The sequence below is a fragment of the Tardiphaga sp. genome, from assembly GCF_044336785.1.
Lineage (GTDB): Bacteria > Pseudomonadota > Alphaproteobacteria > Rhizobiales > Xanthobacteraceae > Tardiphaga.
On sequence record NZ_JBIIOT010000029.1, the window covers coordinates 1 to 52565 of the forward strand.

Consider the following 52565-nt stretch of genomic DNA (forward strand, 5'->3'; position numbering starts at 1 on the left):
TATGGCGGCGAATTCCTCGACGCCAAGGGCAACATCCTCACTGACGGCCCTGAATCCATCGAGGCCACCAAAGTCTATCAGCGCCTGATGATGAAGAGCGCGCCGCCCGGCGCCGCCGGCTTCAACTGGATGGAGTCGATGGCCTCGCTCACGCAAGGGCGTGCGGCCATGTGGATCGACGGCGTCGGCTGGGCGCCCCCCATCGAGGACCCCAACGCGTCGCGCGTCGTCGGCAAGATCGGTTACACGCTGGTACCGGCCGGGCCGAAGGGACGGTACTCGTCCACTTACGGCGACGGCGTCGGTATCGCCAAAACCTCGACCAAGAAGGAAGCCGCCTATCTCTATTGCCAGTGGGCCGTGTCCAAGACCATGGGTGCCCGCCTGCTGCAGACCGGCGGCGGCGTGCCCTTCCGCAACTCGATCCTCAATGACGAGGAGGTCCGCAAGGGCGTGAAGAACCAGGAATGGCTGCAGTCGGTCATCGACTCCGCCAAGATCAGCAAGCTCGGCCTGCCCGTCATCATCCCGGTCGCCGAATTCCGCGATCTCGTCGGCGCCGGCATCACTGCGACGCTGGCGGGCGCCGATCCCGCCACCGAGCTCAAGAAGGCGCATGAGCAGTTCCGTCCCATCCTGGAGCGCAGCGAGAAGACGTGAGCGAACTGACAGCAGGCAAAGCCGTCGTAGCCGAGCCAACGGTTACGAAAAAGCACGAGTGGCGGCCGATCTCCTATTGGCCGTTTGTCCTCCCCGCGATGATCGTCGTGCTGGCGGTCATCGTCTTCCCATGGGCCTATACGATCTGGATGAGCCTGCACGAATGGAAGGTCGGCCAGGCGCCGACCTTTGTCGGCTTCGCCAATTACATGCGCCTGCCCGGCGATGCCCGCTTCGTGGAATCGGTGTGGCATACGCTGGTTTACACGGTGCTGTCGGTTGTGCTGCCGCTCGTCCTCGGCACGCTGGCGGCCGTGGTCTTCAACAACCGCTTCCCGATGCGCGGCTTCATCCGCGGTCTCTTCATCCTGCCGATGATGGCGACGCCCGTGGCGATCGCGCTGGTGTGGACCATGATGTTCCACCCGCAGCTCGGCATCCTCAACTATATCCTCTCGCTGATCGGCCTGCCGCCGTCGCTCTGGGTGTTCCACCCCGCCACCGTCATCCCGTCGCTGGTGCTGGTGGAGACATGGCAATGGACACCGCTGGTGATGCTGATCGTGCTGGGCGGCCTCAGCGCCCTGCCCAGCGAGCCCTATGAAAGCGCACAGATCGACGGCGCGACGCCGTGGCAGACCTTTCGCCACATCTCGCTGCCGATGATCATGCCGTTCCTGTTCATCGCCGCGATGATCCGCATGATCGACGCCGTGAAAAGCTTCGACATCATCTTCGCCATCACCCAGGGCGGGCCCGGCAGTGCCTCGGAGACCATCAATCTCTATCTCTACAGCGTCGCCTTCGTCTATTACGACGTCGGCTATGCCTCGGCCATTGTCGTCGTGTTCTTCGCGCTGATCATCGCGCTCGCCGGCGCGCTCTTGCACTTGCGGCAACGCACCCACTGGAACGAGAGCGGAGGCAGCGCCTGATGCGGACCCTGCTCGGCCGGATCGGCCTTACCTTCGCGGTGATCGTGATCGTGTCACCGGCGATCCTGTTCTTCCTCTGGATGCTGTCGCTCTCGCTCAAATTCGAGATCGACAACGCCTCCTATCCGCCGGTCTTCATCCCCGAGCGGATCAACTGGGGCAACTATGCCGCGGTCATCGAATCCAAGCGGTTCATGACCTATTTCTTCAACACGCTGATCGTGACCGGCGCCGCCACGTTGTTCGCGCTCGTGGTCGGCGTCCCCGCCGGCTACGGCATCGCCCGGATGCGCGCGCGAAAAGCGGCGATCCTCATCCTGATCGCGCGCATCACGCCCGGCCTGTCCTACCTGATCCCGCTCTTCCTGCTTTTCCAGTGGCTCGGCCTGCTCGGCACGCTGTGGCCGCAGATCATCATCCATCTCGTGGTCACCGTGCCCATCGTCATCTGGATCATGATCGGCTATTTCGAGACCACGCCGATGGAGCTGGAGGAATCCGCCGTGATCGACGGCGCCACGCGCTGGCAGGTGTTCCGGCATGTCGCATTGCCGATCGCCAGACCCGGCATCGCCGTGGCCTTCATCCTGGCGGTGATCTTCTCGTGGAACAATTTTGTGTTCGGCATCGTGCTGGCCGGCCGCGAGACGCGGACGCTGCCGGTGGCCGTGTACAACATGATCTCGTTCGATCAGCTGAGCTGGGGGCCCTTGGCCGCCGCAGCACTGATCGTGACGGCGCCGGTGCTGCTGCTCACGGTGTTCGCACAGAGGCAGATCGTGGCGGGGCTGACGGCGGGTGCGGTGAAGTGAGGTGACGCCCTGTCAGCCGTCTTTGCGAGCCCTGACGAATTGGCAAAGCCAATTCGTTTGGGCGAAGCAATCCAGAAGCCAGGAGCTGGATTGCTTCGTCGCTTTGCTCCTCGCAATGACGATCTAAGGTGCTGCTGGCACCCGCCGCAATACATCGTCGAACCGCGCCAGATCGAGAAACGCATTCACCTCGATCGCCTTGTCATCCTTCATGTGCATAATCCAGACATAACGATTAGTGTAGGCAAGACCATCGCGCGCACGGGCGACACCGTCCCAATTGACGATCACATGATCGCCATCCGCCCAGATGCGCGTGCTCACGGGCTTGATCGGCTCGGACAATCGCGCCGCGAGCGGCCGCACCGCACGCTCCATCAGCGCATCTCGCCCCCGATGCGTCGCGGCATTCGGTCCAGAGCCTTCCACCGTCCAGACCACACCGGGCGCCAGCAGATCGGTGAAAAATGTCGTCCCGCCCGCCGCCCAACGGTCGAAAGCCTCGGTGACGACGCGTTTGTTGCGCGCCGCGGTATCCGCACTGCCGGATGCCATGACCATATGCGGCCAGAGCGCCGTCATCGCCAGCACCGCCCATCCGGCAAGAGCGACACGAAAGCGAGAGGATATCGACACCATGATGTTCTCCTTCATTGGACTCGCTAGCCTCGACGCGCCACGGACGCGCCGCCAAAGATGAGTTGCTGAACCATCGGCCTCCCAACGAACCGTGCCGGGAAGATGGGCGATGGCGCGCTGGCGTCATCGAGCCGTACGAGTTGCTCGCGCGAGAGCACGACATCAAGTGCGCCGAGATTATCCTCGGCCTGCGCCAGCGTGCGCGCACCGAGGATCGGCGACACGACCACGGGATTGGCCAGGGTCCACGCCAGCGCCACCTGCGACGGCATCGCGCCGATCTCATCGGCGACCGCACACACCACCTCGGCGATCCCGATGGCGCGCTCGTTCAGATGACCGGATGACGCGATGATCCCCTTGCGGGTCGCAGCTACATTCGTTTCGCCCAATGGGTCGACATCCGCCTTCGTGTACTTCCCGGTCAGCACGCCGCCGCCAAGCGGCGACCATGGCAGCACACCGAGCCCTAGTTCTGCGGCCATCGGCAACAGCTCGTGCTCGACCGTGCGCTCGACCAGGCTGTATTCGATCTGCAGTGCCGCCAGCGGCGACCAGCCGCGCAAGTCCGCCAGCATCTGCATCTGCGCGACACGCCAGGCCGGCGTATTGCAGATGCCGAGATACTGGACCTTCCCGCTCCGCACGAGATCGTCCAGCGCGCGCATCACCTCGTCCGGTTGCGTGGTCATGTCCCAGGCATGCAGGTGGAGCAGATCGATGCGATCCGTCTCGAGCTGCCGCAGGCTCTGCTCGACAGAACGCACCATGTTGAGCCGATGATTGCCTCCGGAATTCGGATTGCCGGAATCGCGCGCCATCGTGAATTTCGTCGCCAGCACGATGCGCTCGCGCTTCTCCTTGATGAACTGCCCGACCAACCGCTCTGATCCGCCATTGGTGTAGTTCACCGCCGTATCGATGAAATTGCCGCCGCGGTCGACATAGAGATCAAAAATCCGGCGCGCCTCGCTTTCGCCGGCACCCCAGCCCCAGTCTTCGCCAAAGGTCATGGTCCCGAGCGAGATCGGGGATACCCGCAGTCCGGATCGTCCGAGCAGGCGATAAGTGTCGAGCGTGGTCATGGTCGCGGCTCCATTGCTGTTGCCGCAAAAGCTAGAACTGGCCGGATATCGGAACAATTTGCTGATTTCTCACCAGACTGGTAAGAAAATCTAACCAATGACCATCGACCTCAACCAGATTTCCGTCTTCCTTGCCGTCGCCGATGCGAAGAGTTTTCGCGTCGCGGCCGAACGGCTTGGCGTGACGCGATCCGCTGTCAGCCAGGCCATCCGCAAGATGGAAGACCGGATGGGCGTCGCGCTGCTGCAGCGGACCACGCGCAGTGTCAGCCTGACCGAGGCCGGTCTACGGCTGCATGAGCGCGTCGCGCCCGCCATCGCCGAAGTCGAGAATGCGCTGGAGACGGCGCGTGATCTCCCCACGCAGCCGACCGGACAATTGCGAGTGGCGGTCTCGTCCATCGCCGAGCGATTCATCTCAGGCCCGCTGCTGGCAAGTTTCACGCTCGCTTATCCCGGCATCCAGCTCGATGTCACCGTCACCGACGACGAGTTCGACATCGTGGCCGAAGGTTTTGACGCAGGCGTGAGACTTGGTGAGGTGATCGAGCAGGACATGATCGCCGTGCCGGTCTCGGGCCAACAGCGTCAGGTCGTCGTGGCTGCGCCGTCCTATCTGCAGCGTTTTGGCGCGCCTGCGCATCCCTCGGAGCTCACGCAGCATTGCTGCATCGGCTGGCGACCGGCGCCCGATGTCGCCCCCTATCGCTGGGAGTTCGAGGAGAACGGAAGGGAGTTCGATGTCGCGGTCAATCCGAGGATCACGACCAACGATATGTGGGTCATGGTGCGCACCGCCTGCGCCGGCGGCGGGCTCACTTTCGGCATGGAGGAATTGTTCAGGCCGTATCTCGCACGTGGCGAGCTGGTAACAATTCTCGATACGTATCTTCCACCGTTTCCCGGCTTCTTCCTGTATTTCCCGGACCGTCGCAACCTGGCACCGAAACTGCGCGCCCTGATCGACCATGCGCGCTATCGCACGAGCGCCTGAGCGTACTCAGCCCCTCATGGCGAGGAGGCGCAACGCGCCGTCTCAAACCATGAGCTGGTAGCACTCCGGAAGCTGCAGCCATCCTTCCAGACGCGGCCGAGAGGCCGCTCCTCAGGATGAGGGACGGCGCTTAACTCGCTGCCGCCTTCCTCTGCTCAAGCGGCTCGGTCTCGCTTGCCGCAATCAGCCGCTTCAATTCCGGAATGCAGGAGCCACAATTCGTGCCGGCCTTGAGCTTGGCGCCAATCTCGCCGGCCGTCGCGCATCCTGCCGCAATCGCATCGCCAATCGTGTTGCGGCCGACGCCGAAACACGCGCAGACGATCGGGCCCGCGCTTGCAGCGCCATCGGCAGACTTGCCGGACAGCAGCAGGCGGCGCTGATCGTCACTGAGCGCATCGGCCGCGAACGCATCCTTCACCGCATCCCACGACAAGGCGTCATCCGCCGGGCCGACGAATAGGCAAAGCTCAATCCGTTCACCCGCAAACGACACCGCGCGATAGACCCCGCGTCCGACATCCTCAAAACTTGCAACATCGTCCCCGAGCAGAGGCGCCAGCCAGTCACGCCACAGCGCGACCTCCGCATGATCGGCGAGCAGATAACCGACACCCCCCGTCACCGCGACACGCGCGTGAACCACGCCCGGTGGCAGCACCAGCGGCTTTCGCGCAAGCACGAAGCCGCGCTGGCTGATGGCCACGGGCAAGATCGACACCGGCGTCGCCTTGTTCTCGGGCTGGCCGGAATATGGATCGACATAAGGCGCCACCAGCGCGCCGACGCGGGCATAGCCCGCCGTCTCGTCATTCCAGTGGATCGGCGCGAACAGCATGCCGCACTGCTGGCGATCACTGACCAAGACCTTCAGCGTGCAGGCACCGTAATCCGTCGTGAGCAGTGCGTAGCCACCGTCGATAATGGCGAAGCACGCCGCGTCATCAGGATGGATCTCCACATAAGGCTCGGGGATGTGCTGGCCGAGCCGCGGGCTGAGGCCCGTGCGCGTCATCGTATGCCACTGGTCGCGCACGCGGCCGGTGTTCAGCCGCAGCGGCCGCTCCGGCGTCACATGCGTGCGCAGCTCCGGCGCTTCCGGCGCGATGAACTGGCCACGGTGATCCTTGGTGTAGAAGCGACCTTCGGCGAAAAACCGCGCCTGCTGTCTGGTCGTCCCCTTGCGCAGCGGCCATTGCACCGGCGCCATCGTATCGAAGGCATCGTCGGACACATGCATGAGCCCGCCGATGTCGAAATCCCGGCTGCCGTCATTCTCGAAATCCGACAATGCCGCATGCTCGCGAAAGATCTCCGCCGCCGAGCTGTAGCGAAAGCCCGCCTCGAAGCCGAGACGCTTGGCCACTTCGCTGAGCGCCCACCAGTCCGGCTTCGCCTCGCCCGGCGCCCGCAGGAAGGAGCGCTGCCGCGACACCCGGCGCTCCGAATTCGTCACCGTGCCCGACTTCTCGCCCCAGGCCAGCGCCGGCAGTAGCACATGCGCGCCGGCCCCCACGGTGTCATTCGAACGCACATTCTCCGACACCACAAACAGATCGAGCTTGCCCAGCGCCGCGCGCACCGCATCGGCATCGGGCAGCGACACCGCGGGATTGGTGCCCATCACCCACAGCGCCTTGATCTCGCCGCGGCCGATCGCCTCGAACATCTGCACGGCCTTGAGACCCTCATGGGTGGCGATGCCCGGTGCCTTCCAGAATCGCCGCACGCGGTCGATATCCGGCGGCGTGAACCCCATATGCGCCGCCAGCTGATTGGCGAGCCCGCCGACCTCGCGGCCGCCCATGGCATTGGGCTGGCCGGTGAGCGAGAATGGCGATGCACCCGGCTTGCCGATCCGCCCCGTCGCCAGATGGCAATTGATGATCGCATTGACCTTGTCGGTGCCCTGCGCTGACTGATTCACGCCCTGCGAATACAGCGTGACCACGCGCTGGGTCTGCCGGAACATCTGGAAGAAGGTGGCGACATCCACTTCGTTGAGGCCAGTCGCCTTGGCCGTCGCGGCGACGCTGCCGGCGATGGTCCGGGCACGCGCCAAAGCCTCGTCGAAGCCCGACGTGTGCTGTTCAATATAGGCGCGATCCAGGGCGCCATTGTCCGCGAGATAGGCGAGCAGCCCGGAAAACAGCGCCGTGTCGGTGCCAGGCTTGAGGCCGAGAAACAGGTCGTCGTCGCCGACGGTGTCGGTGCGGCGCGGATCGATCACCACGAAGCGGGCGCCGCGCGCCTGCTTGTTGGCGAGCATGCGCTGATACAGCACCGGATGGCACCAGGCGGCATTGGAGCCGACAAAGATCAGCAGATCGGCCTGGTCGAGATCCTCGTAGCAGCCGGGCACCGTATCGGCGCCGAAGGCCCGCCTGTGGCCGACCACCGACGACGCCATGCAGAGCCGCGAATTGGTGTCCACATTGGCGCTGCCGATGAATCCCTTCATCAGCTTGTTGGCGACGTAATAGTCCTCGGTGAGCAACTGGCCGGAGAGATAGAACGCCACAGCGCCCGGCCCATGTTCGGCGACAATCTTGCGAAACCCGTCGGCGACGTGATCGAGCGCATCGCTCCACCCCACGCGCGCCATTGCACCGGAGGAATCGCGCATCATCGGATGCAGCAACCGTTCGTCGAGACTCAGCGTCTCACCGAGCGCAGAGCCCTTGGAGCACAGGCGCCCGAGATTGGCGGGATGATCGGGATCGCCGGCAATCGCAGCACCGCCCTGCCCGTCCGGCGTCGCCAGCACGCCGCAGCCGACGCCGCAATAGGCGCAGGTGGTGCGAACGGTTTTCAGGCTGGTGTCGATCGCGTTCATCAGGCCGCCTTCGCGATGGGACGGCCGAACATCATGTCGGCGCGGACGTCGGCGATATCTGCGCCGCTGCGGATCAGCTCCATATACCAGAGCGCATCGGACGTATCCCCGACCAGCACGGCGCCGGTGAGCTTGCCGTCGGCAATGACCAGCTTCTTATAGGTGCCGCGCCTGGCGTCGCTCAGCAGCAATGTCTCGCTGCCGTCAGCAGCCATGAAATCGCCGGCAGAGAACACGCTGACGCCGGAGACCTTTAGATTGGTGGAGAGAATGCTGCCCGTATAGGCCGAAGCGCCACCCGCAAGATGTTTTGCAAGCACCTTTGCTTGTTCATAGGCCGGTTCGACGAGACCATAGCAGGTGCCGCGATGTTCGGCGCATTCACCGAGCGCAAACACGCCATCGGTCTGCGTGGCCATCATGTCATCGACGACGATGCCGCGATTGACGGAGATCCCTGCTTCTTTCGCCAGCGCCGTATTCGGCCTGATACCGGCAGCGAAGATCACTGCGTCGGCATCAAGCACGCGACCATCGGCGAGCTCGACGCGCTCCACAGCATCGGCGCCATGAATGCGAGCGGTGTTTGCATTGAGGAGAATCCTGACGCCCTTGCGTTCGACCAGCGTCTTGAGCAATTCCGCCGCGGGTCCGTCGAGCTGCCGCTCCATCAGCCTATCCATCAGATGGATCAACGTCACATCGGCGCCAGCCTTGGCGAGACCATAGGCGGCTTCCAGACCGAGCAATCCACCGCCGACCACGACAACGCGCTTCTTTTGCTCCGCCAGCTCGATCAGGCGATCGACGTCATGACTGTCGCGAAACACATGCACGCCTGTGAGATCGCCACCCGGCACGGGCAAGCGCAGCGCCGAGGAGCCCGTCGCAAAAACAAGCTTTGAGAATGCAACGCGCTTGCCGGTGGATGTCGTCACCTCGCGCGCAGCGAGATCGACCGACACAGCCCGCGCACCATATTTCAGCGTCACGCCGCGATCGCGCCACCACGCGGCGGGCTTCAGCTCAATCTCTTGCGATGTCGCCTCGCCAGCCAGCACCGACGACAGCAGCACACGGTTATAGGCAAGCCGCGGTTCGTCACCGATGACCGCGATGGCGTAGCGCCCGAGCGACGTCCTGGCGAGCTCATCGACAAGCCGCGCCGCCGCCATGCCGTTTCCGATAATGACCAGCGGCTCGCTCACCTCGGTCCTTACTCCGCAGCCTGTGCCTGGCCATAGGCCTCGGCGATCATGAAATTCGACAGCGTGCCATAGGCGGTGGCCCAGGCATCGGCGAGGTCAGGCGTCCAGGCGTCGCCAAGGCCCTTCTCGAGCGTCCACAGCAGCGCGGCACCGACCGGCGCATAATGTTCGGCCTTCACACCGTAATCGACATGCTTCCTGGCCAGCGCGCTTGCTGCCGGCAATACGGTCTCGAGCCGTGTCAGTCCGGTGACGACAACGCCGAGCGTCGCCATCAGCTTGCGGCCCTGCTCCTTGATGTCGCCCCGAAACATCGGCTTCACTTCGGGCGCGATCTCGAACAGGCGGCCGTAAAACAGGTCGGCAGCGACATCGGCGATCGGAACGACTTTCTTGAAGCTATCCTGCACGAGAGCAATCTGATCTGGCGTCATGTCATTCCCCCTTGGCTGGCATTGAAGCTGGCTTGCTTACCTTCTTCCCGCTTGCGGGGAGAAGGTGGCCCGGCGTAGCGACGCGAAGCCGGGACGGATGAGGGGGAATCTCCGCAAATCTGGAACTTGTGGAAGCTCCCCCTCACCCGCCGCGAAGACGCGGCGACCTCTCCCCGCAAGCGGGGAGAGGTTAAGAAAGTTAAGCTGCCTCCACGAACTTGTGGCGCTCGTACAGGAATTCCAGCACGCGCTTGCGGCACTTCAGATAGACGGGATCGCTTGCCAGCTCGATGCGCTTGCGCGGACGCGCCAGCGGCACGTCGAGCACTTCGCCAATCGTCGCACTCGGCCCGTTCGTCATCATCACGATGCGATCCGACAGCAGCACGGCTTCATCCACGTCATGGGTGATCATCACGATGGTGTTGCCGAGCTTCTGATGCAGCGCCATCACCGAGTCTTGGAGATGCGCGCGGGTCAGCGCGTCGAGCGCACCGAAGGGCTCGTCGAGCAGCAGCACCTTCGGCTCCATGGCCAGTGCGCGGGCGATGCCGACGCGCTGCTTCATGCCGCCGGAGATTTCCGAGGGGCGCTTGTCCTTGGCATGGGTCATCTGCACGAGATTGAGATTATGCAGGGTCCATTCGTCGCGCTCGGCGCGGCTCTTGGTCTTGGCGAACACCTTGTCCACGCCGAGACGGACATTCTGATAGACCGTCAGCCACGGCAGCAGGCTGTGGTTCTGGAACACCACGGCGCGATCGGGACCGGGTGAATTGACCTCGCGGCCTTCCAGCAGCACGCCGCCATTGGTGGCGCGCGTGAGGCCGGCGATGATGTTGAGCATCGTCGACTTGCCACAGCCGGAATGGCCGATGATCGAGACATACTCCCCCTTGCCGAGCGTGAGGTTGATGTCCTTCAGGACCTCGGACTGCACCTTCCCGCGGGAAAAGATCTTGTCGATATGGTCGAGCTTCACATAGGGCGTCATGACAGTTTCCTTAGCTGACCGAAGTGCCGTGGGTGACGAGCTTGCCGAGGCCGGCAATCAGGCGATCGAGCACGAAGCCGACGATGCCGACATAGAACAGCGCCAGGATGATCTCGCTGATATGCGATGAATTCCAGGCGTCCCAGATGAAGAAGCCGATGCCGACGCCGCCGATCAGCATTTCTGCGGCGATGATAGCGAGCCAGGACAGGCCGATGCCGATGCGCAAACCGGTGAAGATATAGGGCGCGGCCGATGGCAGCATCACCTTCCAGAAGAATTCCAGCGGATTGAGACGCACCACGGCAGCGACATTGCGATAGTCCTGCGGAATATTGCGGATGCCGACCGCGGTATTGATGATGATCGGCCAGATCGAGGTGATGAAAATCACGAAGATCGCCGAGGGCTGGCCGTCGCGGAAAGCGGCGAGTGCCAGCGGCAGCCAGGCCAGCGGCGGGATCGTGCGCAGCACCTGGAAGATCGGATCGAGCCCGCGCATGGCCCAGACGGATTGTCCGACCAGCGTACCGAGACCGATGCCAACCACCGCAGCGAGTGCGTAACCGTAAGCGACGCGCCACAGACTGGCGGAGAGATGCCAGAACAGGCCCTTGTCGAGGCCGCCATTGTCGAAGAACGGATCGAAGATCAGCTCCTTGGTGTCCTTGTAGACCTTGGACGGCGGCGGCAGCGTGGAGCCGGTGCGGCTGCACAGAAGCTCCCACATGATGCCGAGCAGAGCGACGACGATCAGCGGCGGAATAATCCGCGCCGCCGCCTCCTTCGCCATCTTGCCGTACTTCTCCGCCTTTGCGGGCGACTTCGGAGCCAGTGCGACGACGTCCGCCGGCGCTTTCGCGAGCGGCGTCGCGGGCTCTGTCCTGAGGGCTTGCACGTTCATCGCACTGATCTCCGTCATGTTGCTGTCTGTGCGCCGATCAGACTTCGACGCGCTTGATGGCGAGCGACTTCAGGTAAGCCGCCGGATCGGCCGGGTCGAACACCTTGCCGTCGAAGAAGGTCTCCTTGCCGCGCGAGGTCGAGGTCGGCGCAGCCGCACCGAGCTCCTTGGCAGCCTCTTTCCAGAGGTCCTCGCGGTTGACCTTGGCGATCAGCGCCTTGCTGTCGAAACCCGGCTCGTATTTGCCCCAGCGAATATCCTCGGTCATGAACCACAGGTCGTGGCTCTGATAGGGATAGGAGGCAAAGTCGTCCCAGAACTTCATGATATGCGGCGAGTTCTCGACCACACGGCCGGTGCCGTAATCGAACTTGCCCTTGACGCGATCGGTGACGTCTTCCACCGGGCAGTTGATCCACTGGCGCTTGGCATTGATGGCCGCGAGTTCGTCGCGGTTCTCCGGCTTCTCGCACCACTGCTGCGCTTCCATCACAGCCATCAGCAGCGCCTTCGCCGCCTTCGGATTTTTATCGACCCAGGCGGCGCGCATGCCGAGCGACTTCTCCGGATGCTTGTTCCACAGCTCGCCGGTGGTCAGCGCGGTGTAACCGATGTTCTGATGAATGAGCTGCAGATTCCACGGCTCGCAGACGCAGAAGCAATCCATCGTGCCAACCTTCATGTTGGCGACCATCTGGGGCGGCGGCACCACGATGGTTTCAATGTCCTTGTCTGGATCGATGCCGCCGGCCGCGAGCCAGTAGCGGATCCAGAGATCATGCGTGCCGCCCGGGAACGTCATCGCCGCCTTCACGGATTTGCCCGAGGCCTTCTTCTTCTCGATTGCCGTCTTGAACGGCGCGGTATCAACGCCGATCTTGAGGTCCGCATATTCCTTGCCGACCGAGATGCTCTGGCCGTTCAGATTAAGGCGCGCCAGGATGTACATCGGCGTCGGCACATTGTTCTGCGTCACCTTGCCGGCCGAAATCAGATACGGCATCGGCGTCAGGATATGCGCGCCATCGATGCCGTTGCCCTCGGAGCCGAGCACGAGATTGTCGCGCGTGGTGCCCCACGACGCCTGCTTCAGCACTTCGGTTTCCGGCAGGCCGTATTTGGCGAAAATGCCCTTCTCCTTGGCGACGAATAGCGGACCGGCATCGGTGAGCGCGATGAAGCCAAGCTTCGCGCCTTTCACTTCGGGACCGGCACCCTGCGCGAAAGCGCCGGCCGGGAAATTGAGCTTGGCGGCTGCCAGCAGCGCAGCGGTGCCCGCGCCGGCCTTGAGGAGCTGGCGGCGGCTGATCTTACGGCCCGGCTTGATCTCTGACTTCGTCATTGGTCGGTGTCGTCCTTTCGCGCCTCGGTACGGCCGGCACGTGATCGCGCGCACGCATGGCGGCGCGGCTGGGGGAAGCCCCCAGGATGGCAGTGCGGCTGGTGATGGATTGGTGACGGCTACAATGGCGTCGCTAAGAACTATTCAAATCGCGTGCCAAGCCCGTCAAACGGCGAAATCGCAGTCTTTGCATCGTGTTAACCGCGAGCCCGAGCCAGCTGTCACGGAAAGCCTCGCCGCGAAATTTTGCGCGCCGCTTAAATATTGTGCGATGCACCCGAATTAAGCGATCATCCTTAGGGTGCAATGATACAGGTTCACACCAGCTCCTAGAGGCATGATGCATCAACAGTCATGGACAGCAGCGGTGCGGGTCCGCTTAATCAGCCATCCCGCCCGCTAGATGAGTGCCCCCTGATGTCATTGAGCAACTTGACCGCCCCGCGTGTTTCGCCCGAGCAAGCCGGCATGTCCGCTACCGCGCTCCAGCGGATCGAACGCCATCTCGAGACCCGCTATCTCGACACCGGTCGATTCCCCGGCGCGCAGCTGCTTGTCTATCGCCGCGGCGGCATCGTGCATCAGAGTGTCCATGGCCTGGCCGATGTGGAGCGCAAGGCGCCGGTGAAGTCCGACACCATCTTCCGCATCTATTCCATGACCAAGCCGATCACCTCGGTCGCGCTCATGATGCTGGTGGAGGAAGGCCGCGTCGCGCTCGATGAGCCCGTGCACAAATACATTCCCGAATGGAGCCAGCTCGGCGTCTATCAGGCCGGCCTCGCGCCACTGTTCCTGACGCGCCCCACAACGCGACCGATGCAGGTCGTCGATCTGCTGCGCCATACCTCCGGTCTCACTTACGGCTTCCAGAACCGCACCAATGTGGATGCCGCCTATCGCGCGCAAAAGATCGGCGAGATCGAGAAAGCCGGCACCATGGCGACGATGATCGCCGACCTCGCAAAAATCCCGCTCGAATTCTCGCCGGGCGACGCATGGAATTATTCGGTCGCCACCGATGTCGTCGGCTATCTCGTCGAGAAGATCAGCGGCCAGCCGTTCGAACAATTCCTGCAGCAGCGCATCTTCGATCCGCTCGGCATGAACGACACCGGCTTCCATGTGCCTGCACAGAAGGCGCATCGCTTCGCCGCCTGTTACGCCGCCGATGGCAGAGGCGGCATGGTGCTACAGGACGATCCGACGACGAGTTCGTTTCTCGAACCGCCATCCTTCATCTCCGGCGGTGGCGGACTGTGCTCGACGGCGGCGGACTATCTCACCTTCTGCCGCGCGCTGCTGAATGGCGGCGCGCTTGGCGATGCGCGCCTGCTATCTCCGAAAACGATTGCACTGATGACAGCCAATCATCTGCCCGGCGGACGCGATCTCACCGAGATGTCGAAGTCACTGTTCAGCGAAGCGAGCTATGCCGGCGTCGGCTTCGGTCTCGGCTTCTCGGTGACGCTCGATCCGGCGAAGACGCTCATTCCCGGCAGCGCCGGCGAATATGCGTGGGGTGGTGCTGCAAGCACGGCGTTCTGGATCGATCCGCGCGAAGAATTGGTCGCGATCTTCATGACTCAACTACTGCCGTCGAGCGCTTATCCAATTCGCCGGGAACTGCGCACGATGGTCTACGCAGCGATCAGCGACAGCAATGTTTAGTAACAACATCGATGTTCAATTTTGATCAAAGCGCGCAATGCTGGTCCACATCGAAATTATCTGGATCGAATCATGCGGATTCCCCGCCAGTGAGAATCCGGAATGAAACTTGAGGTGAACATCGCTCGTAATGACAACTACGCACGTAATTGTGATGGGATGGGGCGCGAACTGGCTTTTGTCAAAATGTGGAAATTCAGCGGAAAAATGATGGAATTCTGCATACCACCGAGCACATGCGAACCAGTCTCAGTTATCGCGCGTGCGTGTGGCAATTGGCGTGTGTATAGCATCAACCCCAACCTCTACTTTTGCTTCCGGCTTTTGAGCCAGATCGATAGACATTGGTTGGCATTCACTCGCTGCATCTTCACACGCGCGGAGAGGCAGTTGAATACCGCAAATAGCAATTGCGTAGAATCGGAATGACCGTAGCGAGAATAGTTCGATGAATTCGCGTATCGCGACGATTTCAACCATTCCGATTGTCATAACGATGTGTATAAAGAAGATGCCTTTGGATGATAGCTTTTATGGCTTTCGAGCTGAAAGGCCTTAATCAAAAAAACAAAATCAACAACTCCCTTATCAAAACCAAACTGAATGGTGACGAATGAAGCAACGTAGCGCTGGCAAGTCCGACATCGAGTTGGGCAAGCGAATCCGCCTTCGTCGTGTCGAGCAGAAGATCTCGCAGGCGGATTTGGGCGAGAAACTGGGTGTGAGTTTCCAGCAGGTCCAGAAGTACGAGAAGGGCGTGAACCGCGTAGGCGCCGCGCGCTTGCAGCAGATCGCCACTGCGCTCGACGTGCCTGTGACGTTCTTCTACGACGGCGACGGCAAGAGCCGTGAAGTCGAAAGCCTCCTGTTCCTCGACAGTGCCTTCAGCCTCCGCCTGCTGCGCGCTTACAGCCGCATCAAGAGCCAGACCGTCCAGCGTCAGATGGTCGTGCTGATGGAATCGATCGCGGACGAAGAAGAGAAGTAATCATCTCTACGGCCGTCGGGGCATCCGGCGGCCGTTCGCGTTCTTCCCTCTTTCCATCGCGAACACGCGCTACTCGCCACCGACCGGCGAGATTTTGCAGGCAGCGCACCCGTCATGGCATGGTTGTTGCTGAGGTTTGACATAACCTCAGGGAGAACGATCGATGTCTACGGCCGCCATCACCGCCCCGCCTCTCCGCAAGCCATTTTATCATTCGCTGTTCGTGCAGGTCCTGGCCGCATTGCTGCTGGGCATCGTGCTCGGCATGGCCACGCCGGATTTCGCCGTCGGCCTGAAAGTCTTCAGCGACGGCTTTCTCAAGCTGATCTCCATGATCGTGGCGCCGATCGTGTTCTGCGTGGTGGTGCATGGCATCGCCGGCGCCGGCGATCTGAAGAAAGTCGGCCGCGTCGGCGTCAAGGCGCTGATCTATTTCGAGGTGATGACCACCCTCGCCCTTGTGATCGGCCTGCTGCTGGCCTGGTTGTTCGGCCCGGGCCACGGCATGAACATCAATCCGGCCTCGCTCGACGGCAAGGCGCTGGCCACCGTCGCCGACAATGCCCACAAGCTGCAGGGCGGCGGCATCGGCGCCTTCCTGCTCAACATCATTCCCACTACCTCCTTTGACGCGCTGGCGCGCAACGACGTGCTGCAGGTGCTGTTCTTCGCCATCCTGTTCGGCACGTCGCTCGCGCTTGTCGGCGGCGAGAAGGGCGAGCGCATTTCGAGCTTCATCGATGCGGTCTCTACGGTGCTGTTTCGCGCCATGGGCCTGATCGTGCGGCTGGCACCGATCGGCGTGCTCGGCGCCGTCGCCTATACGGTCGGCCGCTACGGCGTCGGCTCGCTGAAGCAACTCGTCTCGCTGGTCGTGCTGTTCTATGTCTCGGTGGCAATTTTCGTCTTCGCCGTGCTCGGCGGCGTGATGGCGCTGGCCGGATTGAACATCGTCAAATTCCTGGCCTATCTGCGCGAGGAGCTCACCATCGTGCTGGCCACCGCTTCGTCGGATGCGGTGCTGCCGCAGGTGATGCGCAAGCTTGAGCGGCTTGGCGTGAAGGACAATGTGGTCGGCCTCGTCATCCCCACCGGCTATTCGTTCAATCTCGATGCGTTCTCGATCTATCTGACGCTGGCGGTGGTCTTCATCGCCCAGGCCACCAACACGCCGCTGTCCTTCGGCGATCTCCTGCTGGTGCTCGGTGTGTCGCTGGTCACGTCCAAAGGCGCCCATGGCGTGCCGGGCTCGGCGATCGTCATCCTTGCTGCGACACTGAATGCCGTACCGAGCATTCCTGCAATCGGACTGGTGCTGGTGCTGTCGGTGGACTGGTTCATCGGCATGGCCCGCGCCCTCGGCAACCTGATCGGCAATTGCGTGGCCACGGTGGTCGTCGGCGCCTGGGAAGGCGACCTCGATCACGCGAAAGCAAAGCGCGTGCTCGATGGCGATGAGACGGTGGATGTGACGGCGGGGTAGTTGGTAAAGTGCATAAGCACAGCGGCCGATGGCCTCCCTCCCCCAAGCCGCGAAGCGGCGCAGTGGGGAGGGTGGCGCGGAGCGCCGGGTGGGGTCTCTCTCCCCACGGAAGGACGGAGTGTGTGGAAACACCCCACCCGTCTCGATGCTCGCTGAACGCTCGCCTCGATCCACCCTCCCCGCTGCGCGGCTGCGCCGCTTGGGGGAGGGATAAGACCAAGCCCGCTTACGCCGGCGTCAGGATCGCACGCCCCACCAGCTTGCCTTCCTTCAACTCGTTGAGCGCGGTGTTCGCCCGCGCGAACGGCATCGGCGTGGTCGGAATCGGCGCCACCTTCTTGGTCCGCACCAGCTCCAGCAGCTCCTTGGTCTCCTTGAGATTGCCGACGTAACTGCCCTGGATGGTCAGCGCCTTCATGGCGATCAGCGGCAGTGCCCAGGTGGCACCACCACCGAACAGGCCGACCATGATCAACGAACCGCCCTTCGACAGCGCGTCGAAACCGAGCTGCGTGGTCTGCGCGTTGCCGACCAGATCGATCACCGACAGGATCGGCCCGCCAGCCGCCTTGGCGAGTTGCGCCAGCGCATCCGGCGCGTTGCCGTCAACCGCCGCGAGAGCACCCGCCTTCAACGCCGCTTCACGCTTGTTGGCATCGATATCGACCACGATGGCGCCCTTGCCGCCCATGGCCTTCAACAGGCTCAGCGCCATCAGGCCGAGACCGCCGGCACCGAAGATCACGATCGGATTGTCGAGATCCTTCTCGACCTTCTTCAGCGCGCTGTAGGTCGTGACACCGGAGCAGGCGTAAGGCGCGGCGAGCACCGGGTCCATGCCCTTCAGGTCGATCAGATACTTTGGATGCGGCACCAGCATGTAGTCGGAATAGCCGCCGTCGCAATGCACGCCGAGGCAGCGCGGCTGCAGGCAGAGATTTTCCTCGTCAGCGAGACACACCGCGCATTTGCCGCAGCCGATCCACGGATAGGCCAGCGCGACATCGCCGATCTTCACGCCATCTTTCGGCGCGTCCGGGCCGAAGGCGACGACTTCGCCGACCGTCTCATGCCCCATCGTATGCGGCAGGTTGATGCCGCGCTCCTTCAGCGACAGCCGCTTGCGGCCGTGGCCGAGCTCATAGCCGCCTTCCCAGATATGCAGGTCGCTGTGGCACACGCCGGCCGCCTTGACGCGAACCAGCACCTGGGTGCCGGTCGGCTGCGGCGTATCCTGATCGACCTCGCCAAGCGGCTCGTTGAATTCGAGGACCTTGAAGCTTTTCATTTTGTTTTCTCCCGGTTGAAGTTTGTGATGTCGTAGGATGGGTTGAGCGTCTTCGCGAAAACCCATCAATTCCGCGCTTAGCCGTGATGGGTTTTCGCTACGCTCAACCCATCCTACGGCCCCAGCATTATGCGGCCGCTTTCGCGCTGCGGATCGCCTCCCACACCTTGATGGGCGACAGCGGCGTATTCATCTGCGTGACGCCATAGGGCGCCAGCGCATCGAGCACGCCGTTGACGACGCAAGGCGGTCCGCCGATCGCACCGCTTTCGCCGCAGCCCTTGGCGCCGATCGGATTGGTGACGCAGGGCGCCGAGCCATCCAGCGTGACATTCATCCACGGCAGATCGCCGGCGCGCGGGATGCAGTAGTCCTGATAGGTTGCGGTGATGAGCTGGCCGTCCTCGTCGTAATGGACATTCTCATACAGCGCCTGGCCGATGCCCTGCGCCACGCCGCCATGGATCTGGCCGGTCACCAGCATCGGATTCACCGCCACGCCGACATCGTCCACCGTGGTGTAGCGCACCACATTGGTGATGCCGGTTTCGGGGTCGATCTCGACCTCGCAGATATGCGTGCCATTCGGCCAGCTCGGTGCATCGACTTCGCCGGTCGAGTCCACGCTCAGCCCGGCGCCGCCTTCGGCCTTGGCGATCTCGAACAGGCTGACGCGCTTGTCGGTGCCGACCACGGTGAGAAAGCCATCGACATATTCGATATCCTCTACCGAGGCCTCGAGCATGTTGGACGCCTTCTCGCGCGCCTTCTTGATCAGGTCCTGCGTGGAGACCACCGCCGCCGTGCCGCCGACGAACAGCGAGCGCGAGCCCACGCTCCCGAAGCCGAGTGCCACGTCGGTGTCGCCCTGCACCACGTCGATCGTGTTGATGTCGATACCGAGCGACGTCGCGACCATCTGCGAGTAAGCAGTCTGCAGTCCCTGCCCCATGGCCATGGTGCCGGAATAGAGAATGACGCGGCCATTGGCCGTCGCGGTCAGCGTCACCTTCTCGGTGTGGTTACGGCCACCGGTCCATTCGATATAGCTGGTGAGGCCGCGGCCATAGAGCATGCCACGCTTCTTCGCGTCTTTCTTGCGCGCAGCAAAACCGTCCCAGTCGGACAGCTCCGACGCACGCTCCAGCATATGCGCGAAGGCACCGCTGTCATACACTTGGCCAACCGCGTTCTTGTAGGGAAACTGCGTCGGCTTGATGTAGTTCACCTTGCGGATCGTGCGCGGGTCCATGCCGATCTGCCGCGCGGCGGCATCGAGCAACCGCTCCATGATGAACACCGCCTCGGGCCGTCCCGCGCCACGATAGGCACCGACCGGCGCGGTGTTGGTCATCACGGCCTTGATCTCGTAATGCACGTCCGGCACGTCATAGACGCTGGTCTGCACGAACGGCCCGAGCACCAGTGGAATGATAACACCCGTGCCTGAGAGATAAGCGCCGGTGCCGCCCAGCGACTTCACACGATAGGCCTGGATGCGGCCCTTGGCGTCGAGCGCGAGTTCGGCGGTCGAGGTCAGATCGCGGCCATGGGTGCCGCCGACGAAATCGTCGGTGCGATCGCCGCGCCAGCGGATGGTCTTGCCGAGCTTCACCGCCGCGTAAGCGACGATGCCGTCTTCCGGATAGAGGCTGGTCTTCTGCCCGAAGCCGCCACCGATATCACCGACCACCAGACGGATCGAATCTTTCGGTCGCTTTAGGATCGCATCCGCAATGATGTCGCGCGTCGCCATCGGCGTCTGCGACTGCACATAGACGGTCAGACGACCGGTCTTCTTGTCCACTTCCGCGATCGTGCTGCGCGGCTCCATCGCCGATGGCACCAGTCGCTGGCTGACGATATCGAGCGACACCGTGTGCTTGGCGCTCGCGAAGATCGCCTCGATCTTGGCGGCGTCGCCATAGCTCATGGAGGCTGCAATATTGTCGGGCGCCGCATCCCACACGGCCGGCGCGCCATCCGCAATCGCCGCGGTCGGATCGACCACAGCCGGCAACACATCGTAATCGACTTCCACGGCTTCGGCAGCCAGCTGTGCCGCCTGACGCGACGTTGCGATCACCGCCGCGACGCCCTCGCCGGCATAGCGCACCGCTTCATGCGCCAGCAGACGGCGCGGCGGGAATTTCATGTCGGAGCCATCAGGCCGCTTGAAGATGTTCAGCGTCGGCAGCGTGCCGACATCGTCGGCGATCAGATCCGCACCAGTGATGATCGCCTGCACGCCCGGCATCGCCTTGGCGGCCTCGACATTCACGCCGGTGATCTTCGCATGCGCATGCGGCGAGCGCAGTACATGCAGCCACAGCGCGCCGTCTTCCGGCTTGTCGTCGATGAAATGGCCTTGCCCGGTGAGGAGACGCTGATCTTCGAGGCGCTTGGGAGACAGACCGGCGCCGAAACGCAGGTTGGCAGGCAAAATATTCATCAGGCGTCCTTGGATGGGCCGTTCGGGCGAGTTGGCCGGACCTTGCCCGAAAAACCCATGCGCGCCAACCGCATTGCGGCAGGCCAGAACGCCCTGATTTGCATGCCGAATATTGTTACACTGACCCTAGGACGGATGAGCGCAGCGTCATTCGCCGCGCAGTTTCCGTCATGAATTCGTCCCGCGGATGACGGCTTCGCCTCATCCGCCCTACGGTTACATGTCAGCGAGCACCCGCTCGACCACCTTGCGCTCGTCCACCGTCAGGGCCGGCTGCGGCGCCACGGGATCGCCGACGTCATAGCCCTGAATGACAAGGCCGGCCTTGATGCAGGCCGCGAGATTATAGCGCGCAAAGGCCTCGTTGATCCCCCACAGCTGCCGCTGCAGCACCATGGCTTCGTCCCAGCGCTGCGCCTTGCAGAGGTCATAAAGTCGCACGCTCTGCTTCGGCACCACGCAGGCCGGACCGGCCATCCAGCCGACGCCGCCGATCATCATCACAGCGGCGGGAATATGTGCGGAGGCCGCAAACACACTGAGCTTGTCGCCGCTGCGATTGATGATCGACAGCAGCCGTCCCGTATTGGTGGAGGCATCCTTGATGTAATTGATGCGCGGATGGTCAGCGAGCCGCGCGACAACGTCGAGCGTCAGGTCGGACCGCTGGAATTGCGGATTGGTATAGATCACCACCGGAATATCGACGGCATCAGCGATGGCGCGGAAGTAGGATTCGATCTGCGCATCCTTGAGCGGGAAATAGGCTTCGAGGATGGCGAGAATGCCGTTGGCACCGAGCTTCTGATACGACTTTGCCTGCGCCACCGCATCAACCGTCGAGGTCGAGGCCACCCCGGCGATGACGGGCACGCGGCCATTGGCGGCGTCGATGGTGGTCTGCACGACGGAACGCCGCTGCTCGCGATTGAGATAGGCGAATTCGCCGGTAGAGCCGAGCGGCGTCAGCCCATGCACGCCGGATTTGATGAGATCGTCACACAGCCGCCCAAGCACATCGGTGCGGATACGGCCTTCGGCATCGGTGGGCGAAACGAGATAGGGAAATACGCCGTGAAAACTGTTCATTCAATCATGCCTTGCAGTCATATCTTGGGAGTAAAATTCTCGATCACGCGCAGCAAAACGCGCGCGCCTGCATCGACATCGGCCTCGTCCACATGCTCGGCCGGATTATGACTGATGCCGCCACGACAACGTACGAATAGCATCGCGATGTCTGCGATGTCGATCATCGCCATCCCGTCATGGCCGGCGCCGCTGGGCAGCTCGAACGCACGAAAGCCTTCCGCCGTGATCGCCGCACCAATCTGGTTTTGCAGCCATGGCGCACAGGGCGCCGTGCGGTTTTCATGGGTGACGTTGATCTGCAGATCGAGCTGACGCTGCTTCGCAATGGTCTCGATCTCGCGCACGATGTCGGTCACTGCCATCTTGCGATAGCTGTCCTTTGGCGCGCGGATGTCGAGCGTGAACGACACCAGCCCCGGAATGACATTTGTCGCCCCCGGCATCGCATTGATATAGCCCACGGTGCCGACCAGCCCGCCGCGATCGGAACGGCAGAACTCCTCCACCGCGACGATGCATTCCGCCGCCCCCGTCAGCGCATCGCGCCGCATCGCCATCGGCACGGTGCCGGCATGACCGGCGGTGCCGTGCAGTTCGACCGCGAGCCGCGTCGCACCGGCGATCGCCGTGACGACGCCCACGGGCAGCTTCTGCGCCTCCAGCACCGGCCCCTGCTCGATATGCAGTTCGAGATAGGCCAGCACCTCCACCGGCGCCCGTGCGGCGGCACCGATATGATCGGGATCGAGCCCGAACGCGACCATGGCCTCACGCATGGAGACGCCGTCGCGGTCGCGACTTGCCAGCGCGCTTTCCACAAAGGTGCCCGCCACCGCGCGACTGCCGAGCAGCGTCGAGGCGAAGCGTGTGCCCTCTTCATCGGCGAAGGCCACGATCTCGATGGCGAATGGCAGCCGCACCTTGCGGCGGTTGAGATCGCCGACACAGGCGATGGCCGTGACGACACCGAGCGGCCCGTCCCACTTGCCCGCATCGCGCACGCTGTCGTAATGCGAGCCCAGCATCAGGCATGGCGCACCGAGCTTGGTGCCTTCATAGCGCCCGCACACATTCCCGATCGCGTCGATCCGCGCCAGCATGCCGGCCTGCTGCATCCAGGTGACCAGCACCTCCGCGGCCGCACGATGCTCCTTCGAGAGAAACACGCGCGTGAGATTGTCCGGCGCCTCGGAGATCGCGGCGAGCTGGTCGATGCGCTGGACGATGTCCGCGCCGAGCGATCCGTTGTGTCTATGGTTGTCTGTCATCACGATCCCGGCCACTCGATCTCATGCCACCGTAGCAGATTCCGCCGCATGGCTGGCAAGGGCGGCGACGCTCCTAACCTCTCCCCGCATCTTGCGCGGGGAGAGGTCGGCGCGTAGCGCCGGGTGAGGGGCATGGCACGCGATCCGCGACAGGCCCAGTCCATCGGAATGGTGCGGCCGTCCAATCGCAGACCCATCGGCCCGAGAGCGCATCAGTATCGCGAACCGCGTGCCCCGCCCCTCACCCGCCGCGAAGACGCGGCGACCTCTCCCCGTCAAGAACGGGGAGAGGTCGGACATCACCCCCGTCCCACCGTGCATTCGATCTGCCCGTGCGGTTCTTCCGTTGGTAGGAACACATCGTTGTTGTTGTCGAGGCCGAAGCCGGACAGATTCATCAGGATGAAATGCAGGTTCGGGCACGCCATGCTGATCTCGGAAATCTCCGGCACCGCAGCCAGCGCCTTTTCGCCCATGCGATACAGGCTGTTCTGCACGCTCGGACTATAGGTGGTGGCGAACTCTTTCAACAGCACCTCGAGTATCTTCGCATTGGTCGCCCTGTAGTCCGCCGGCACGCCCGACCATGTCCATGACGCCACCATGGATGTCGCCGCAATGCGATCACTGGTCGGCTGAATGGTGGAATATTTGTCGGTGTAGTAATTCTCCCAACCCGATTGGGTGGACTTCATGAAGGTGAACGTGTCGAGCCCCGAGCTCATGGTGACGCCATCGCGCGTCGCATGCAGTTCGACGAACGGCTTGCCATTGTCGTCGCGCACAAAACTGTGCGGATGCGGCACGCCGTCGATCACCAGCCGGGTCCATTTGGTCTCATGCGCGGTGATGGCCACCGACTTCGCCTGCGGATAGAGATCGAGATAGCGCTGCGCCAGCACCTGGCAGAACGGCTCGGTCTGCAGCGCGGTGTTCTCCCGCGCCACCACATTGACGATGTTCTTGATGGTATCCGTGGAGGTCGATGTCGAATTGTCGGCATCCGTATAGGCGCGGCCGAAATCGCCCTCCAGCATGACCTTGAGGCTGAGCTGGCTCACCTCCTGCTTGTCGCCGTCGCGATGGACGCGCATGATGCGCACCCGGCCCTTGCCATAGCGGTTCTTGATGAGTGGCACGCGCGACCTCCGACTGTTGCTGACGGGCGCTCCGGAATATCCGGGCGCCGCGGGTTCCGGCTCGCTATTTCCAGCAACCTTCGTGCCGCCGGTCAAGCGCGGTCCGCCGTGGCACGCCGTTTGTATCTGATGATCATAATGCCTTGGTTTTTCATGACGTAAGCAAGGGGGATCCATCGATGACTGCCACCGTCCATCCCGTTGACGAAGTTCTGCCGACGCCGCGGCTGGTCGCGCTCGGCCTCCAGCATGTGCTGGTGATGTATGCGGGTGCCGTCGCCGTGCCCCTGATCATCGGTCGCGCGCTGAAATTGCCGCCACAGGACGTCGCTTTCCTGATTTCCGCCGACCTGTTCGCCTGCGGCATCGCCACGCTGGTGCAGTGCCTCGGCTTTCCCGGTGTCGGCATCCGCCTGCCCGTGATGATGGGCGTCACGTTCGCCTCGGTCGGCCCGATGCTCTCCATGGCCACGTCGCCGGAGATCGGGCTGCTCGGCATTTATGGATCGGTGATTGCTGCCGGAATCTTCGGCATCATTGTCGCGCCTTTCATCAGCCGGCTGCTGCCGCTGTTTCCACCCGTGGTCACCGGCACCATCATCATGGTGATCGGAATCTCGCTGATGCGCGTCGGCATCAACTGGGCCGGTGGCGGACTACCGACATTGACCAAGATGATCGACGGCGTGCCGCACAGCTTTCCCAATCCGGGCTACGGGCAGTTGCAGGGCCTCGGCATCGCGCTGTTCGTGCTGCTGGTGATCCTGGCGTTGATCAAATGGGGCAAGGGTTTTATCGCCAATGTCTCGGTGCTGCTCGGCATCGTCGCCGGCGCCATTCTCGCCAGCCTGCTCGGCGTGATGCATTTCGACAAGGTGGCTGCCGCGCCCTGGGGCGACATCGTGCTGCCCTTCCATTTCGGCGTACCGCAATTCCATCTCATCCCCGTCGTCACCATGTGCATCGTCATGGTCGTGGTGATGATCGAATCCCTCGGCATGTTCCTCGCGCTCGGCGAGCTCACCGGCAAGACGGTGGACCGCCACGACCTCACCAAGGGCCTGCGCGCCGACGGCGTCGGCACGCTGATCGGTGGTGTCTTCAACACCTTCCCCTATACGTCCTTCTCGCAGAATGTCGGCCTGGTCGGCGTCACCGGCGTGCGCTCGCGCTGGGTCACGGTGGCCGGCGGCGTCATCATGCTGGCGCTCGGATTGTTGCCGAAGATGGCCGCCTTGGTGGAAGCCGTGCCGCTGGTCGTGCTCGGCGGCGCCGGACTCGTGATGTTCGGCATGGTCGCTGCCACCGGCGCACGCATTCTCACCGCGGTGGATTTCAAGACCAACAGCTACAATCTGTTCATCGTCGCCATCTCGGTCGGCTTCGGCATGATCCCGCTGGTGGCGCCGAACTTCTTCAAGGCGCTGCCGCACGACCTGCATCCGCTGCTGGAGTCCGGCATTCTGCTCTCGGCCCTCGTGGCGGTCATGCTGAATGCGTTCTTCAACGGATTGGGAAGCGCGGAGAGCGCGAAGGCGGAAGCCGCGGGAGCTGCGGCCGCAGCGACGCATTGAGGCCACCAAACTCCGCCCTCATCCTGAGGAGCCGCGTAGCGGCGTCTCGAAAGATGGCCGCACACTCCGAGCCAGGCCAGCTCATGGTTCGAGACGGCGCTGCGCGCCTCCTCACCATGAGGGGCTGGAGTTTATGAGGGGCGGAGTGGTTCTCAACTCCCCCGATACGTCCCGTAACTCCACGGCGTCACCAGCAGTGGCACGTGGAGATGCCCTTCCGGCTCATAGACCGAAAACCGCAGCGGGATCTCATCCAAGAACGGCGGATCCGACAACGGTACGCCGCGCGCCGCGAAATACGCACCGACCTTGAATGTCAGCTCATAGCGCCCGATCGGCATCGGCCGCCCGCCGATCAGCGGCACATCGGTGCGGCCATCGTGATTGGTGAGCGTGCGCGCGATCACCCGGCTGGCACCGAGCTTCGATAGTTCGACGAGTTCGACCTCGATCCCTTCCGCCGGGCGACCACTATGCGTATCGAGCACATGGGTCGAGAGCCGCCCATGCACCTTGAGCGGATTGTCGCCCTTCACCAGCAGGTCCGTGCGCAAAGCCGCAATCTTGCAGATCTCCGCGATCGACGCGGCGACTTCCGTTGCAGCATCATTCGGCAGCCGCTGCGCGAAATTGGCGAGGATGGAATCCTTGGTGTGGCGGCGGACGCAGACGATATAGGGGAAACCGAATTTATCGCGATAGGCCGTGTTCACCCGCTCGAACGCGTCATATTCGGCCTCCGACAACCGATCGAGCCCGACGCTGTTCTGTTCGGCATTGGACTCCGCCGTGAGCAGATCACCGCGCTGGGTCTTGTCGGCGAGATCGGGATGCGCCTTGATCAAGGCCAGTCGCTGGCCGGGCTCGGCGTCTTCGACCACCTTACGCATGGTCGCAAACAATTCGCTGACACCGGCGAATGGGCGCTTGTCCGCCGCAGCCTCCGCAATCCACGGCGAATATTCGAAGATATTCGCGAGGGCCGTGACGAAGTCCGCCTTGCTGCATGAATTGAGGTGAGCGAGCGTCGTCCCGGTCATGCGTGGCCCCTATCCGATCGCGCGCGCGTCTGCCGCGAGATGTTTCAAATTCGCGTGCCAGTGCTCGGCAATCTGCAGCCGCGTCGGCACCCACACTTTGTCGTGGCTCGTGATGTAATCGAGAAACCGCATCAGCGAGGCCGCGCGGCCCGGCCGTCCCACGAGGCGGCAATGCAGGCCCACCGTCATCATCTTCGGCGATGTCGCGCCTTCCGCATAGAGCACGTCGAACGAGTCCTTCAGATAGGAGAAGAATTGCTCGCCGGTGCTGAAACCCTGCGGATTGGTGAAACGCATGTCATTGGCGTCCAACGTGTAGGGAATGATGAGCTGTGGCTCGCTTGGCCCCTTGATCCAGTAGGGCAGATCATCGGCATAGGAGTCACTGAGATATTTGAAGCCGCCGGTGTCCATCAAAAGCCGCAGCGTGTTGATGGAGCTGCGGCCGGTGTACCAGCCGGTCGGTCGCGCGCCCGTCACCTCGGTATGCACCCGGATCGCCTCGGCGATCTCGAAGCGCTCCTCGGGCTCCGACATGTCCTTGTGCTCGATCCATTTCAGGCTGTGGCTGGCGATATCCCACTTCGCTTCCAGCATGGCAGCGACGATCTCGGGATTGCGCTGCAGCGCCGTGGCGACGCCGAACACAGTGGTCGGCAGGCCGCGCTCGGAAAACATCCGGAACAGTCGCCAGAAGCCTGCGCGCGAGCCGTATTCGAACATGCTTTCGATATTGGCATGGCGCTGACCCGGCCAGGGCTGCGCGCCCAGCACGTCAGACAGAAACGCCTCCGAGGCGCGATCACCATGCAGGATGTTGTTCTCGCCGCCCTCCTCGAAGTTGACGACGAATTGCACGGCCACGCGCGCGCCGCCCGGCCATTTCGGATCGGGCGGCGTGCGGCCGTAGCCGCGCAAATCGCGCGGATAGTCGCTCATCAATCCACCAGCTCGATGCGAACCTTTTGCGCGCCCTTCCACAGCACCGTCTTGCCCATCTCCTTCAGCTTGTCGAGATTGGAGGTGATGGTGATGAAGTGGTTGCCGGCGAGCTGGCCCATCTTGCTGGCGAAATGCACGCCGCTATAGGCGAGCAGGATCTCGGTCTCGCTGATCCCGCCGGGATACAGGATCATGTGGCCTGGCGCCGGGAACGAGGTGTGATTCTCGTAATCGACACCGAAGTCGAGATCGCCGAGCGGCATCCACACGCCCTCGCCGCTCCAGCGCACATGGATCGCCTGGCTGTCGAACGGCATCGCCTTCTTGAAGGCGGCGACGGTCTTCGGCGCATCCTCGTCCTCGAATTTCGCATCGAAGGTGAAGTCGCCGATATGGACTTTGAGCTGGCTCATGCGGGCTTGTCTCGCGTGTCGGGGGAATTGAACGATGGGTCCAGTGTGCAGGTGCGTGATGAAGATGCAAGAGTGGAGCGTATCTCTCCGTGTCGTTGCCCGGCTTGACCGGGCAACCCAGTCAACACCGGCGTCTCGGATAAAGCCGTCTGGTCAGTGTCTACTGGATCGCCCGCATTCGCGGGCGATGACAGTTGGAGCAAATTCGTTCTTCTTTTGTCCTTGACAAAATTCCCATCCTCGCCATTATCCCGCTTGTCCCGTTCGCGAGGGGCGCTCTCATGAGGCGTCTTTTGGGCGGAACGTGGATGCGGCGCCTGCGGGCGGGAGGCTCACGCGGCCTCACGCACTCGGGTGGTCGAGGGTCACCGTCCGGCCCCACTAAGGGGGTCTGCCGCTAGCGCGGCTGGACGTGGTGCGGGTGAAGGCAGGGAAACCTGCCGGATGTCTCCCAATGGGAGTGCCCAGTACCCGGAAGAACGGTCCTTCGACTAGCAAGACGTCGCGGTGGCGCGCCGTAAGGCGTTGCGCGGCTCCGGTTTGCTGGCGATCCAGCAGCAGGAGCAGCGTCCAGTCCCACCCAGTGCGCCTTGCGGCGTGCCACCTCCCCTCATGTCTCGAGGGGAGAATGCTCACACCTCGGACGCCACAGGCGCCGCGAGAACGCGGACTCATGATTTCAGGAATGACGGGGCTGTTTGACAGGTTGATCAGGACGTCCCGCACCGGCAGGAGTGCTCCCTCCCCCAAGCGGCGCAGCCGCGCAGCGGGGAGGGCCGGGGTGGGGTCTATCCCCACGTAAGAGAGAGTTTGTGGAAACAACCCACCCGTCTCGAAGCTCGCTGAACGCTCGCGTCTCACCACCCTCCCCGCTGCGCCGCTTCGCGGCTTGGGGGAGGGAAAAGTCTCCTTACCGCTCATCACTCAGCGGCGGCCGGAACGTCAGCGGCTCTTCTGTCGCCCGCTTGCGCGCCCGCTCCACCGCTTCGGCAAAATCCTTTGCATCGAACCACGGCAGATCGCGCATCGGCGCGTCGAGATCCTCGCCCCAGATCTGCGACACCTCGATATCGAATTTCATATTATGCTTCTTGCTGACAGCCTGAACACCGTAACCGGTGACAGCCCACTGCCGGCCGAGCCAGAACACGTCGCGATGTAGTACCACGCCCCTTACGCCTACTTCCCCAAACCATCGCCCGAAGACGACGGCAGCCTCGTCTCCACAGCAAAATCCATGGAGCGAGGCCGTTCGAATCCTCTTGTTCTTCAAGAACACGATGCCGCGCGCAAAAAGCGGCGGCAGTACGACAACAGCACGTGGTGCTAGATGTGGCTACCCTGACGCGGCGATGGCTGCTGTGCCTTCTGCGCCCGCTCGGCATCGGCCTTGTTTGCCTCGTGCCGCCCGATCACGCAACCCGCAACGGCGCCGACCTTGCCATGTCCTGCGTAATGACCGGCGATGCCGCCGATGATCGCGCCCTTGATACATCCCTTGGCTTCAGCGGCAACAGACGAAAGCACCAGGCCCATCACGGCGGTGCATAGCAGCAATTTTTTCATGGGAATTCTCCACAGGCGCGATCACCAACAAGCCGAAACCGATCGCTTTGTTCCATCTGTCGAAACGCGCATTGCTCGCATCTGCAAACCGATTCGTGCCATAGATGGCCAAAATCAAAGGGGACGAGACACACGATGCCAGCACCCAAGCCACCCGCTTTCGAAACGCTGAGCCTGCATGCGGGCCAGCATCCCGATCCCGTCACCGGATCGCGCGCGGTGCCGATCCATCAAACAACATCCTTCGTGTTTCAGGACACCGATCACGCCGCCGCTTTGTTCAATCTCGAACGCGCCGGGCACATCTATACCCGCATCTCCAATCCGACCATCGCGGTGCTCGAAGAGCGCCTGGCCGCATTGGAGAACGGCGTCGGCGCCGTCTGCACCGCATCAGGCATGGCAGCACTCCATCTCGCCATCGCGACCATCCTCAATGCCGGCGATCACATCGTGGCGTCCTCGTCGCTCTATGGCGGCACCATCAATCTGCTCGCACACACGCTGCCGCGCTTCGGCATCACCACGACTTTCGTGAAGCCGCGCGATCTCGATGCCTTCAAGGCGGCGATCAAGCCGAACACGAAGCTCGTGATCGGCGAGACCATCGGCAATCCCGGCCTGGAGGTACTCGACATTCCCGCCGTCGCGGACATTGCCCATGCCGCGAAGATTCCGCTGCTAATCGACAACACATTCGCGACGCCCTTCCTGTCGCGCCCGCTCGATCTCGGCGCCGACATCGTCATGAATTCGACGACCAAATGGATCGGTGGCCATGGCATCGCCATCGGCGGCGTGATCGTCGATGCCGGCCGCTTCGACTGGCGCGCCTCCGGCAAATTCCCGCAGCTCACCGAACCCTATGCCGGCTATCACGGCATCGTCTTCGACGAACAGTTCGGCACTGCCGCTTTCATCATGCGCGCCCGCACCGAAGGCCTTCGCGATTTTGGCGCGTGCCTCTCGCCGACCAATGCGTTCCAGCTCCTGCAAGGCGTCGAGACGCTCGCCATCCGCATGGAGCGCCATGTCGCGAACACCAGCGCGGTACTGGCCGCGCTCACCGCCAACAAAGCCGTCGATTGGGTGCTGCATCCCTCGCTGGAAAACCATCCCGATCATGCGCTGGCGAAAACGCTGCTGCCGCGCGGCGCCGGCTCCATCATCTCCTTCGGCATCAAGGGCGGACGTCCCGCGGGACGCAAATTCATCGAGGCACTGAAACTCACCAGCCATCTCGCCAATGTCGGCGATGCCAAGACGCTGGTGATCCACCCGGCCTCGACGACCCATCAGCAGATGGATGCCGAACAACTGAAGGCCGCCGGCATCGGCGAAGAGCTGATCCGCCTCTCCGTCGGCATCGAGGCCGCGCAGGACATCATCGACGATCTCGCGCAGGCGCTGCGCTTCTCGCAGAAGGGCTGAGCCGATGCAGATCACGGTCAATGGTCACGACACCTTTGTCGCCAATGGCGGCCGCACCTTCGATCCATCATTGCCCGTCGTCGTGCTGCTGCACGGCGCTGGCTTCGACAGCTCCACCTGGGCGCTGCATACGCGCTGGTTCGCGCATCATGGCTATGCGGTGCTCGCGCCAGATCTTCCCGGCCATGGCCGCAGCGGTGGCGACGCACTCACGACCATCGGCGATCTCGCCGACTGGACTGCCGCACTGATCATCGCAGCAGGCGCAAAGCAGGCGCGCCTCATCGGCCACTCCATGGGCTCGCTGATCGCGCTGGAGACCGCCGCGCGCCATCCCGACAAGGTCACGCGCCTCGACCTGCTCGGCACGGCGGCAACGATGACCGTCGGTCCCGATCTGCTGAAAGACGCCGAAGCCAACGAACATTCGGCCATCGACATGGTCTCGATCTGGGGTCTCGGCATGCGCGCCGAACTCGGCGGCAGTCTCGCGCCGGGCCTGTGGATGCATACCGGCGCGCAGCGCGTGCTGGAGGCGACGAAGCCCGGCGTGCTGCATGCCGATCTCAATGCCTGCAATGCGTACCAGAATGCCCTCGCTGCGGCGGCAGCCATCAAGATCCCGGTGACGCTAATCCTCGGCGAACGAGACATGATGACCCCTGCCAAATCCGGCAAGGCGCTGGCGGCAGCAATCACCGAGGCGCGCACGGTGATTCTTCCCGCCACCGGCCACATGATGATGGTCGAGCGTCCCGACGAGGTTCTCGCCGCACTCAGCAGCTAGAACCAAAGCCGTCATTGCGAGCGCAGCGAAGCAATCCAGTTCTTCCTTCGCGTGGTTTCTGGATTGCTTCGTCGCTGTCGCTCCTCGCAATGACGAGCATATGCCTGTTGCGCAGCGCGTCACGCTGTGCCACTAAAAAACCGTCATCGGTGCCTCCGCGAGGAGGTGAAACGGGAATGCGGTGTGGGGGAGAACTCCCCCTGATGCCGCGGCTGCCCCCGCAACTGTAAGCAGTTGGCCCGGATCCTTGAAGCCACTGAGCATGCTCGGGAAGGCGGATCCGGAAAGCACTGCGAGCCAGGAGACCGGCCGGAGACATGACTGAACACGTTCGACGGTGGGTCGACGGCAAGGAATCTCATGTCTATCCGTATGGTCGCTGCGACTGGCGCAGCGATTCTGGCTGTGTCTGCACATCAGGCACAGGCGCAATCCAGTCCTCAGGAACTCTCAGAAGTCGTCGTCACCGCAAGCCGTGCGCCGGAGCCGCTTAGCGCAACAGGCAGCGCCATCAGCGTGGTCTCGGGCGAGACCATCGCGACATCCAATCCCGGCTCGCTGGTCGATGCGCTGCGCAGCGTGCCTGGCATTGATATTTCTGAAAATGGCGGCCCCGGCGGCACGGCGAATGTGCGCATGCGCGGCGCCAATACCGGCCAGACGCTGGTGATGATCGACGGCATCCGCGTCAACGATCCCACGGCGGCGTCCGGCGATTTTGAATTTGCCATGTTCGCGCCCTCTGCCATCGATCGTATCGAGGTGCTGCGCGGCCCGCAAAGCGCGCTGTATGGCTCGGACGCCATGGGCGGCGTGATCAATATCATCACCAAGAAAGGCTCGGGCCCCGCGCAGTTCAATGTCCGCACCGAAGCCGGCAGCTATGGCACCGTGGTGACGCAAGGCTCGCTGCTCGGCACCAATGGTCCGTGGTCCTATGCCTTCACCGGCGGCGGCCAGCACTCCAACGGTTTTTCCCGCTACGGCTATCGCATCCCGGCACTCGAGGCGCGCTTCCCGAATCTCGAACGCGACGGTTTCGACCGCGTCGGCGGCAGTGCGCGCATCGGCTATGACGCCGGCGAAGGCATTCGGCTCGAAGCCGGCACCGTGCAGTCCTTCACGCGCGCGGCCTATGACGCGGCCACCGGCACGTTCCCGGATACGCCGGCATCGGCCGATCGCCTGCTGCAGACCATCTATGGCCGCGTCGGCATCGACTCCTTCGGCGGCATTCTCACGCATAACGTGACGGTGTCGAACACCCATACCGAACGCTCGTTCACCGACTACACCTATCGCACCAATATGCTGCCGCAGAATACGACGGTGAAGACGTCGGATTATTGGGGCAACAGCCTCGGCGCGGAATATCAAGCCAATCTGAAGCTCGGTGGTTTCGGCACCTTGATCTACGGCGCCAAGACGCAGAGCGAGACGGCGCAGACCTTCTCCACCAATGTGCTGCCCATCGCCGGCCTGATGACGCCGCTGCTGGCGAAGCAGCAGGACACCAATTCGGCTTTCGCTTTGTGGTCACTGCCGATCGGCGAGCGTCTGAACATCACGCTGGGTGGCCGTGTCGATGACGTGGTCAATGTCGCGCGTTTCGAGACGTGGCGCGCAACGGCGGCCTACAACATCGCGGAGACCGGCACCAAACTGCGCGCCAGCGCCGGCACCGGCGCCAAGGCGCCGACCTTGTTCCAGCTCTACGACACCACCTATGGCAGCCTCAACCTGACGCCGGAAACCAGCTTCGGCTATGACGCCGGCATCGATCAGAGCCTGTTCGACGGCCGTGTCGTGCTCTCGGTGACGGGCTTTGCCAATGACTTCAGCAACCTTATCAACTTCGTCAGCGATGCCTCGCGTCCGCTCGGCTACTACACCAATGTCGCCCGTGCCGAGACGAGCGGCCTTGAAGTCGGCGCCAATATCGATGTGATTCCAGGCCTCGTGAAGATCAATGCGGCCTATACCTATCTGCATGCTGTCGATCTCACCACCGGCCTGACCCTGGCACGTCGCCCGCAGAACCTGGCGCGTTTCGCTGTCACCATCACGCCGAATGATCGCTGGCTGATCGAGCCCCGCATCACGACGGTGTCGAAGCGCTACAGTGCCGCCAACGAGACCAATGTCGTCGATGCCTATACCCGCGTCGATCTCTATAGCGAATACAAGCTCGACGCGAACTGGAAGGTGTTCGCCCGCGGCGAAAACATCCTCAATGAGCGCTACCAGGAAGTGCTGAACTTCGGTACGACTGGCCCGGCACTCTATGCAGGATTCAACGCCACATGGTGACCGGACAGTCAGCAGCAAGACGAACGATGATCGCCACCGCGGCACTTGCCGCGCTGGTGGTTGCGTTGCTGCTGGCGTCGCTCGGTACCGGCCCTGTTCGCCTGCCGCCGCTGACGGTGCTCGATGCGCTGTTCGGCGGCGGCACCGATGTGCATCAGATCATCGTTCGCGAGATCCGATTGCCGCGCGCGATCCTCGCGCTCGCCATCGGTGCCATTCTCGGCCTGTCCGGTGCCGCGCTGCAAGGCCTCCTGCGCAATCCGCTCGCCTCACCATCACTGTTCGGCGCACCGCAATCGGCGGCCTTCGGCGCCGTGCTGATGATCTCGCTCGGTCTCGCCGATGTCCGTTCATGGGCATTGCCCGTCGCGGGGATCACGATGGCCTTCGCATCGGTCTTCGTGCTGCTCACCATCGCAGGCCGCAATGCCGGACTGCTCTTGCTGATCCTCGCGGGCCTCGCGATATCGAGTCTCGCGGGTGCCGCGACGGCGCTGGTGATGAACCTGTCGCCAAATCCCTTTGCCGCGCTTGAGATCGCGTTCTGGCTGCTTGGTTCACTGGAAGACCGCAGCTTCCGCCATGTGACGCTGGCGCTGCCTTTCATCATGGCCGGTGCAGTGATCCTGATGAGCCAGCGCTCTGCCTTCCGCGCTCTCAGCCTCGGCGAGGAGACTGCGCAGAGCCTCGGCGTAAATGTTGCGCGCCTGCGGCTTCTCGTCATTATCGGTGTCGCCCTCGGCGTTGGCGGTGCTGTCGCCGTGGCCGGCACCATCGGCTTCATCGGTCTGATCGCACCGCATCTGATGCGCCCGATTATCGGCCATGATCCGGCACGCCTGTTGATCCCGAGCGCACTCACCGGCGCCGCCCTGCTGCTCGCAGCCGATATCGCGGTGCGCATCATTCCATCGACTACGGACATCAAGGTCGGCGTGCTCACCTCGATCATCGGCGTGCCATTCTTCCTCTATCTGATCATGCGCGAACGCCGCGCACTCGGCGGAGGCATCGCATGAGCGAAGCGCATCTGCTCACCGCAACTGATCTGAACGTCACGCTCTCCAGCCGACGCGTGCTGGAGAACGTCTCGCTATCATTGGCGAGCGGCCATCTCGTCGCCCTTGTCGGCCCGAACGGCGCCGGCAAGACGACACTGCTGCGCGCCCTCGCCGGCCTGCAGCCATCGACCGGCCACATCGTGGTCGATGGCACCGCGCTGGCCGATCTGTCGCTGCGCGAGCGCGCCAAGCGTTTCGGCTATCTGCCGCAAGGCCATCTCGTGCATTGGCCACTGGTGGCCAAGGACGTCGTCGCGCTCGGTCGCTATCCCCATGGCGGCACCGATCCCGCGCGACTGGCACCTGCCGATCAGGCCGCGGTCCAGCGCGCCATGCAGGCAACCGATACGATCGGCTTCGCCGACCGGATCGTCACCGAACTCTCGGGCGGCGAACGCAGCCGCGTGGCGCTCGCGCGCGTGCTCGCCGTCGAGGCGCCCATCGTGCTCGCCGACGAGCCGACCGCCTCGCTCGATCCGCGCTATCAGCTGGACGTGATGACGAACCTCCGCCGCACAGCCGATAAAGGCGTGCTGGTGATCGTCGTCACCCACGATCTCGGCCTCGCCGCGCGCTTTGCAGATACGGTGCTGGTGATGTCGAACGGCCGCCTCGTCGCCCAGGCCGCGCCCGACGAGGCACTGTCCGATACGATCCTTGCCGACGTGTTCCGGATCGGTGCCTACCGCGCCGCGCATGGCAGCGAGACCGTGATCATGCCCTGGTCGGGAGTGTGAGCGATGTCGCTATGGCGCCAGTGCTGCCGCGAGACGATCCAGCGCCTTGGCATCTTCAGGCAGGCCGAAACGCAGCAGCTCGTTCGACCAGTCGAAACTGCGACACCAGATTCGCTTCTGCGCGAGCTTGCGATGCACGGCCAACGCCTCGCGATGCCGCACGAGCCGATAGAGCGACGTGCCGCCGATCACTGCAAAGCCGGCATCCTGCAAAATACCGTCGAGCTTGATCGCCTGCGCCGCGAGCTGAATGCGCGTCTGCATCGCCCAGGGCGCATCCTTCAGCGCCTTGGTGCCCACATGCAAAGCCGGACCGGACACGGCCCACGGACCGAGAAGGGTGCGGATGCTGTTCGCAATATCCGGTGTCGAAATAGCAAAGCCCAGCCGAACGCCGGCAAGACCATAGAATTTGCCGAACGAACGCAGCACCACGATCGGCAACCGGCCGCAGGACGCGATCGCGCTGATGCCGGCTTCCACATCGGCAAAGGCCTCATCGACGACCAGCCAGCCGCCGCGCCGTTGCAGCACAGCCGCGATTTCAGCGAGACGATGCGGATCGACGATGCGACCATCGGGATTGTTGGGATTGACGATGACCGCATGCGTCGCATGCGCCGGCAATTCAGCGAGATCGCCAATCGCCGCGATGGCATGGCCGGCATCGCCCCAGGCCGCGGAATGTTCGTTATAGGTCGGGCCGACAACTGCAACGGCACCATCTTTGGCAAGCCGCGGCAGCAGCTGGATCAGCGCCTGCGTGCCACCCGCAGCAACGATGCCGGCGCCTTCAGGCACGCGATAGGTCGCGCGCGCGGCAGCGAGCAGCGCCTGCTCATCGGCACGCGCCGGCAGCCTTTGCCAGGCACTGTCCGGCAGCTTGCGGATCGGATAAGGCCAAGGATTGATGCCGGTCGAAAGATCCAGCCATTCGTCCGCTGCGCCGCCGAATTCGGCCATCGCCTGGGTGAGATCGCCACCATGTTTCATGCGTCCCTCATGCCATCATATCGCGCCAAGCGCGAGAGGCTTTGCGCGGCCGTCGCTGCGGCATTCCTGCTATTTGCAAACGGCGCGGCGCCTGCAGCCGATGCGCCTCGTCTGGCCTCGATCAATCTGTGCACGGATCAGTTGCTCGTCACCCTCGCCGATCCCGACCAGATTCTTGGCCTCAGCCCGTTTGCGCGCGATCCATTTCGTTCCTGGGACAAGAACAAGGCAGCGCAATTCCGCCTTCTCTCCGGCGAAGCGGAGGATGTGCTCGCCTTGAAGCCCGACGTGGTGGTCGCCGGCCGTTTCACCAAGCGGGCGACCCGCGAGCTCCTGAAAGACAAAGGGCTGAAAGTTGCCGAATTCGATCCGGCCCGCTCGCTCGACGACGTCAAGAAGCAATTGCGCCAGATGGGCGCACTGGTGAAACATCCCGAACGCGCCGAATCTGAAATTGCCAAACTCGATGCTGCCATCGCCCATGCGCGCGCTGCCGCGCGGCGCACATCCCTGCGCGTGCTTTCCGTGTCGCGGCGCGGCTGGGTCTCCGGCGGCGACAATCTCACCACCTCGCTATTATCGGCTGTCGGGCTGCAAAATGCCGGCGGCGAACTCGGCCTCAAGGCCGGCGGCTTTGCCTCGCTGGAAGCCATCATCACCCTGAAGCCCGATCTGCTGCTGGTCACCGACACGACCGACTTCGCCGAAGACGAAGGCCGCGCCTTCCTGCTGCATCCCGCGCTGGAAAAGACCTATCCGCCATCGAAGCGCCTGGTGCTGCCGGAGCGTCTCATGGCCTGCGGCGGCCCGACCATGGTCGAGGCGCTGGATCACCTGTCCGCTGAAATCAACCGCGTGGCGCCGTGATGCTGGTGCATGGCGATGCGCTTCTGCTGGTGGTCGCAGCCCTGCTGTTCGATGCCGTGATCGGTGATCCCGACTGGCTGTGGCGCCGCGCGCCGCATCCGGTGGTGTGGATCGGTCATGGCATCGGCTGGCTGGAGCGTCAGCTCAATCGGGAGAACTGGTCGAAGCGAGCACGTAAGATCGCGGGTGTGCTGACGGTCATCGTCCTTGTCAGCACTGCACTCCTGGTCGGTGCCCTGCTCTCGGACCTTCTGCACGGCTATTGGATCGGCTTCATGGCTGAGGCTCTCATCGCCTCGACATTGATTGCGCAGCGCAGCCTGTATCAGCACGTCGCCCGCGTGCATCGCGCCTTCGTTGAATGCGGCCTGCCGGCTGCCCGCAAATCCGTCGCCATGATCGTCGGCCGCGATCCGGAACGCCTCGACGAATCCGGCGTGGCGCGCGCCGCCATCGAATCCACCGCGGAGAATTTCTCCGACGGCATCGTCGCGCCGGTGTTCTGGCTCGCGCTGCTCGGCCTGCCCGGCCTGATCGCCTACAAGGCCATCAATACGGCCGACTCCATGATCGGCCATCGCACCGATCGCTATATCGATTTCGGCTGGGCTGCGGCCAGGCTCGACGATCTCGTCAATCTCGTACCGGCACGGCTGTCCGGTGTACTGGTCGCGCTCGCTGCTCCCGTGGTACGCGGATCGATCACGGCGTCGTTCAGGACCATGCTGCGCGATGCGCGCAAACATCGCTCGCCGAATGCCGGCTGGCCGGAAAGCGCCATGGCCGGCGCGTTAGACATCGCCCTGTCAGGCCCGCGCGTCTACGCGGAAGGCGCAGCAAACGAGCCCTATCTCAACGCGGATGGCCGCGTCGCCGAGCCCGACGACATCCGCCGCGCGCTGCACGTCTATGCGGCGGCGTGCGGACTGGACATGTTGATCTACGCCCTGCTGGCATTTGCACTCTGACGCGTACGCGCGATCGCGATCAGCGCGTCGATATCGAGATGTTTCTCGCAATGGTCCGCCAGCGCATCGAGCGCGGCTTCGATTTGCGCATCATAAGCGAGCGATGATGCGATGCCGAGTTGCGCCAGCCACGCCTTGCGAAAGGCATCGCCGGTGAACAGGCCATGCACATAGGTGCCCTGCACGCGGCCATCGCGCGAGATCGCGCCATCGGGGCGATCTTCGATCGTGAGCAGCGGCCGCGCACAATCCGCGCCGCTGCTGCGACCGAGATGGATTTCATAACCCTCGACGGCAGCCCCGGTCGCAAGATGCGTGCCGGACACCAGCGTCGTCGATTTGCTGCCGCTCATCACGGTCTCGATATCGAGCAGGCCAAGCCCGTCCACGTCACCCGGCGCGCCATCGACGCCATCGGGATCCCTGATGCGGCCACCAAGCATCTGATAGCCGCCGCACAGGCCGAGCACATGGCCGCCACGACGCACATGAGCAGCAATGTCGATGTCCCAACCTTGCGCGCGCAGAAAAGCGAGATCGCCGATGGTGGATTTGCTGCCGGGGATGATGACCACATCGGCATTGCCCGGAATGGCCTCGCCGGGCCTGACGAAGACGAGCTTGACGCCGGGCTCCATGCCGAGCGGATCGAGATCGTCGAAATTGGCGATCCGCGCGAGAACAGGCACCGCGATCACACGCGTAGCGCTGGAGCTCTGCGCGCGATCGAGATCGACGGCGTCTTCAGCCGGCAGCATCGCAGCCTGCGGCAGCCATGGCAGGACGCCGATCGACGACCATCCGGTGAAGGCCGTGATCGATGTCAGCCCATCGTCGAACAGGCTGGGATCGCCGCGAAACTTGTTGACGATGAAGCCATGGATGCGCGCACGCTCGTCCGGCTCCAGCACCAGATGCGTGCCGGCCAGCGACGCAATGACACCGCCGCGATCGATATCGCCGGCGAGCACGACGGGAACATCAGCTGCCGCCGCAAAGCCCATATTGGCGATGTCACCCTTGCGCAGATTGATCTCCGCCGGGCTGCCGGCGCCTTCGACAAGCACGATGTCCGCCTGATCGGCGAGCAGCGAAAAACTCTCCAGCACGGCCGGCAGCAATGCGGCCTTCTTCTCCAGATAATTCTTCGCCCGCAGCGTGCCCCAGCGCTGGCCCTGCACGATCACCTGCGATCCCGTATCGGTCTCCGGCTTCAGCAGCACGGGGTTCATATGCACGCTGGGCGCCAGCCGAGCGGCGCGGGCCTGCACCGCCTGCGCGCGGCCGATCTCGCCGCCATCGACGGCGACGGCCGCATTGTTCGACATGTTCTGCGGCTTGAACGGCGCGACCTTGAGCCCGCGCCGCACCAATGCCCGCGCCAGCCCGGCGACGATCGTCGACTTGCCGGCATTGGAGCCGGTCGCCTGGATCATCAAAGCGGGCGTGGTGCGGTTCATGGCTGCCTCAAACTCGACTGTCATCCCCGCGAAAGCGGGGATCCATAGACACCGAATGCGTGGCGACGCTCCGTCGCGGCGACGCCGTTTCAATAACGAGCTCGGATGTTATGGATCCCCGCTTTCGCGGGGATGACATGCTGAGTTTGCAGCGAGCGATCAAAACTCCACGCCCTTCTGCCCCTTGATGCCGGCGCGGAATGGATGTTTCACCAGCGTCATCTCGGTCACGAGGTCTGCCATCTCGATCAGCTCCGGCTTGGCATTGCGGCCGGTGATGACCACATGCTTGTCCGCCGGCTTCTCGTCGCGCAGGAAGGTCAGCACGTCGTTGAGATCGAGATAGTCATAGCGCAGCACGATGTTGAGTTCGTCGAGCAGCACCATGCGATGGCGATCGTCGCGGATCAGCTCTTTCGCCCGTTCCCAGCCGGCCGTCGCGGCGGCGATATCGCGCTCGCGATCCTGGGTCTCCCAGGTAAAGCCTTCACCCATGATATGAAGCGTCACCAGTTCCGGAAATTTCGCCAGCACCCGCGCTTCGCCGGTGTCCCATGATGGCGACTTGGTGAACTGCACGACGCCGACCGGCATCTCATGGCCGATATGGCGGAATACCATGCCAAGCGCGGCCGAGGTCTTGCCCTTGCCGGTGCCAGTGTGAACGATCAGCAGACCCTTCTCGCCCACTTTGGTCGCCATGATCTTGTCTTTGGCGGCCTTGTGCTTGGCGGCCTTCTCCTTGTGTCGCAGGTTTTCTGCGGCGTGATCGGCTGCGGAGTCGCTCATGCGTGTTCCCTCGCGATTTGCTTGGTATTCATCAATTCGGAAATCAGATGTTGCGCACTGTTGGAGCGCGGCGTCCACAATCCCCGGCGGATCGCCTCGGCAAAGCGTGCCGCGGTCTCCTGCAGCGCTGCCGGATTGGCCAATGCCATGAAGTCGCGAACCTTATCATCCTCGAGATAGGCTGAGAACAACTGGTCGAAATGGTGATTGCCGACGGCATCTGTCGAGGCGGCGAAGCCAAACAGATAATCCACCGTCGCCGCAATCTCGAACGCGCCTTTATAGCCATGGCGCATCACGCCGGCGACCCATTTCGGATTGGCGCCGCGACCACGCACCACGCGCGAGATCTCGTGCGCCAGCGAGCGCGCAATCGGCGCTTCCGGGCGGGACGTATCGATATGCGCGACGCGCGGCGCTGAGCCACGCAACGTCTGCACGGTGGCGGAGAGGCCCCCGATGAACTGGTAATAATCGTCGGAATCCAGAATGTCGTGTTCGCGATTGTCCTGCGTTTGCGCCACGAGATCGACGGACTTCAGCCGCTCTGAAAATTCGTCGCGTGCGCTCTCGCCTTCGTTGCCAGCGCCATAAGCATAGCCGCCCCAATCGAGATAGACGTCGGCAATATCGGCCCGGTTGTTCCAGCCGCCTTCATCGATCAGCGCCTGCAAGCCTGCACCATAAGCGCCAGGCTTGGAGCCGAACACACGGCGCATCGCCTGCCGGCGTGCGAGTTCGCAGGTCATACCGCCGGCTTCCAGCTTGTGCGCGCGAGCGCGGACATTGGCAGCGATGGGATTGGCATCATCGGGCTCATCGAGCTCCGCCACGGCGCTGACAGCCGAGCCGATGATATCCATCTGGGTCGGAAAGGCATCGCGGAACAGGCCGGAGACACGAAAGGTGACATCGACGCGCGGCCGCTTCAACTCGGACAATGGCGTGATGGCGAAGCCGGTGACGCGGCCTGACGTCTCTTCCCAGACCGGTCGCGCGCCGATCAACGCCAGCGCCTGCGCGACATCGTCGCCGCCGGTGCGCATATTCGCGGTGCCCCAGGCCGACAGCGCGATGCTGCGCGGCCATTCGCCGGCCTCCTGCCAATAGGCCTCAACCAGACGCTCAGCTGCGAGCTGCCCGATGCGCCAGGCCGAGGGTGTCGGAACCGCACGGACATCGACAGCGAAGAAATTGCGGCCGGTCGGCAACACATCGGGCCGTCCGCGCGTCGGCGCGCCGGACGGACCGGGGCGGACAAAGCGGCCGTCGAGGCCCTTGAGGAATGCGGCCATCTCGGCGTCGCCGCAAGCATCGATGGCGGGACGCAAAAATGTATCGATCCAGCCGAGCACCTGCGCTGTCTGCGCCCAGCTTGGATCGCAAGCGCATTCGCCTGCGATAAGTTTCAGCGCCAGCATCTCGATACGTTCGATCGTATCGCCCGTGGTTCGCCATGGCACGTCGGATATGTCAGCCAGCATCTTCGGGCGCGGACCGAGATAATCGTCGGCCATCTCACGCATCAGTGGATCGAAACCACGGAGCCCGAGATCAATCGCCAAAGCGCGATGCAGCGACGCATCCTGCGCACGGATATCGGAGCGCGGCAGGCGCGCGATGGAGACAAGTAGATCATTGCGCTGCGCGTCGTCGGGCTTGCGGCCGAAGATGTGAAGCCCGTCGCGGATCTGCATTTCCTTGAGATCGCAGAGATGCGCATCGAGCGCGCGCAGCGCTTCATAGGTCGGCGTGTCGCGATTGATGTCCACGTCGCTGTCGATCTGCTGGGCGCGAGCGAAGGACAGGATGTCCTCGGCGATAACGGCAGCGCGCTTCGGATCGAGATCGCTCGCCGCAGCATACTCATCGACCAGGCTTTCGAGCCGGGCGAGATCGTCATGCAGTTCCGCCCGGGTCATCGGCGGCGTCAGGTGATCGACGATGACGGCCGAGGTGCGGCGCTTGGCCTGGATGCCCTCGCCGGGATCGTTGACGATGAAAGGATAGAGATGCGGCAGCGGACCGAGGATCGCATCGGGCAGGCAACCGGCCGAGAGGCCAGTGCTCTTGCCCGGCAGCCATTCGAGATTGCCGTGCTTGCCCACATGCGCGATCGCATGGGTATCGAATTCCTGACGGAGCCAGAGATAGAACGCGAGATAGTGATGCGGCGGCACCAGATCCGGATCGTGATAGGTGCTCTTGGGATCGATATTGTAGCCACGTGCCGGCTGCACGCCGACGACGATATTGCCGAAGCGATGCAGGCCGAGACGAAACGCATCATCGACCACATGCGGATCGTCTGCAGCATCCCCCCAACGCGCTTCGACGGCGGCGCGGATGACGGCCGGCAATCGTGCGAACGCTTTGCGATAACTTGTCAGCGACCATGTGGCGCCGCCGCTGCGCACGGCGCGCTCATGAAGCGCATTGGTGGGACCTTGCTGCAGCAGCTCCATCATCGCGGCCGATGTTGATGGCGCATCCACGGCACGATAACCGGCTCCCTGCATCGCCATGATGATATCGACGAGGCTCTGCGGTGTGTCGAGACCGACGCCGTTGGCGAGCCGGCCATCGCGGTTCGGATAATTGGCGAGGATCAGCGCGACGCGACGCTCGGCGATTTCCGTGCGGCGCAGACGCACCCAGGCACACGCCAGATCAGCGGCCGCATCGATGCGATCCGGCACCGGCCTCAGCAGCGTCGGCGTGAAACCGCCGTCGCTTTTGCCGCGCTCCTTGAAGGCGATGACATTCGCGAAAATACGGCCATCTACTTCCGGCAGCACCACATGCATCGCCAGATCGCGCGGCGTGAGGCCCCGTGACGAACTTTCCCAACTCGCATGCGAGATGCCGGCCTGTGCGACCTGCAGCACAGGGCAACCCGATGCGGACAAGACGCCAGCGTCGTCGTTGGCGGTCGCGGTCGCGAAGGCTGTCGCGTTGATGATGACATCAGGCGGGAACGCCGCAAGCGCCGCGCGCAGGAAGGCGAAAGAGCGCTCGTCCTTCAGGCTGGTAACATAGAGGCAGACCGGATTGAGCCCGCGCGCATCCAGGGCATCGCGCAGCGCTGCGATCGCGGCCGTGTCTCCGCCTGCGACCAGCGCACGATAGAAGATCACCACGGCGTTCGGACGCTCGTCGCCCAAAGGCGCCTGCGGCCAGAATCCTGCGGATGGCATCGGCCGCGCGGCAGGCGGCTTGTCACCCTGCCCGATCAGATGTGCGGCGTAGCGCAGCGCCAGCGTCGCATTCTCGACACCGCCTTCGCTGCAGTAGCGCCACAGCGCATGCGTCGCATCGGCAGCGATCGTACCACGTGCGGCAAGCTCCGCATTCCAGTCCATCTCGCCGGGAATGCAGGCGAACAGTGCGCCGCGCGCGATGGCATCGCTGCGCAGGCTCTCGACGCCATGCGGCCAATAGCTGATGCCGCCCAGCATGCGCAGCAGCACGATCTTCGCTTTGGCCAGCGTCCGCTCGACATAGAGATCGACGGAGGCGGGATGGCCGAGCGCGAGCAGATTGGTCAGCCGCACGCTCGGGAAGTCCGCGCCAAGACTCGCATGCGCCGCACCGAAGGCGGCGAGATCGCTGTCCGCCGCAGACAGCACGACAATATCCGCCGTCGCCTGCCCGAGATCGCGGGCGACGTCGCCGTCGTCAATGCTGCCGGAGGTGTCGAGCTTGAGATGCATGCGGGTGGTGGTTCTTCCTGTTGTGCGAGGACCTCAGTGCTCCCTCCCCCAAGCGAAGCGCAGTGGGGAGGTCGGGGTGGGGCAACCCATGCGACGTCCGAGTATGCGGAAGCACCCTACCCGTCTCGAACGTTGCGCGTTCGATCCACCCTCCCCACTGCGCGGCTGCGCCGCCTGGGGAGGGAAAGAACTAAGCCGCCAGTGCCTTGCGCACGGCGTCGGCATCGAACCCCTTCAACCCGATCACCACCAGATGCTCGGGATGACTCACATCCGGCCGCGCGAAAGCGAGGTCGACGCGGGCGCCGACGGCCTGCACCACGATCGGCGCCGGCTTGTCGGCAATCCGTGCATGACCCTTGACGCGCAACACGCCTTCGATGCCGAGCGCTGCGCCAACGCGGGCGCGCATGGCGTCGAGATCGCCGGCGGCACCGGGTTTGATGACAATGCTGTCAAAATCATCGTGATCGTGTTCTTCCTCCTCACCGTGATGACCGACGCGGGCCGCCATATCATCTTCGGCTGCAGCGTTGAGGCCGATCAGCACGCTTGGCGCGAGATCGCCCTTGGAGCGGACGATGCCGACGCCCGCGCGAAGCTCGGCCTTCAGCTTGGTTTCGATTTCGGCGAGCTGCTCGGCGCTGACAAGATCGCTCTTGGAGAGCACCACGAGATCGGCGCAAGCGAGCTGGTCTTCGAACACTTCTTCGATCGGATCATCATGCTCGATGCCTTCGTCGGCCGCACGCTGCTCGGCGACCGCATGCTCATCGAGCGTGACGCGGCCTTCGGACAGCGCCAGGGCGTCGACCACAGTCACGACGCCATCAACAGTCGCACGCGTCTTCACGGCCGGCCATGCGAATGCCTTCAGCAAAGGCTGCGGCAATGCGAGGCCGGAGGTTTCGATCACGATCGCATCGAGCGGACGCTCGCGCGACAACAGCTTTTCCATGGTCGGCACGAAATCGTCGGCCACCGTGCAGCAGATGCAGCCATTGGTGAGTTCGACGATGTCGCCGGGGGCACAGGCTTTCGCCGCGCATTCCTCGACAAGGCCGCCGTCGAAACCGGCATCGCCGAATTCATTGACGATCACGGCAATGCGGCGGCCGTCGGCCTGGGTGAGCAGCGAGCGCAACAGGGTGGTCTTGCCGGCGCCGAGAAAGCCGGTGAGGACGGTGACGGGAACGCGGGACATTCAATTCTCCTGAAAACGCTTGAGCCAGAGAGGAAGGCCGGCAGCGACGAAAGCCACATTGTTGACGGCCGCGGCAATGGTCTGGTTGAGGCGACCCTGCGCATCGCGGAAGGCACGGCCGAGCGGCGTCTCCGGCACCAGGCCGAGACCGACTTCGTTGGACACGAACACGATGGGATAGCGCGAGACATCGAGAAAGCGGACCAGACGCTTCGCCTCGACCTCGGGATCGCGCTCGGCCATCATCAGATTGGACAGCCACAGCGTCAGGCAATCGACGAGAATGACGCGGCCGATGGTGGATTCGCGCGTCAGCGTATCGACCAGCGCCAGCGGCTCCTCGATGGTGATCCAGTTTTCGCCGCGCTGCTTGCGATGCTGCGCAATGCGCGTCTGCATCTCATCGTCGTCGCCGGCGGTCGCTGTGGCGAGATAGACTTTTGTGAGCTGCATCTCGCCGATCAGGCGCTCGGCAAAAGCCGATTTGCCGGAACGTGCGCCGCCGAGAACCAACGTCGTGCCGAGCGATGTCATTTCGGTGCCCTGCCGTCTTCCGGAGACCAGCGCAACGGCGGCACGCGCGCCACCATGCCCTTGCGCAACACATCGGCGCGCTCGCGCCATGGCACCAGACCGTAGTCCGATTTCTGATAGGACTGCACGAAGGATGCGACGGCATCCGGGCCGGTGTCGGTCAGCAGGTCGCCGAACAAAAACGTGTAGCCGTCCTGGCTCGTCACCGCGACCGTCGTCGGACGCTTGCAGACGCTGAGACACTGCACCGGGCGCACCATCACATCCACATCGCGCGCATCGAGCGCGGCCGTGACCGCTTCCAGCATCGCGGGACCAACCACGGCGCCGTCGGTCGCCTTGCAGTTCACGCACACGCTCACCACCACCGGCGCCGAGGGCAGCGGGCGTGGCAGATCATTGACGGCAAGGTCGGCGGACAAGGTCGGTGCGTTGCGATCCATCACGGGCTCAAATCAGGCGAGCTTTGTTGGGTCGCGCGGATGCTGCCATCCGCTCGCTCCCGTCCGGTGCACCCCGCCCCGACGACGCCTCCAAAGCACAATTCGTGACGGCAGGTCTCCTGGCTCGCGAGTCGGCGCCCATCACCGCCTTCCCAGCAATTCCCCGATCAGGAACTCCCAGTGGCACCGGCGCGGGCTCATCGCTTACAGTTGCGGGGGCAGCGCCGGTATCGCACCGGCTTCCCTTTTCACCTTCCACGCGGAAGGACCATCGCCGCGGACGCTATCTGCCCCCACAGTCCGGGTCAACCACGGCCGGAACTGCGCGCCTGCTGTTGACCGAATGGCCGCGGATGCGCGAGACAGGCGGCCAAAGGAACCTGATTTTGAACACACAAAGCCCCATCTGGCAGCCGCCGGCCATCGCGCCCCTCGATCCCGCCACCGAGGCCAGCCTGCGCGCGGTCATCGACGGCAAGGCCAAGCCGCCGGGTTCGCTCGGGCGAATCGAGGAATTGGCCCTCCAGCTCGGCATGATCCGCCATCCCGGCGAGCCGCGCGGCGAGAAAGCCGTGCTGCTGGTCTTCGCCGGCGATCACGGTCTCGTGGCCGAGGGCGTGTCGCAATATCCATCCGCGGTCACCGTCGCGATGGTCATGACCTACCTCGCCGGTCGCGCCACTGCCAATGCGTTCGCCAAGGCGAATGCCATCGACGTTCGCGTCATCGATATCGGCGTCGCAGCGGAACTGCCGGTGCATCCAGGTTTGCGCGACGCCAAGGTGCGCTTGGGCACCGCCAATGCCGCGCGCGAGCCCGCAATGACGTCGGAACAAGCTGCCACTGCACTCGCGCATGGCATCCGCATCGCGATCGGTGAGATCAAGGCCGGTGCCGATATCATCGCGCTCGGCGAAATGGGCATCGGCAATACCGCCTCCTCCGCGTTGCTTGCACATCGCCTCGCACCAGCGACGCTCACTGACTGCATCGGTGTCGGCGCCGGCCAGGACGATCTCGGCATGGCCCGCAAGCGCGCTGCGATCGAGATGGCCGCCGCGCGCAGCGATGCCACCGCGCCGCTGGATGTGCTCGCGGAATTCGGCGGGCTCGAAATTGCCGGCATGGCCGGTGCGATCCTAGGGGCGGCGTCGCAACGGCGGCCTGTGATCATCGACGGTTTCATTTCCAGCGTCGCCGCTATGCTGGCGATCAGGCTCAGCCCTGAGGCGCGCGGCTATTGCGTGTTCGCGCATCGCTCCGCCGAGCGCGGACATGACCTCGTTCTGAACGCGCTGGATGCAAAGCCCTTGCTCGATCTTGGCCTGCGGCTCGGCGAAGGCACCGGCGCGCTGCTTGCGGTGCCGCTGGTGCGCGCCGCTGCGCGGCTGCTGACCGATGTCGCCAGTCTCGACGATGTGCTGGCGGGACGCATCTAGATGACGCCGGATCCGCATCTGCTCAATGCGATCCGTTTTCTCACGGTGCTACCGACGCCGCATGCCGATGGCGCGCCTGCGCCCGACTGGCTGGCGCGGGCGATGAAATATTTTCCGCTGGTGGGCGCCGGCATCGGCTTGGCCTGCGCCGTCGTTTATGTTGTCGCCTGTCACGTCTGGTCGCCATCGATCGCCGCCCTGCTCGCCGTGACGACGAGCATCGTGCTCACCAGTGCGCTGCATGAGGACGGCCTTGCCGACACCGTCGATGCCTTTGGTGGTGGCTGGACGATCGAAAAACGCCTCGCCATCATGAAGGACAGCCGCATCGGCACTTATGGCGCGCTGGCGCTCGGGCTTGGCTGCGCCTTGCGCATCGCAGCGCTGGCAACGCTGCCGCCTTGGGCCGGCGCGACGGCACTGATCGCTGTGCATGCCGCGGCACGTGCGATACCGGCTTTCGTGATGAATCGCCTCGCCTATGCCGGCGACACCGCAGCGATGAAAGTGCGCTACGCCGAGGCGCCGGTGCCGCGTGATGATATCATATTTTTGCTCGTCATCGTCGCGCTGGCGGTGATTCCGCTTGCGCTCATCTCGTTCAGGTCGGCCGTTCTCGGCCTTGTGCTCGGTGCCCTGCTCGGCGCCCTGCTCGCGCGCTGGGCCAGGCGCATGATCGGCGGTTATACCGGCGATGTGCTCGGCGCTATCGAGCAGGTGTTCGAGATCGGTTTCCTGCTCGGCGTCGCCGCCGTGCTCAGATAGGCCAGCGCAACGGCAATTGATACGGCTCGCCTTCGGCGGTGTCCGCACCGCGGCCGATGCGTGCGATGGCTTCGCTCATGCGCCCAGCACGTCCGAGCATGTCGTCGGCAAGCTTCACCATCAATTTGTTCGGCGTCACGTAAGGTGAGCGGCGCCGCAGCTCATCGGCGATCTCAGACTCGTAACCGGGATTGCGATCGCAGGCGATCGCATAGGCGGCCGCGCTCGAACGGCTGATGCCAGCCCAGCAATGCACCAGCAGCGGACGCTCATCCACCGCGCCGCGGCCGAAGGCGAGAATGGCGCGCATGACATCGGCGTCCGGTGCAATCAGATCCGGCGTCAACTCCACGATGTCATGAAACGACAGCTGCACATGCCGCTCGCGCGCGATGCCGTTCCAGTCGCGTGCAGCCGCGCTAGGCGATAACAGCGTGAGCAAATCGAAGTCCGCGAGTGACGCTGCAAGAGCGGGAAGTCCGCTCAGCGAACTAACATAGATCATGGTGAAGGCCTGCAATCCCTGCGCAATGCTCGTCAGTCAATCTTAAACAAGTTTGAGTAGGTATTAAGCTGACGCTCTATTTCAGTAGTTACTCAATTTGGATCCGGCACGATGTCCAGGGTTTTTGACACATTCGCCGACCAATTGCCGGATTTGTTGCGTTTGCCGCGCGACAACCCGGAATTGATACAGGCCAAGCTTGCTGCTTTCACGCGGCAAGTTCCGATGATGTATGCCATCGTCGTGTTCAATACATGGGCGCTGGCTCTCACCTTTGACGGTGCGGCTCCACGCTCGCTGACGCTCGATATGCCGGCCGCATTGAGCGTAATTTGTGTGTTTCGCATCATGGGCTGGTGGAGATCGCGGAACCGCGAATTGCAGACCGATCAGGCGGTCGCCAAGCTGCGCAGTTCGATCATCTTCGCAAGCATCCTGGGGGTCGCTTTCTGCGCCTGGAGCCTGAGCCTGCTGCCGTATGGCAACGATCTCGCCAAAAGCCATGTGGCTTTCTTTATGGCGGTCACCTCGATCGGCTGCGCCTTCTGCCTGATGCATCTGCGCGCTGCTGCACTGATCGTGATGAATTTCGTCGTCATTCCATTCGCGATCTATTTTGGCGCAAGCGACAGCCCGATCTTTGTCGCCATTGCATTCAACTTCGTGGTCGTCACCCTCGCCGTTGTCATCATGCTGCTTGGCAATCACAAGGATTTCGAACAGCGCGTGAATTCGGAAAAGGCGCTGCTTGCCAAACAGGCCGAGCTGCAGCTGCTGAGCGACCGTAATTATCGGAACTCGAACACCGATAGCCTTACGGGCCTACCGAACCGCCGCAATTTTTTCACCGAACTCGAGCGCGCAATCATCTCGGCCCGTATTACCGAGTGCCGTCTGTCGCTCGGCATCATCGATCTCGATGGATTCAAGGCGATCAACGACGTACATGGTCATCGCATCGGCGACCGCTTGCTGCTCAAGGTCGCCGACCGCCTGCGCGCGCATCTCGATCCGCAGACCTTTCTCGGCCGTCTCGGCGGCGACGAGTTCGTCATGTTCAGCAACCCGTTGCAGGACGAGCAGGCGATCAGCGATGCCGAGCACAAGATCATCGGCTTGTTCGACGCGCCATTCGAGATCGGCAATATCGCAGTCCGTATCGGCTGTTCGGTCGGCTATGCGCAATTCCCCGACGCAGCCCAGACCGCTGAAGACCTGTTTGAACGCGCCGACTATGCGCTTCACTTCGGCAAGCAAAACGGGCGTGGCCGCGTCGTTTGCTTTAGCGCCGAACACGAGGCGACCATCCGCAAGGCCAGCCAGATCGATCAGGCGCTGCTGAATGCCGATCTCGACCAGGAACTCTGGATCGCCTATCAGCCGATCGTCTGCGCTCAGACCGGGCGCACCGTCAGCTTCGAGGCGCTGGCGCGCTGGCGCAATCCGGAACTCGGCGATGTGCCGCCGATGACCTTCATCGTCGCCGCCGAGCGCTCCGGCATGATCGCGCAACTGACGCCGCTGTTGTTGCGTAAGGCACTGGAAGGCGCTCTGAACTGGCCCGAGAATGTTCGCATCTCGTTCAATCTCTCGGCCGAGGATGTCGGCTCGACGCTGTCGATTCTCAAACTGATCGCGGTGATTCAGCAGAGCGGTGTCAAAGCCAATCGCATCGATTTCGAGATTACGGAGACCGGCGTGATGCGCAATCTTGCGCAGGCCTCGCAGGCGCTCAATGCGTTGCGCGCGCTCGGCGCCCGCATCTCGCTCGACGATTTCGGCACCGGCTATTCGAGCCTGAGCTGCATCCGCGAATTGCCGCTCGACAAGGTGAAGATCGATCGCAGCTTCATCAGCCGGATCGAGATCGATCCGGCGGCCCGGCTGATCCTGAAGACCATGATCGGCATGTGCAGCGATCTCGGCCATGACTGTATCGTCGAAGGCGTCGAGACTGCCGAACAGATCAGTTTCCTTCGCGCGGAAGGCGCCAGCTTCATGCAGGGCTATGCCTTTGCGCGGCCGATGCGCGGCGACGAGGTCGCGACCTATCTCGAAAAATCAGGCGAAGCGTCCAGCATCGAGGCACGCTTCCACGGCTGACATGGCCGCTACGCGTTCTGCCCGTCGAGCAGCCGCACCGCTTCATACAGCGTGGCCGCCCCGACGGCGAGTTGCTCGGGCGATGTGTACTCTTCCGGACAGTGGCTCTTGCCGTCCTTCGATGGCACGAACAGCATCGCGCTTTTGCCGACATGCGACATGAAGGCAGCGTCATGGCCTGCACCTGACGCAAGCGTGGTGGTGGAATAGCCGAGTTTCTCCGCGGCACGGCCTAGAATATCGCGCAGATGATCGTCGCAGGGTGACGGCGGATTTTGCGAGATGATGCCGAATTTGGTGCGATCGACGTTCGCACGATCGGCGATGGCCTGCGTCTCGCTATCGAGTATGGCCACGAAGTCGGCGACGATCTCGGCCTTCTCAGCGCGGATATCGAGGATCATCCGCGCGCCGCCGGGAACGACATTCGAGGCATTGGGGCTGATTTCGAGAATGCCGCAGGTCGCAACAAAATGGCCCTGCTTGCGGGCTGCGTATTCATTGGCCTTGCGCGCCACCAGCAGCACGATCTCGGCAGCAGGGAGTGAAGCATCCCGGCGATATTGCATCAGCGTGGAGCCCGCGTGATCGGCGGCGCCCGTGAGCACGATTTCGACCCGCGTGATACCTGCGATGCCAGTGACAAGAGCGATATCGAGCTTGCCTGTTTCGAGCACGATGCCCTGTTCGATATGCA

The 52565-nt window shown here is 63.3% G+C and carries 46 protein-coding genes and 2 riboswitches; of the genes, 18 read left to right on the forward strand and 28 right to left on the reverse strand.

The genetic code is table 11. The features are described 5' to 3' along the window. From ACIQ2A_RS10825 to ACIQ2A_RS10835, 3 genes are all read left to right on the forward strand, one after another. Positions 1-660, forward strand: a 660-nt coding sequence (locus ACIQ2A_RS10825; RefSeq protein WP_398478785.1) for an extracellular solute-binding protein, incomplete at its 5' end; no start/stop codon positions are given. A gap of 98 nt (positions 661-758) precedes the next feature. Next, complete coding sequence (locus ACIQ2A_RS10830; RefSeq protein WP_398478878.1) at positions 759-1595, forward strand: carbohydrate ABC transporter permease; 837 nt, start codon at positions 759-761, stop codon at positions 1593-1595. Then, positions 1595-2407 carry a carbohydrate ABC transporter permease gene (locus ACIQ2A_RS10835; protein WP_398478787.1) on the forward strand — a complete coding sequence of 271 codons (813 nt, stop codon included), beginning with the start codon at positions 1595-1597 and terminating at the stop codon, positions 2405-2407. The genes ACIQ2A_RS10830 and ACIQ2A_RS10835 overlap by 1 nt, the downstream gene beginning before the upstream one ends. A gap of 123 nt (positions 2408-2530) precedes the next feature. Here the strand turns inward: ACIQ2A_RS10835 and ACIQ2A_RS10840 are convergent, their stop codons facing one another. Next, the gene (locus ACIQ2A_RS10840) at positions 2531-3046 is read right to left on the reverse strand and encodes a nuclear transport factor 2 family protein (RefSeq protein ID WP_398478789.1); all 516 of its coding nucleotides are present in this window, start codon (positions 3044-3046) and stop codon (positions 2531-2533) included. Positions 3047-3069: 23 nt separating this feature from the next. Next, entirely contained in the window at positions 3070-4131 is a 1062-nt protein-coding gene (locus tag ACIQ2A_RS10845) for an aldo/keto reductase (protein ID WP_398478791.1), read from the reverse strand. Between the two features lie 97 nt (positions 4132-4228). Here ACIQ2A_RS10845 and ACIQ2A_RS10850 point away from each other — a divergent pair, with 97 nt between their 5' ends. After that, positions 4229-5125, forward strand: a complete 897-nt coding sequence (locus tag ACIQ2A_RS10850; RefSeq protein WP_398478793.1) for a LysR family transcriptional regulator — start codon at positions 4229-4231, stop codon at positions 5123-5125. A 130-nt stretch (positions 5126-5255) separates the two neighbouring features. Here ACIQ2A_RS10850 and ACIQ2A_RS10855 read toward each other — a convergent pair whose 3' ends face one another. From ACIQ2A_RS10855 to ACIQ2A_RS10880, 6 genes are all read right to left on the reverse strand, one after another. Further along, positions 5256-7961, reverse strand: a complete 2706-nt coding sequence (locus ACIQ2A_RS10855; protein WP_398478796.1) for a molybdopterin-dependent oxidoreductase — start codon at positions 7959-7961, stop codon at positions 5256-5258. After that, positions 7961-9169, reverse strand: coding sequence for an NAD(P)/FAD-dependent oxidoreductase (locus tag ACIQ2A_RS10860; protein WP_398478798.1), 1209 nt, complete (start codon positions 9167-9169; stop codon positions 7961-7963). The genes ACIQ2A_RS10855 and ACIQ2A_RS10860 overlap by 1 nt, the downstream gene beginning before the upstream one ends. An 8-nt stretch (positions 9170-9177) precedes the next feature. Further along, positions 9178-9603, reverse strand: coding sequence for a globin family protein (locus tag ACIQ2A_RS10865; protein WP_398478800.1), 426 nt, complete (start codon positions 9601-9603; stop codon positions 9178-9180). Between the two features lie 199 nt (positions 9604-9802). Next, a complete protein-coding gene (locus ACIQ2A_RS10870) occupies positions 9803-10597 on the reverse strand; it encodes an ABC transporter ATP-binding protein (RefSeq protein WP_398478802.1) in 795 nt (264 codons plus the stop codon). Positions 10598-10607: 10 nt separating this feature from the next. Continuing rightward, on the reverse strand, positions 10608-11501 hold the full coding sequence (gene ntrB / locus ACIQ2A_RS10875; RefSeq protein ID WP_398478804.1) for a nitrate ABC transporter permease: 894 nt from the start codon (positions 11499-11501) through the stop codon (positions 10608-10610). Between the two features lie 37 nt (positions 11502-11538). Beyond that, positions 11539-12843, reverse strand: a complete 1305-nt coding sequence (locus tag ACIQ2A_RS10880) for a CmpA/NrtA family ABC transporter substrate-binding protein (RefSeq protein ID WP_398478806.1) — start codon at positions 12841-12843, stop codon at positions 11539-11541. A 417-nt stretch (positions 12844-13260) separates the two neighbouring features. On the opposite strand from ACIQ2A_RS10880, the gene ACIQ2A_RS10885 reads away from it, so the two are divergent. Beyond that, complete coding sequence (locus tag ACIQ2A_RS10885) at positions 13261-14514, forward strand: serine hydrolase domain-containing protein (RefSeq protein ID WP_398478808.1); 1254 nt, start codon at positions 13261-13263, stop codon at positions 14512-14514. A gap of 249 nt (positions 14515-14763) precedes the next feature. On the opposite strand, the gene ACIQ2A_RS10890 is transcribed toward ACIQ2A_RS10885, so the two are convergent. Continuing rightward, positions 14764-14994 (reverse strand): hypothetical protein, encoded by a 231-nt coding sequence (locus tag ACIQ2A_RS10890; RefSeq protein WP_398478810.1) that lies wholly within the window; start codon positions 14992-14994, stop codon positions 14764-14766. Positions 14995-15127: 133 nt separating this feature from the next. On the opposite strand from ACIQ2A_RS10890, the gene ACIQ2A_RS10895 reads away from it, so the two are divergent. After that, positions 15128-15502 (forward strand): helix-turn-helix domain-containing protein, encoded by a 375-nt coding sequence (locus tag ACIQ2A_RS10895; RefSeq protein WP_398478812.1) that lies wholly within the window; start codon positions 15128-15130, stop codon positions 15500-15502. A gap of 163 nt (positions 15503-15665) precedes the next feature. Further along, positions 15666-16985: a dicarboxylate/amino acid:cation symporter gene (locus ACIQ2A_RS10900; RefSeq protein WP_398478814.1), complete on the forward strand. Its 1320-nt coding sequence runs from the start codon at positions 15666-15668 to the stop codon at positions 16983-16985. Between the two features lie 226 nt (positions 16986-17211). Here the strand turns inward: ACIQ2A_RS10900 and ACIQ2A_RS10905 are convergent, their stop codons facing one another. The 5 genes from ACIQ2A_RS10905 to pucL form a co-directional block, all read right to left on the reverse strand. After that, positions 17212-18273 carry an alcohol dehydrogenase gene (locus ACIQ2A_RS10905; RefSeq protein WP_398478816.1) on the reverse strand — a complete coding sequence of 354 codons (1062 nt, stop codon included), beginning with the start codon at positions 18271-18273 and terminating at the stop codon, positions 17212-17214. Between the two features lie 127 nt (positions 18274-18400). After that, positions 18401-20725, reverse strand: coding sequence for a xanthine dehydrogenase family protein molybdopterin-binding subunit (locus ACIQ2A_RS10910; protein WP_398478818.1), 2325 nt, complete (start codon positions 20723-20725; stop codon positions 18401-18403). A 216-nt stretch (positions 20726-20941) separates the two neighbouring features. Then, positions 20942-21814, reverse strand: a complete 873-nt coding sequence (locus tag ACIQ2A_RS10915) for a dihydrodipicolinate synthase family protein (protein ID WP_398478820.1) — start codon at positions 21812-21814, stop codon at positions 20942-20944. Between the two features lie 17 nt (positions 21815-21831). After that, a complete protein-coding gene (locus ACIQ2A_RS10920) occupies positions 21832-23085 on the reverse strand; it encodes an allantoate amidohydrolase (protein WP_398478822.1) in 1254 nt (417 codons plus the stop codon). A gap of 299 nt (positions 23086-23384) precedes the next feature. Then, entirely contained in the window at positions 23385-24224 is an 840-nt protein-coding gene (gene pucL, locus ACIQ2A_RS10925) for a factor-independent urate hydroxylase (protein ID WP_398478824.1), read from the reverse strand. A 179-nt stretch (positions 24225-24403) separates the two neighbouring features. On the opposite strand from pucL, the gene ACIQ2A_RS10930 reads away from it, so the two are divergent. Continuing rightward, entirely contained in the window at positions 24404-25798 is a 1395-nt protein-coding gene (locus tag ACIQ2A_RS10930) for a nucleobase:cation symporter-2 family protein (protein ID WP_398478826.1), read from the forward strand. Positions 25799-25950: 152 nt separating this feature from the next. On the opposite strand, the gene uraD is transcribed toward ACIQ2A_RS10930, so the two are convergent. The 5 genes from uraD to ACIQ2A_RS10955 form a co-directional block, all read right to left on the reverse strand. Next, entirely contained in the window at positions 25951-26838 is an 888-nt protein-coding gene (uraD, locus tag ACIQ2A_RS10935; RefSeq protein ID WP_398478828.1) for a 2-oxo-4-hydroxy-4-carboxy-5-ureidoimidazoline decarboxylase, read from the reverse strand. 9 nt (positions 26839-26847) lie between these two features. Then, positions 26848-27777 (reverse strand): allantoinase PuuE, encoded by a 930-nt coding sequence (gene puuE, locus ACIQ2A_RS10940; RefSeq protein ID WP_398478830.1) that lies wholly within the window; start codon positions 27775-27777, stop codon positions 26848-26850. Continuing rightward, positions 27777-28193 (reverse strand): DUF3830 family protein, encoded by a 417-nt coding sequence (locus ACIQ2A_RS10945; protein ID WP_398478833.1) that lies wholly within the window; start codon positions 28191-28193, stop codon positions 27777-27779. The genes puuE and ACIQ2A_RS10945 overlap by 1 nt, the downstream gene beginning before the upstream one ends. A gap of 910 nt (positions 28194-29103) precedes the next feature. Next, positions 29104-29361 (reverse strand): hypothetical protein, encoded by a 258-nt coding sequence (locus tag ACIQ2A_RS10950; RefSeq protein WP_398478835.1) that lies wholly within the window; start codon positions 29359-29361, stop codon positions 29104-29106. Positions 29362-29519: 158 nt separating this feature from the next. Then, positions 29520-29759, reverse strand: coding sequence for a hypothetical protein (locus tag ACIQ2A_RS10955; RefSeq protein ID WP_398478837.1), 240 nt, complete (start codon positions 29757-29759; stop codon positions 29520-29522). Positions 29760-29894: 135 nt separating this feature from the next. Here ACIQ2A_RS10955 and ACIQ2A_RS10960 point away from each other — a divergent pair, with 135 nt between their 5' ends. The 5 genes from ACIQ2A_RS10960 to ACIQ2A_RS10980 all read left to right on the forward strand — a co-directional run bounded on the left by ACIQ2A_RS10960 (position 29895) and on the right by ACIQ2A_RS10980 (position 36085). Further along, positions 29895-31190 carry an O-acetylhomoserine aminocarboxypropyltransferase gene (locus tag ACIQ2A_RS10960; RefSeq protein WP_398478839.1) on the forward strand — a complete coding sequence of 432 codons (1296 nt, stop codon included), beginning with the start codon at positions 29895-29897 and terminating at the stop codon, positions 31188-31190. A 4-nt stretch (positions 31191-31194) separates the two neighbouring features. After that, entirely contained in the window at positions 31195-31977 is a 783-nt protein-coding gene (locus ACIQ2A_RS10965) for an alpha/beta fold hydrolase (RefSeq protein ID WP_398478841.1), read from the forward strand. 130 nt (positions 31978-32107) lie between these two features. Continuing rightward, a riboswitch (cobalamin riboswitch) is annotated at positions 32108-32306 on the forward strand. A gap of 31 nt (positions 32307-32337) precedes the next feature. Further along, the gene (locus tag ACIQ2A_RS10970) at positions 32338-34287 is read left to right on the forward strand and encodes a TonB-dependent receptor plug domain-containing protein (RefSeq protein ID WP_398478843.1); all 1950 of its coding nucleotides are present in this window, start codon (positions 32338-32340) and stop codon (positions 34285-34287) included. A gap of 26 nt (positions 34288-34313) precedes the next feature. Next, positions 34314-35306 carry a FecCD family ABC transporter permease gene (locus ACIQ2A_RS10975; RefSeq protein WP_398478845.1) on the forward strand — a complete coding sequence of 331 codons (993 nt, stop codon included), beginning with the start codon at positions 34314-34316 and terminating at the stop codon, positions 35304-35306. Next, positions 35303-36085 carry an ABC transporter ATP-binding protein gene (locus ACIQ2A_RS10980; protein ID WP_398478847.1) on the forward strand — a complete coding sequence of 261 codons (783 nt, stop codon included), beginning with the start codon at positions 35303-35305 and terminating at the stop codon, positions 36083-36085. The genes ACIQ2A_RS10975 and ACIQ2A_RS10980 overlap by 4 nt, the downstream gene beginning before the upstream one ends. Positions 36086-36094: 9 nt before the next feature. On the opposite strand, the gene cobD is transcribed toward ACIQ2A_RS10980, so the two are convergent. Beyond that, positions 36095-37078 carry a threonine-phosphate decarboxylase CobD gene (cobD, locus tag ACIQ2A_RS10985; RefSeq protein WP_398478849.1) on the reverse strand — a complete coding sequence of 328 codons (984 nt, stop codon included), beginning with the start codon at positions 37076-37078 and terminating at the stop codon, positions 36095-36097. 9 nt (positions 37079-37087) lie between these two features. Between cobD and ACIQ2A_RS10990 the strand changes: the two genes are divergently transcribed. Then, entirely contained in the window at positions 37088-37945 is an 858-nt protein-coding gene (locus ACIQ2A_RS10990) for an ABC transporter substrate-binding protein (RefSeq protein ID WP_398478851.1), read from the forward strand. Then, on the forward strand, positions 37945-38913 hold the full coding sequence (gene cbiB, locus ACIQ2A_RS10995; RefSeq protein WP_398478853.1) for an adenosylcobinamide-phosphate synthase CbiB: 969 nt from the start codon (positions 37945-37947) through the stop codon (positions 38911-38913). Before ACIQ2A_RS10990 ends, cbiB begins: the two co-directional genes overlap by 1 nt. Here the strand turns inward: cbiB and ACIQ2A_RS11000 are convergent. The 6 genes from ACIQ2A_RS11000 to ACIQ2A_RS11025 all read right to left on the reverse strand — a co-directional run bounded on the left by ACIQ2A_RS11000 (position 38886) and on the right by ACIQ2A_RS11025 (position 47056). Then, positions 38886-40373: a cobyric acid synthase gene (locus tag ACIQ2A_RS11000; RefSeq protein WP_398478855.1), complete on the reverse strand. Its 1488-nt coding sequence runs from the start codon at positions 40371-40373 to the stop codon at positions 38886-38888. The two genes, cbiB and ACIQ2A_RS11000, sit on opposite strands and share 28 nt — an antisense overlap. A gap of 159 nt (positions 40374-40532) precedes the next feature. After that, entirely contained in the window at positions 40533-41162 is a 630-nt protein-coding gene (cobO, locus tag ACIQ2A_RS11005; protein ID WP_398478857.1) for a cob(I)yrinic acid a,c-diamide adenosyltransferase, read from the reverse strand. After that, the gene (gene cobN, locus ACIQ2A_RS11010; RefSeq protein ID WP_398478859.1) at positions 41159-44875 is read right to left on the reverse strand and encodes a cobaltochelatase subunit CobN; all 3717 of its coding nucleotides are present in this window, start codon (positions 44873-44875) and stop codon (positions 41159-41161) included. Before cobN ends, cobO begins: the two co-directional genes overlap by 4 nt. A 190-nt stretch (positions 44876-45065) precedes the next feature. Next, positions 45066-46079 carry a cobalamin biosynthesis protein CobW gene (cobW, locus tag ACIQ2A_RS11015; protein ID WP_398478861.1) on the reverse strand — a complete coding sequence of 338 codons (1014 nt, stop codon included), beginning with the start codon at positions 46077-46079 and terminating at the stop codon, positions 45066-45068. After that, positions 46080-46613 carry a bifunctional adenosylcobinamide kinase/adenosylcobinamide-phosphate guanylyltransferase gene (cobU, locus tag ACIQ2A_RS11020; protein WP_398478864.1) on the reverse strand — a complete coding sequence of 178 codons (534 nt, stop codon included), beginning with the start codon at positions 46611-46613 and terminating at the stop codon, positions 46080-46082. Continuing rightward, positions 46610-47056 (reverse strand): DUF1636 family protein, encoded by a 447-nt coding sequence (locus ACIQ2A_RS11025; RefSeq protein ID WP_398478866.1) that lies wholly within the window; start codon positions 47054-47056, stop codon positions 46610-46612. The genes cobU and ACIQ2A_RS11025 overlap by 4 nt, the downstream gene beginning before the upstream one ends. A 91-nt stretch (positions 47057-47147) precedes the next feature. Beyond that, positions 47148-47344, reverse strand: a riboswitch (cobalamin riboswitch). A gap of 65 nt (positions 47345-47409) precedes the next feature. On the opposite strand from ACIQ2A_RS11025, the gene cobT reads away from it, so the two are divergent. After that, complete coding sequence (gene cobT, locus ACIQ2A_RS11030; protein WP_398478868.1) at positions 47410-48495, forward strand: nicotinate-nucleotide--dimethylbenzimidazole phosphoribosyltransferase; 1086 nt, start codon at positions 47410-47412, stop codon at positions 48493-48495. Beyond that, positions 48496-49260 carry an adenosylcobinamide-GDP ribazoletransferase gene (gene cobS / locus ACIQ2A_RS11035; protein ID WP_398478870.1) on the forward strand — a complete coding sequence of 255 codons (765 nt, stop codon included), beginning with the start codon at positions 48496-48498 and terminating at the stop codon, positions 49258-49260. On the opposite strand, the gene ACIQ2A_RS11040 is transcribed toward cobS, so the two are convergent. After that, the gene (locus ACIQ2A_RS11040) at positions 49253-49765 is read right to left on the reverse strand and encodes a tyrosine phosphatase family protein (RefSeq protein WP_398478872.1); all 513 of its coding nucleotides are present in this window, start codon (positions 49763-49765) and stop codon (positions 49253-49255) included. The genes cobS and ACIQ2A_RS11040 overlap by 8 nt on opposite strands. A gap of 111 nt (positions 49766-49876) precedes the next feature. Between ACIQ2A_RS11040 and ACIQ2A_RS11045 the strand changes: the two genes are divergently transcribed. Beyond that, positions 49877-51868 carry a putative bifunctional diguanylate cyclase/phosphodiesterase gene (locus ACIQ2A_RS11045; protein WP_398478874.1) on the forward strand — a complete coding sequence of 664 codons (1992 nt, stop codon included), beginning with the start codon at positions 49877-49879 and terminating at the stop codon, positions 51866-51868. An 8-nt stretch (positions 51869-51876) separates the two neighbouring features. Here ACIQ2A_RS11045 and ACIQ2A_RS11050 read toward each other — a convergent pair. Then, positions 51877-52565: M20/M25/M40 family metallo-hydrolase (locus ACIQ2A_RS11050; RefSeq protein WP_398478876.1), on the reverse strand; the 689-nt coding region annotated here is incomplete at its 5' end.

Coding starts and splice junctions, on each gene's coding strand:
- ACIQ2A_RS10970 (WP_398478843.1), top strand. CDS start 32,338: ATGTCTATCCGTATGGTCGCTGCGACTGGCGCAGCGATTCTGGCTGTG.
- ACIQ2A_RS10945 (WP_398478833.1), bottom strand. CDS start 28,193: ATGAGCCAGCTCAAAGTCCATATCGGCGACTTCACCTTCGATGCGAAA.
- cobU (WP_398478864.1), bottom strand. CDS start 46,613: ATGACATCGCTCGGCACGACGTTGGTTCTCGGCGGCGCACGTTCCGGC.
- ACIQ2A_RS10845 (WP_398478791.1), bottom strand. CDS start 4,131: ATGACCACGCTCGACACTTATCGCCTGCTCGGACGATCCGGACTGCGG.
- ACIQ2A_RS10855 (WP_398478796.1), bottom strand. CDS start 7,961: ATGAACGCGATCGACACCAGCCTGAAAACCGTTCGCACCACCTGCGCC.
- cobS (WP_398478870.1), top strand. CDS start 48,496: ATGACGCCGGATCCGCATCTGCTCAATGCGATCCGTTTTCTCACGGTG.
- cobO (WP_398478857.1), bottom strand. CDS start 41,162: ATGAGCGACTCCGCAGCCGATCACGCCGCAGAAAACCTGCGACACAAG.
- ACIQ2A_RS11045 (WP_398478874.1), top strand. CDS start 49,877: ATGTCCAGGGTTTTTGACACATTCGCCGACCAATTGCCGGATTTGTTG.
- ACIQ2A_RS10905 (WP_398478816.1), bottom strand. CDS start 18,273: ATGAAAAGCTTCAAGGTCCTCGAATTCAACGAGCCGCTTGGCGAGGTC.
- ACIQ2A_RS10890 (WP_398478810.1), bottom strand. CDS start 14,994: ATGGTTGAAATCGTCGCGATACGCGAATTCATCGAACTATTCTCGCTA.
- ACIQ2A_RS10880 (WP_398478806.1), bottom strand. CDS start 12,843: ATGACGAAGTCAGAGATCAAGCCGGGCCGTAAGATCAGCCGCCGCCAG.
- ACIQ2A_RS10850 (WP_398478793.1), top strand. CDS start 4,229: ATGACCATCGACCTCAACCAGATTTCCGTCTTCCTTGCCGTCGCCGAT.
- ACIQ2A_RS10835 (WP_398478787.1), top strand. CDS start 1,595: ATGCGGACCCTGCTCGGCCGGATCGGCCTTACCTTCGCGGTGATCGTG.
- ACIQ2A_RS10895 (WP_398478812.1), top strand. CDS start 15,128: ATGAAGCAACGTAGCGCTGGCAAGTCCGACATCGAGTTGGGCAAGCGA.
- ACIQ2A_RS10910 (WP_398478818.1), bottom strand. CDS start 20,725: ATGAATATTTTGCCTGCCAACCTGCGTTTCGGCGCCGGTCTGTCTCCC.
- ACIQ2A_RS10830 (WP_398478878.1), top strand. CDS start 759: ATGATCGTCGTGCTGGCGGTCATCGTCTTCCCATGGGCCTATACGATC.
- ACIQ2A_RS10955 (WP_398478837.1), bottom strand. CDS start 29,759: ATGAAAAAATTGCTGCTATGCACCGCCGTGATGGGCCTGGTGCTTTCG.
- ACIQ2A_RS11025 (WP_398478866.1), bottom strand. CDS start 47,056: ATGGATCGCAACGCACCGACCTTGTCCGCCGACCTTGCCGTCAATGAT.
- cobN (WP_398478859.1), bottom strand. CDS start 44,875: ATGCATCTCAAGCTCGACACCTCCGGCAGCATTGACGACGGCGACGTC.
- ACIQ2A_RS11040 (WP_398478872.1), bottom strand. CDS start 49,765: ATGATCTATGTTAGTTCGCTGAGCGGACTTCCCGCTCTTGCAGCGTCA.
- ACIQ2A_RS10885 (WP_398478808.1), top strand. CDS start 13,261: ATGTCATTGAGCAACTTGACCGCCCCGCGTGTTTCGCCCGAGCAAGCC.
- ACIQ2A_RS10915 (WP_398478820.1), bottom strand. CDS start 21,814: ATGAACAGTTTTCACGGCGTATTTCCCTATCTCGTTTCGCCCACCGAT.
- cbiB (WP_398478853.1), top strand. CDS start 37,945: ATGCTGGTGCATGGCGATGCGCTTCTGCTGGTGGTCGCAGCCCTGCTG.
- ACIQ2A_RS11000 (WP_398478855.1), bottom strand. CDS start 40,373: ATGAACCGCACCACGCCCGCTTTGATGATCCAGGCGACCGGCTCCAAT.
- ACIQ2A_RS10960 (WP_398478839.1), top strand. CDS start 29,895: ATGCCAGCACCCAAGCCACCCGCTTTCGAAACGCTGAGCCTGCATGCG.
- ACIQ2A_RS10870 (WP_398478802.1), bottom strand. CDS start 10,597: ATGACGCCCTATGTGAAGCTCGACCATATCGACAAGATCTTTTCCCGC.
- cobW (WP_398478861.1), bottom strand. CDS start 46,079: ATGTCCCGCGTTCCCGTCACCGTCCTCACCGGCTTTCTCGGCGCCGGC.
- ACIQ2A_RS10900 (WP_398478814.1), top strand. CDS start 15,666: ATGTCTACGGCCGCCATCACCGCCCCGCCTCTCCGCAAGCCATTTTAT.
- ACIQ2A_RS10975 (WP_398478845.1), top strand. CDS start 34,314: ATGATCGCCACCGCGGCACTTGCCGCGCTGGTGGTTGCGTTGCTGCTG.
- ACIQ2A_RS10990 (WP_398478851.1), top strand. CDS start 37,088: ATGCCATCATATCGCGCCAAGCGCGAGAGGCTTTGCGCGGCCGTCGCT.
- uraD (WP_398478828.1), bottom strand. CDS start 26,838: ATGACCGGGACGACGCTCGCTCACCTCAATTCATGCAGCAAGGCGGAC.
- ntrB (WP_398478804.1), bottom strand. CDS start 11,501: ATGAACGTGCAAGCCCTCAGGACAGAGCCCGCGACGCCGCTCGCGAAA.
- ACIQ2A_RS10920 (WP_398478822.1), bottom strand. CDS start 23,085: ATGACAGACAACCATAGACACAACGGATCGCTCGGCGCGGACATCGTC.
- cobT (WP_398478868.1), top strand. CDS start 47,410: ATGCGCGAGACAGGCGGCCAAAGGAACCTGATTTTGAACACACAAAGC.
- ACIQ2A_RS10930 (WP_398478826.1), top strand. CDS start 24,404: ATGACTGCCACCGTCCATCCCGTTGACGAAGTTCTGCCGACGCCGCGG.
- ACIQ2A_RS10965 (WP_398478841.1), top strand. CDS start 31,195: ATGCAGATCACGGTCAATGGTCACGACACCTTTGTCGCCAATGGCGGC.
- cobD (WP_398478849.1), bottom strand. CDS start 37,078: ATGAAACATGGTGGCGATCTCACCCAGGCGATGGCCGAATTCGGCGGC.
- ACIQ2A_RS10980 (WP_398478847.1), top strand. CDS start 35,303: ATGAGCGAAGCGCATCTGCTCACCGCAACTGATCTGAACGTCACGCTC.
- ACIQ2A_RS10840 (WP_398478789.1), bottom strand. CDS start 3,046: ATGGTGTCGATATCCTCTCGCTTTCGTGTCGCTCTTGCCGGATGGGCG.
- puuE (WP_398478830.1), bottom strand. CDS start 27,777: ATGAGCGACTATCCGCGCGATTTGCGCGGCTACGGCCGCACGCCGCCC.
- ACIQ2A_RS10865 (WP_398478800.1), bottom strand. CDS start 9,603: ATGACGCCAGATCAGATTGCTCTCGTGCAGGATAGCTTCAAGAAAGTC.